The sequence below is a fragment of the Pseudomonas sp. FG43 genome (assembly GCF_057809175.1).
The window spans coordinates 57,672-114,497 of sequence record NZ_JBMDJL010000011.1; the positions used below are offsets into that span (position 1 = coordinate 57,672).

The 56,826-nt window shown below is 59.0% G+C and carries 52 protein-coding genes (2 of these 52 running past the window's edge); 22 read left to right on the top strand and 30 right to left on the bottom strand.

Features of this window, described 5'->3' with window-relative positions; genetic code table 11:
• From ACODS3_RS14715 to ACODS3_RS14740, 6 genes are all read left to right on the top strand, one after another.
• Positions 1-1,180 carry the 3' portion of a carboxyl transferase domain-containing protein gene (locus ACODS3_RS14715; RefSeq protein ID WP_489034942.1) on the top strand. The gene continues 428 nt to the left of window position 1, outside the view, so only the last 1,180 of its 1,608 coding nucleotides appear in the window; its start codon lies beyond the left edge, outside the window; the stop codon is at positions 1,178-1,180.
• Positions 1,181-1,194: 14 nt separating this feature from the next.
• Positions 1,195-2,016, top strand: a complete 822-nt coding sequence (locus tag ACODS3_RS14720) for a gamma-carboxygeranoyl-CoA hydratase (protein ID WP_201016980.1) — start codon at positions 1,195-1,197, stop codon at positions 2,014-2,016.
• A complete protein-coding gene (locus ACODS3_RS14725) occupies positions 2,013-3,977 on the top strand; it encodes an acetyl/propionyl/methylcrotonyl-CoA carboxylase subunit alpha (RefSeq protein ID WP_489034944.1) in 1,965 nt (654 codons plus the stop codon). The genes ACODS3_RS14720 and ACODS3_RS14725 overlap by 4 nt, the downstream gene beginning before the upstream one ends.
• 470 nt (positions 3,978-4,447) lie before the next feature.
• Positions 4,448-4,993 carry a DUF4880 domain-containing protein gene (locus ACODS3_RS14730; protein ID WP_201000418.1) on the top strand — a complete coding sequence of 182 codons (546 nt, stop codon included), beginning with the start codon at positions 4,448-4,450 and terminating at the stop codon, positions 4,991-4,993.
• Between the two features lie 78 nt (positions 4,994-5,071).
• On the top strand, positions 5,072-6,208 hold the full coding sequence (locus ACODS3_RS14735) for a M14 family metallopeptidase (RefSeq protein ID WP_304574630.1): 1,137 nt from the start codon (positions 5,072-5,074) through the stop codon (positions 6,206-6,208).
• A 99-nt stretch (positions 6,209-6,307) separates the two neighbouring features.
• Positions 6,308-7,612 (top strand): leucine-rich repeat-containing protein kinase family protein, encoded by a 1,305-nt coding sequence (locus ACODS3_RS14740; protein ID WP_489034947.1) that lies wholly within the window; start codon positions 6,308-6,310, stop codon positions 7,610-7,612.
• A 19-nt stretch (positions 7,613-7,631) separates the two neighbouring features.
• On the opposite strand, the gene ACODS3_RS14745 is transcribed toward ACODS3_RS14740, so the two are convergent.
• Positions 7,632-8,336, bottom strand: a complete 705-nt coding sequence (locus tag ACODS3_RS14745; RefSeq protein WP_489034948.1) for a YebC/PmpR family DNA-binding transcriptional regulator — start codon at positions 8,334-8,336, stop codon at positions 7,632-7,634.
• A gap of 344 nt (positions 8,337-8,680) precedes the next feature.
• On the opposite strand from ACODS3_RS14745, the gene ACODS3_RS14750 reads away from it, so the two are divergent.
• Positions 8,681-10,609: a type VI secretion system Vgr family protein gene (locus tag ACODS3_RS14750; protein ID WP_489034949.1), complete on the top strand. Its 1,929-nt coding sequence runs from the start codon at positions 8,681-8,683 to the stop codon at positions 10,607-10,609.
• Here ACODS3_RS14750 and ACODS3_RS14755 read toward each other — a convergent pair.
• Entirely contained in the window at positions 10,596-11,369 is a 774-nt protein-coding gene (locus ACODS3_RS14755) for an enoyl-CoA hydratase (protein ID WP_201016975.1), read from the bottom strand. The two genes, ACODS3_RS14750 and ACODS3_RS14755, sit on opposite strands and share 14 nt — an antisense overlap.
• A 96-nt stretch (positions 11,370-11,465) precedes the next feature.
• Positions 11,466-12,671 (bottom strand): acetyl-CoA C-acyltransferase, encoded by a 1,206-nt coding sequence (locus ACODS3_RS14760; RefSeq protein WP_489034951.1) that lies wholly within the window; start codon positions 12,669-12,671, stop codon positions 11,466-11,468.
• A 141-nt stretch (positions 12,672-12,812) separates the two neighbouring features.
• On the opposite strand from ACODS3_RS14760, the gene ACODS3_RS14765 reads away from it, so the two are divergent.
• A complete protein-coding gene (locus ACODS3_RS14765; protein WP_201016973.1) occupies positions 12,813-13,292 on the top strand; it encodes an LEA/WHy family protein in 480 nt (159 codons plus the stop codon).
• Positions 13,293-13,295: 3 nt separating this feature from the next.
• Here ACODS3_RS14765 and ACODS3_RS14770 read toward each other — a convergent pair whose 3' ends face one another.
• Positions 13,296-14,222, bottom strand: coding sequence for a carbon-nitrogen hydrolase family protein (locus tag ACODS3_RS14770; RefSeq protein WP_304574632.1), 927 nt, complete (start codon positions 14,220-14,222; stop codon positions 13,296-13,298).
• Positions 14,223-14,305: 83 nt separating this feature from the next.
• On the opposite strand from ACODS3_RS14770, the gene ACODS3_RS14775 reads away from it, so the two are divergent.
• The gene (locus ACODS3_RS14775; RefSeq protein WP_489034954.1) at positions 14,306-15,211 is read left to right on the top strand and encodes a LysR family transcriptional regulator; all 906 of its coding nucleotides are present in this window, start codon (positions 14,306-14,308) and stop codon (positions 15,209-15,211) included.
• Between the two features lie 2 nt (positions 15,212-15,213).
• On the opposite strand, the gene ACODS3_RS14780 is transcribed toward ACODS3_RS14775, so the two are convergent.
• Complete coding sequence (locus ACODS3_RS14780; protein ID WP_201000403.1) at positions 15,214-15,468, bottom strand: hypothetical protein; 255 nt, start codon at positions 15,466-15,468, stop codon at positions 15,214-15,216.
• 255 nt (positions 15,469-15,723) lie between these two features.
• Between ACODS3_RS14780 and ACODS3_RS14785 the strand changes: the two genes are divergently transcribed.
• A complete protein-coding gene (locus ACODS3_RS14785; RefSeq protein WP_201000402.1) occupies positions 15,724-16,041 on the top strand; it encodes an ElaB/YgaM/YqjD family protein in 318 nt (105 codons plus the stop codon).
• 47 nt (positions 16,042-16,088) lie between these two features.
• Here ACODS3_RS14785 and ACODS3_RS14790 read toward each other — a convergent pair whose 3' ends face one another.
• Positions 16,089-16,445, bottom strand: a complete 357-nt coding sequence (locus ACODS3_RS14790; RefSeq protein WP_201016971.1) for an SPOR domain-containing protein — start codon at positions 16,443-16,445, stop codon at positions 16,089-16,091.
• A 401-nt stretch (positions 16,446-16,846) separates the two neighbouring features.
• On the opposite strand from ACODS3_RS14790, the gene ACODS3_RS14795 reads away from it, so the two are divergent.
• The 5 genes from ACODS3_RS14795 (at position 16,847) to ACODS3_RS14815 (ending at position 21,133) form a co-directional block, all read left to right on the top strand.
• Entirely contained in the window at positions 16,847-17,458 is a 612-nt protein-coding gene (locus tag ACODS3_RS14795) for a paraquat-inducible protein A (protein WP_374063352.1), read from the top strand.
• Positions 17,455-18,069: a paraquat-inducible protein A gene (locus ACODS3_RS14800; RefSeq protein ID WP_201016969.1), complete on the top strand. Its 615-nt coding sequence runs from the start codon at positions 17,455-17,457 to the stop codon at positions 18,067-18,069. Before ACODS3_RS14795 ends, ACODS3_RS14800 begins: the two co-directional genes overlap by 4 nt.
• On the top strand, positions 18,062-19,738 hold the full coding sequence (locus tag ACODS3_RS14805) for a PqiB family protein (protein ID WP_304574635.1): 1,677 nt from the start codon (positions 18,062-18,064) through the stop codon (positions 19,736-19,738). The genes ACODS3_RS14800 and ACODS3_RS14805 overlap by 8 nt, the downstream gene beginning before the upstream one ends.
• Positions 19,735-20,358 (top strand): PqiC family protein, encoded by a 624-nt coding sequence (locus ACODS3_RS14810; RefSeq protein WP_201016968.1) that lies wholly within the window; start codon positions 19,735-19,737, stop codon positions 20,356-20,358. The genes ACODS3_RS14805 and ACODS3_RS14810 overlap by 4 nt, the downstream gene beginning before the upstream one ends.
• Positions 20,359-20,695: 337 nt before the next feature.
• The gene (locus ACODS3_RS14815) at positions 20,696-21,133 is read left to right on the top strand and encodes a helix-turn-helix domain-containing protein (RefSeq protein WP_201016967.1); all 438 of its coding nucleotides are present in this window, start codon (positions 20,696-20,698) and stop codon (positions 21,131-21,133) included.
• 67 nt (positions 21,134-21,200) lie between these two features.
• Here ACODS3_RS14815 and ACODS3_RS14820 read toward each other — a convergent pair whose 3' ends face one another.
• The 8 genes from ACODS3_RS14820 to ACODS3_RS14855 all read right to left on the bottom strand — a co-directional run bounded on the left by ACODS3_RS14820 (position 21,201) and on the right by ACODS3_RS14855 (position 30,887).
• On the bottom strand, positions 21,201-23,636 hold the full coding sequence (locus tag ACODS3_RS14820; RefSeq protein WP_489034958.1) for a TonB-dependent receptor: 2,436 nt from the start codon (positions 23,634-23,636) through the stop codon (positions 21,201-21,203).
• Between the two features lie 63 nt (positions 23,637-23,699).
• On the bottom strand, positions 23,700-24,674 hold the full coding sequence (locus ACODS3_RS14825) for a FecR domain-containing protein (protein ID WP_489034960.1): 975 nt from the start codon (positions 24,672-24,674) through the stop codon (positions 23,700-23,702).
• Complete coding sequence (locus ACODS3_RS14830; protein ID WP_201016964.1) at positions 24,671-25,183, bottom strand: sigma-70 family RNA polymerase sigma factor; 513 nt, start codon at positions 25,181-25,183, stop codon at positions 24,671-24,673. Before ACODS3_RS14830 ends, ACODS3_RS14825 begins: the two co-directional genes overlap by 4 nt.
• A gap of 99 nt (positions 25,184-25,282) precedes the next feature.
• The gene (gene araH / locus ACODS3_RS14835) at positions 25,283-26,248 is read right to left on the bottom strand and encodes an L-arabinose ABC transporter permease AraH (RefSeq protein WP_025260057.1); all 966 of its coding nucleotides are present in this window, start codon (positions 26,246-26,248) and stop codon (positions 25,283-25,285) included.
• 41 nt (positions 26,249-26,289) lie between these two features.
• Positions 26,290-27,816 carry an L-arabinose ABC transporter ATP-binding protein AraG gene (araG, locus tag ACODS3_RS14840; protein ID WP_304574640.1) on the bottom strand — a complete coding sequence of 509 codons (1,527 nt, stop codon included), beginning with the start codon at positions 27,814-27,816 and terminating at the stop codon, positions 26,290-26,292.
• A 222-nt stretch (positions 27,817-28,038) separates the two neighbouring features.
• Positions 28,039-29,043: a substrate-binding domain-containing protein gene (locus ACODS3_RS14845; RefSeq protein WP_025260055.1), complete on the bottom strand. Its 1,005-nt coding sequence runs from the start codon at positions 29,041-29,043 to the stop codon at positions 28,039-28,041.
• 123 nt (positions 29,044-29,166) lie between these two features.
• Positions 29,167-29,985, bottom strand: coding sequence for an SDR family oxidoreductase (locus ACODS3_RS14850; RefSeq protein ID WP_201000379.1), 819 nt, complete (start codon positions 29,983-29,985; stop codon positions 29,167-29,169).
• Between the two features lie 29 nt (positions 29,986-30,014).
• Complete coding sequence (locus tag ACODS3_RS14855; RefSeq protein ID WP_489034963.1) at positions 30,015-30,887, bottom strand: SMP-30/gluconolactonase/LRE family protein; 873 nt, start codon at positions 30,885-30,887, stop codon at positions 30,015-30,017.
• A gap of 210 nt (positions 30,888-31,097) precedes the next feature.
• On the opposite strand from ACODS3_RS14855, the gene ACODS3_RS14860 reads away from it, so the two are divergent.
• Complete coding sequence (locus tag ACODS3_RS14860; protein ID WP_489034965.1) at positions 31,098-32,246, top strand: aldose epimerase family protein; 1,149 nt, start codon at positions 31,098-31,100, stop codon at positions 32,244-32,246.
• 69 nt (positions 32,247-32,315) lie between these two features.
• Here ACODS3_RS14860 and ACODS3_RS14865 read toward each other — a convergent pair whose 3' ends face one another.
• From ACODS3_RS14865 to ACODS3_RS14920, 12 genes are all read right to left on the bottom strand, one after another.
• Complete coding sequence (locus ACODS3_RS14865) at positions 32,316-33,209, bottom strand: metal ABC transporter substrate-binding protein (protein ID WP_201000373.1); 894 nt, start codon at positions 33,207-33,209, stop codon at positions 32,316-32,318.
• A 12-nt stretch (positions 33,210-33,221) separates the two neighbouring features.
• Positions 33,222-34,091 (bottom strand): metal ABC transporter permease, encoded by an 870-nt coding sequence (locus ACODS3_RS14870; protein ID WP_201000371.1) that lies wholly within the window; start codon positions 34,089-34,091, stop codon positions 33,222-33,224.
• Positions 34,088-34,837 (bottom strand): zinc ABC transporter ATP-binding protein AztA, encoded by a 750-nt coding sequence (gene aztA / locus ACODS3_RS14875; RefSeq protein WP_201016954.1) that lies wholly within the window; start codon positions 34,835-34,837, stop codon positions 34,088-34,090. Before aztA ends, ACODS3_RS14870 begins: the two co-directional genes overlap by 4 nt.
• Positions 34,838-35,115: 278 nt before the next feature.
• Entirely contained in the window at positions 35,116-37,875 is a 2,760-nt protein-coding gene (metC, locus tag ACODS3_RS14880; RefSeq protein ID WP_489034967.1) for a cystathionine beta-lyase, read from the bottom strand.
• 42 nt (positions 37,876-37,917) lie between these two features.
• Positions 37,918-38,511, bottom strand: coding sequence for a cysteine dioxygenase family protein (locus ACODS3_RS14885; protein WP_201016952.1), 594 nt, complete (start codon positions 38,509-38,511; stop codon positions 37,918-37,920).
• Between the two features lie 30 nt (positions 38,512-38,541).
• The gene (locus ACODS3_RS14890) at positions 38,542-39,378 is read right to left on the bottom strand and encodes an amino acid ABC transporter ATP-binding protein (RefSeq protein WP_489034969.1); all 837 of its coding nucleotides are present in this window, start codon (positions 39,376-39,378) and stop codon (positions 38,542-38,544) included.
• Positions 39,365-40,153: an amino acid ABC transporter permease gene (locus ACODS3_RS14895; RefSeq protein ID WP_489034971.1), complete on the bottom strand. Its 789-nt coding sequence runs from the start codon at positions 40,151-40,153 to the stop codon at positions 39,365-39,367. Before ACODS3_RS14895 ends, ACODS3_RS14890 begins: the two co-directional genes overlap by 14 nt.
• A complete protein-coding gene (locus tag ACODS3_RS14900) occupies positions 40,143-40,877 on the bottom strand; it encodes an amino acid ABC transporter permease (RefSeq protein ID WP_489034973.1) in 735 nt (244 codons plus the stop codon). The genes ACODS3_RS14895 and ACODS3_RS14900 overlap by 11 nt, the downstream gene beginning before the upstream one ends.
• On the bottom strand, positions 40,874-42,091 hold the full coding sequence (locus ACODS3_RS14905) for an aminotransferase class I/II-fold pyridoxal phosphate-dependent enzyme (RefSeq protein ID WP_489034975.1): 1,218 nt from the start codon (positions 42,089-42,091) through the stop codon (positions 40,874-40,876). Before ACODS3_RS14905 ends, ACODS3_RS14900 begins: the two co-directional genes overlap by 4 nt.
• Positions 42,088-43,509, bottom strand: coding sequence for an FAD-binding oxidoreductase (locus tag ACODS3_RS14910; RefSeq protein WP_489034977.1), 1,422 nt, complete (start codon positions 43,507-43,509; stop codon positions 42,088-42,090). Before ACODS3_RS14910 ends, ACODS3_RS14905 begins: the two co-directional genes overlap by 4 nt.
• Positions 43,506-44,345, bottom strand: a complete 840-nt coding sequence (locus ACODS3_RS14915; protein ID WP_489034979.1) for a transporter substrate-binding domain-containing protein — start codon at positions 44,343-44,345, stop codon at positions 43,506-43,508. The genes ACODS3_RS14910 and ACODS3_RS14915 overlap by 4 nt, the downstream gene beginning before the upstream one ends.
• Positions 44,346-44,402: 57 nt before the next feature.
• On the bottom strand, positions 44,403-45,242 hold the full coding sequence (locus tag ACODS3_RS14920; RefSeq protein WP_374004983.1) for a transporter substrate-binding domain-containing protein: 840 nt from the start codon (positions 45,240-45,242) through the stop codon (positions 44,403-44,405).
• Between the two features lie 247 nt (positions 45,243-45,489).
• Between ACODS3_RS14920 and ACODS3_RS14925 the strand changes: the two genes are divergently transcribed.
• The 4 genes from ACODS3_RS14925 to ACODS3_RS14940 all read left to right on the top strand — a co-directional run bounded on the left by ACODS3_RS14925 (position 45,490) and on the right by ACODS3_RS14940 (position 49,356).
• Positions 45,490-46,362, top strand: coding sequence for a LysR substrate-binding domain-containing protein (locus ACODS3_RS14925; RefSeq protein WP_489034981.1), 873 nt, complete (start codon positions 45,490-45,492; stop codon positions 46,360-46,362).
• Positions 46,363-46,430: 68 nt separating this feature from the next.
• Positions 46,431-47,651 (top strand): putative DNA modification/repair radical SAM protein, encoded by a 1,221-nt coding sequence (locus ACODS3_RS14930; RefSeq protein WP_201000358.1) that lies wholly within the window; start codon positions 46,431-46,433, stop codon positions 47,649-47,651.
• Positions 47,648-48,481 carry a TIGR03915 family putative DNA repair protein gene (locus ACODS3_RS14935; RefSeq protein WP_304574651.1) on the top strand — a complete coding sequence of 278 codons (834 nt, stop codon included), beginning with the start codon at positions 47,648-47,650 and terminating at the stop codon, positions 48,479-48,481. The genes ACODS3_RS14930 and ACODS3_RS14935 overlap by 4 nt, the downstream gene beginning before the upstream one ends.
• Positions 48,482-48,528: 47 nt before the next feature.
• Entirely contained in the window at positions 48,529-49,356 is an 828-nt protein-coding gene (locus ACODS3_RS14940; RefSeq protein WP_489034984.1) for an NAD-dependent protein deacetylase, read from the top strand.
• 6 nt (positions 49,357-49,362) lie between these two features.
• On the opposite strand, the gene ACODS3_RS14945 is transcribed toward ACODS3_RS14940, so the two are convergent.
• Together ACODS3_RS14945 and ACODS3_RS14950 are read right to left on the bottom strand one after the other, a co-directional pair.
• Positions 49,363-49,656 (bottom strand): YciI family protein, encoded by a 294-nt coding sequence (locus ACODS3_RS14945; RefSeq protein WP_201016943.1) that lies wholly within the window; start codon positions 49,654-49,656, stop codon positions 49,363-49,365.
• 75 nt (positions 49,657-49,731) lie between these two features.
• Positions 49,732-50,535: an SDR family oxidoreductase gene (locus tag ACODS3_RS14950; protein WP_489034986.1), complete on the bottom strand. Its 804-nt coding sequence runs from the start codon at positions 50,533-50,535 to the stop codon at positions 49,732-49,734.
• Positions 50,536-50,729: 194 nt separating this feature from the next.
• Between ACODS3_RS14950 and ACODS3_RS14955 the strand changes: the two genes are divergently transcribed.
• A complete protein-coding gene (locus ACODS3_RS14955; RefSeq protein ID WP_201016941.1) occupies positions 50,730-51,167 on the top strand; it encodes a winged helix-turn-helix transcriptional regulator in 438 nt (145 codons plus the stop codon).
• A gap of 11 nt (positions 51,168-51,178) precedes the next feature.
• Here ACODS3_RS14955 and ACODS3_RS14960 read toward each other — a convergent pair whose 3' ends face one another.
• Together ACODS3_RS14960 and ACODS3_RS14965 are read right to left on the bottom strand one after the other, a co-directional pair.
• Complete coding sequence (locus ACODS3_RS14960; RefSeq protein ID WP_201016940.1) at positions 51,179-53,548, bottom strand: DNA polymerase II; 2,370 nt, start codon at positions 53,546-53,548, stop codon at positions 51,179-51,181.
• 114 nt (positions 53,549-53,662) lie between these two features.
• Positions 53,663-54,118 carry a hypothetical protein gene (locus tag ACODS3_RS14965; protein WP_489034989.1) on the bottom strand — a complete coding sequence of 152 codons (456 nt, stop codon included), beginning with the start codon at positions 54,116-54,118 and terminating at the stop codon, positions 53,663-53,665.
• A 256-nt stretch (positions 54,119-54,374) separates the two neighbouring features.
• Here ACODS3_RS14965 and ACODS3_RS14970 point away from each other — a divergent pair, with 256 nt between their 5' ends.
• A protein-coding gene (locus ACODS3_RS14970) for a TonB-dependent siderophore receptor (protein ID WP_489034991.1) crosses the window boundary here: on the top strand, positions 54,375-56,826 show its 5' portion. 53 nt of this gene lie beyond the right edge of the window; the window shows 2,452 of its 2,505 coding nt (coding positions 1-2,452); it begins with the start codon at positions 54,375-54,377; its stop codon lies beyond the right edge, outside the window.

Here is a 56,826-nt window from a genome sequence, read left to right on the forward strand (position 1 = left end):
GGATTCGGGTGGTGCCAACCTACCTCGTCAGGATGAAGTGTTTCCGGATCGCGAACACTTCGGGCGGATCTTTTTCAATCAGGCCAACATGAGTGCCATGGGCATCCCGCAGATTGCCGTGGTCATGGGTTCCTGCACGGCTGGCGGTGCCTATGTGCCCGCCATGGCCGACGAAGCGATCATGGTGCGTCAACAGGCCACGATCTTCCTGGCCGGGCCGCCACTGGTAAAGGCTGCCACCGGCGAAGTGGTGAGTGCTGAAGACCTGGGCGGCGCGGATGTGCATTGCCGGACCTCCGGGGTGGCCGATCACTATGCCGAGAATGATGAACACGCCCTTGAACTGGCCCGCCGCAGTGTCGCCAACCTCAACTGGCGCAAGCAGGGCCAACTGAACATCACCACGCCCATTGCGCCCTTGTATGCCAGCGACGAGTTGTATGGCGTGATTCCGATCGAAGCCAAGCAGCCCTTCGATGTACGCGAAGTCATTGCGCGGCTGGTGGACGGCTCGGTACTGGATGAATTCAAGGCCTTGTTCGGTACCACGCTGGTCTGCGGCTTTGCCCGGCTGCATGGCTATCCTGTCGCGATCCTCGCCAATAACGGCATCCTGTTCGCCGAAGCCGCGCAGAAAGGCGCGCACTTTATCGAGCTGGCCTGTCAGCGCGGCATCCCGCTGCTGTTCCTGCAAAACATCACCGGTTTCATGGTCGGCCAGAAATACGAAAGCGGCGGCATTGCCAAGCACGGCGCCAAACTGGTGACCGCTGTAGCCTGCGCCAGAGTACCCAAGTTCACGGTGATCATCGGCGGCAGCTTCGGGGCCGGGAACTATGGCATGTGCGGTCGCGCCTATGACCCGCGCTTCCTGTGGATGTGGCCCAACGCCCGGATCGGTGTAATGGGCGGCGAACAGGCTGCAGGCGTGCTGGTGCAGGTCAAGCGTGAACAGGCCGAACGCAGCGGCCAGACCTTCAGCGAACAGCAACAGACCGAACTGAAACAGCCGATCCTCGATCAGTACGAGCATCAGGGGCACCCTTACTACTCCAGCGCCCGCCTCTGGGACGACGGCGTCATCGACCCGGCCCAGACCCGCGACATTCTGGCCCTGGCGCTTTCGGCCTCGCTCAACGCGCCCATCGAACCCACTACTTTCGGCCTGTTTCGCATGTAACCAGGGGATAGACCATGACGCCCTTCACCACCGTGACCCTGATCGACGACCCACGCGGCTTTGCCACTCTCTGGCTCAATCGCCCGGAAAAGCACAACGCCTTCAATGCGCAGATGATTCGCGAACTGATCCTGGCCCTGGATGAGGTGCAGGCCAATGCCAGCCTGCGTTTCCTGCTGATTCGCGGCCATGGCAAACATTTCAGCGCGGGTGCCGACCTGAGCTGGATGCAACAGGCAGCGGATCTGGACTACAACACCAATCTGGACGATGCCCGGGAACTGGCCGAACTGATGTACAACCTGGCCAAACTGAAAATCCCCACGCTGGCCGTGGTCCAGGGCGCGGCATTTGGCGGCGCACTGGGCCTGATCAGTTGCTGCGATCTGGCGATTGGCGCGCAAGAGGCGCAGTTCTGCCTGTCAGAAGTACGGATCGGCCTGGCTCCTGCGGTCATCAGTCCGTTCGTGGTCAAGGCCATCGGCGAGCGTGCAGCGCGGCGTTACGCCCTTACCGCCGAGCGTTTCGATGGCTTGCGCGCACGAGAGATCGGCCTGCTTGCCGAGTGTTACCCGCTAGCGGAACTGGAGGGCGAAACCCAGCGCTGGATCAACAATCTGCTGCTCAACAGCCCCCACGCCATGCGCGCCAGCAAAGATTTGCTGCGCGAAGTCGGCAGCGGCGAACTGACGCCATCCCTGCGCCGTTACTGCGAAAGCGCCATTGCCAGGATTCGCACCAGTGCCGAAGGCCAGGAAGGTCTGCGGGCCTTTCTGGAAAAACGCCAACCCTATTGGCAGACACCTGCAGACAAACAGAAGGACTCGCAATCATGAATGCCCCGGCCAAGCCTGTTCTGACCACGCTGCTGGTTGCCAACCGGGGCGAAATCACCTGCCGCATCATGCGCACCGCCAAACAATTGGGGCTGACCACTGTCGCAGTCCACAGCGCCATCGACCGGGAAGCACGTCATAGCCGTGAAGCGGACATTCGGGTGGACCTTGGCGGGAGCAAGGCAGCAGAAAGCTACCTGCAAATCGAAAAACTGATCGCCGCCGCCCGATCCAGCGATGCCCAGGCAATTCATCCGGGTTATGGCTTTCTGTCCGAAAGCGCCGAATTTGCCCGCGCCGTTGAAAACGCCGGGCTGATCTTCATTGGCCCACCCGCTTCAGCCATCGAGGCCATGGGCAGCAAGTCCGCCGCCAAATCCTTGATGGAAGCTGCCGGCGTCCCGCTGGTGCCCGGCTATCATGGTGCCGCCCAGGATCTGGACACCTTCCGCGCTGCTGCCGAGCGGATCGGCTATCCCGTGCTGCTCAAGGCCACCGCAGGGGGCGGCGGCAAGGGCATGAAAGTTGTCGAGAAAGCCAGTGAGCTGGCCGAGGCACTGGCTTCGGCGCAACGTGAAGCTCAATCCTCGTTTGGCGACTCGCGGATGCTGGTGGAAAAGTACCTGCTCAGGCCGCGTCATATCGAGATTCAGGTTTTTGCCGACCAGCATGGCCATTGTCTCTATCTCAACGAACGCGACTGCTCGATACAGCGTCGCCACCAGAAAGTCGTCGAAGAAGCACCGGCTCCCGGCCTGAGCCCGCAATTGCGTCAGACCATGGGTGAAGCCGCCGTGCGGGCGGCACAGGCCATCGGTTATGTGGGCGCAGGTACCGTGGAGTTTCTGCTGGACTCACGGGGCGAGTTTTTCTTCATGGAGATGAACACCCGCTTGCAGGTCGAACATCCGGTCACCGAGTTCATCACCGGGCTTGACCTGGTGCAGTGGCAGATCCGCGTCGCTCGCGGCGAAACACTGCCACTCACCCAGGAACAAGTCCCACTGAACGGGCACGCCATCGAAGTGCGCCTGTATGCTGAAGATCCGGAAAACGATTTTCTGCCCGCAACCGGCACCCTCAACCTTTATCGTGAACCTCTTCCCCGCCACGGCCAGCGTATCGACAGCGGCGTGAGCGAAGGCGATAGCATCTCGCCGTTCTATGACCCCATGCTGGGCAAACTGATTGCCTGGGGCGAGAACCGGGAAGAAGCACGCCTGCGCCTGCTGACCATGCTCGATGAGTTTGCGGTGGGCGGCGTGAAAACCAACCTGACCTTTTTGCAACGCATCATTGGCCATCCGGCCTTTGCCGCCACCGAGCTTGATACCGGCTTTATCCCGCGCTATCAGGAACAATTGCTGCCGGCAGTCGATGAGCTGGCCGACGAGTTCTGGCAGGCCGCTGCCGAAGCCTTCATCCAGAGTGAGCCTTCACGGATTTGTGCGGCAGAGCCTTGCTCGCCATGGTCTGCAACCACGGGCTTGCGACTTGGGCTGCCCAGGCAGATCGACCTGCATTTGCAGTGCAAAGCCCGGACCAAGGTTGTCCAGCTACGCCACAGCAGCGAAACGCTGATGACATGGGCCGCAGACCGGTTGATCGTCGAGTGCAACGGTGTCCGTCATCAGCATCTGGCAATCCGCCAGGGCGATACGCTTTACCTCAAATGGCAAGGCGAAGTACACGCCATCAGGCGCATGGACCCCATCGCCGCCGTCAACGCCAGCCACACCCAGCAAGGCGGCTTTACCGCCCCCATGAACGGCAGCATCGTGCGGATACTGGTCGAGGAAGGCCAAACGGTTGAGGCAGGCGAACAGCTGGTGGTACTTGAGGCAATGAAAATGGAACACAGCATCCGTGCGGCGCAGGCAGGAGTCATTAGCGCCCTGCACTGCCGTGAAGGAGAAATGGTCGGTGAAGGAGCGTTGCTGGTGGAAATGCAGGATTCGTAGGGACGCGCTTGCCCACAAGGCTATCGCCCGGATCGGAAACCGGAATAACGGCAGGATTATTTATTTCAATGGATGCAGGAAAAACATTTGACTTGCAAATGATAATGATTATTATTGCATCAGCTGGTCGCGAGACTGGCGGATAACCCAGGAGTCTTAGGTCGACTCCCGGATTATCTCCTCATCAGGCTAATCACGGTTTTTGACCCGGCTTTTTGCCGGGTCTTTTTTTGGTTTTTTTTCGCTGCTTCAGGCTAATGAAGTCTTTATGTATCTGAATGGCGCGGATCATAGCAAAACAATATCGAACGGGGTCATAAATTTTAGCTCCAACTTTCATTAAAAATAGTAATTGTTGTCACTTTTCACTTGAGAATGATTCTCGTATTCACTAATCTGACCACCAGTCACGGATGACACCCCTCACCTCACAAGGATGATTTCCATGGAAGATCAGCGAGCGATACATCATGAGTAGCCAGCTCTCGCCTCTATTGCATCTGCCCACACGGCAGCCCGATGTTCCCGTAGCCCCGCATGCCGCCGAGCTGAGCCGCAGCCTGGGCAAACTCTCGCGCCGCCGCCAACGGATATTCCTGCTCAGCCGTCTTGATGGCATTTCCTACGCCGAGATCGCCGCTTTTCTGGAAATCGATCTGGAAAAGGTCGAGCGCGCCATGTTCCGGGTGCTGCAACATGCTCACAAACATGACGACAGCCCGGCAGACTTCCCCGGCGACCTGGCTCAGGAACAGGCCAACCGCTGGTATGTTCACCTGCAAAGCCCGGCCACCACTGCCAGCCAGCGCATCGAGTTCCGCCACTGGCTGGATGCCGATCCGGCACACCTTGCGGCCTTCCAGACCAGCGAACGCCTGTGGCGTCGCCTGCAAGCACCCGCCGCCCTGCTCGGCAGTTCAGGCTGGCATCGCCGCAAACGCCGCGCGTATCTGGGATGGTGTCTGTTCACCGCATTCGTATGCGGCCTGGTGATGACGGCCGAAGCGTTTTCCTGAGCCGCCGATAGCATTCAACTCGTCATAGAAGCTATCGAACGGTGTAAAGTACGGGCCTTACGCACACAGGAATACACCGTGGCCCTCACCATCCGTGCCGACTTCGACAGCGGCAATATTCAAGTCATCGATGCCAGCAATCCGGCCCGGATCGAACTGGCAATTGCGCCTGACACCCAAAGCGCCCATTTCCAGTGGTTCCACTTCAAGGTCGAGGGCCTGAATGTCGGCCAGCCACACGGCTTCAGCCTGACCAACGCCAGCGGGTCCACCTTCAATCGTGCCTGGAGCGGCTATAACGCCGTGGCCTCCTACGATCACAAGACCTGGTTTCGCGTCCCTTCCAGCTTCGATGGCAAGGCTCTGAACTTCAGTATTTCGCCCACCGCGCCGCAAATCTGGTTTGCCTATTTCGAGCCCTATAGCCGCGAGCGCCATGACTGGCTGATCGAGCAGGCGCTGGAAAAGGCAGGCGCCCGCCTGCTGGCGACCGGCAAGAGTGTCGAAGGCCGGGACATTCAACTTCTGCGCCATGGCAATGGCGATGAAGGCAAGCGCAAGGTATGGATGATTGCCCAGCAACATCCTGGCGAACACATGGCCGAGTGGTTCATGGAGGGCCTGATCGGACGCCTGCAAGAACAGGACGATCCGGTCATCAAGCAACTGCTGGACAGCGCGGATCTGTATCTGGTGCCAAACGTGAACCCGGACGGCGCATTTCATGGCCACTTGCGCACCAACGCGCAGGGCAACGATCTGAACCGCGCCTGGCAGAACAGCACCGCAGAAAAAAGTCCGGAAGTCTTTTTCATCCGCCAGCAGATGGAAAAATATGGCGTGGACATGTTCATCGATGTCCATGGCGATGAAGAAATTCCTTACGTCTTCACTGCCGCCTGCGAAGGCAATCCGGGCTACACCCCACAACAACAGCAACTGGAAGAACATTTCCGTCGCCGCCTCAGTGAAATCACCGTCGACTTCCAGACACGATATGGCTATCCCCGCAGCGCACCCGGCCAGGCCAATATGACTCTGGCCTGCAACAGCGTTGGCGAACGCTTCAAATGCTTGTCCCTGACCCTGGAGATGCCGTTCAAGGATAACGACAACGCCCCGGATGCCAATACAGGCTGGTCAGGCAAGCGTTCCGGCCAGTTGGCCAGGGATGTGCTGACCGTGACCGCAGAAATTGCGCCGACCTTGCGCTGACCACACAACTCGGTAGGAGCGAATTCATTCGCGAAAATGTGCACTTCATGCCGCTTTCGCGAATGAATTCGCTCCTACGCATGTGACTGAAAATTACCTATGCATACCCTTGAAGACCTACGTTCCGGCAAGCTGGCGGGCATCACACGACTCGACCTGTCCTGTGGCCTCACCGAGTTTCCACAGGAAATATTCGATCTGGCCGACTCGCTGCAAGTGCTCAATCTCAGCGGCAATGCCCTTGATCGCCTGCCCGATGACCTGAGCCGGCTCAAGCACCTGCAAGTACTGTTCGCATCCGACAACCCGTTCACCGAGTTGCCGGAGTGCATTGGTCAGTGCCAGCAGTTGCGCATCGTCGGTTTCAAGGCCAACCGGATCGGCCATGTTCTGGCCAAGGCACTGCCACCGCGCCTGCGCTGGCTGATTCTCACTGACAACCGGATTCCGTCGCTCCCGGAGGAACTGGGGCAGCGGCCTGAGCTGCAAAAACTGATGCTGGCGGGTAATCAACTGCGCAGCCTGCCTGCCAGCCTTGCCAATTGCCACCAACTGGAACTGATCCGCATTGCCGCCAACCAGCTTGTGGAACTGCCAGACTGGTTGCTTCGCCTGCCCGCTCTTGCCTGGCTGGCTTACGCAGGCAATCCGCTGTGCCCTGCACGCGAAGAGCAATCCATCCGGCAGATTCCATGGCCACAACTGAGCATTCAGCAACGTCTGGGTGAAGGTGCCTCCGGAGTTATCCAGCAAGGTGCGTGGCAGAACGAAAATGGCAACGAGCCGGTGGCCATCAAGCTCTACAAGGGCGATGTCACCAGTGACGGATCGCCGCACAATGAAATGGCGGCCTGTATCGCTGCGGGCAGTCACCCGAATCTGATCGAGGTCCTGGGCCAGGTTACCGGGCACCCGGACGAACAACTGGGTCTGGTGATGCAACTGATTGCGCCCGACTTCGCCAATCTCGCGGGGCCGCCTAGCCTGGAGTCCTGCACACGGGATATCTACCCGCCCCAGACTCGCTTCTCGCCCGCCACGCTGCTGCATCTGGCGGGCTCAATCGCCTCGGTCACAGCGCATCTGCATGCCTGCGGGATTACCCATGGCGATCTTTACGCCCACAACATTCTGCTGCGCAGCAATGGCGACAGCTTGCTGGGGGATTTTGGCGCAGCCTCATTCCACCCCTCCTTCGAGCAGGGCGTGGCGCTGGAGCGCATAGAAACACGGGCTTTCGGGATCTTGCTGGGGGAATTGCTGGAGCGTTGCGATACAAGGCCGCAGGACGGGCCGCTCATCGAGCGGTTGCAGGCGCTGCAAGAGCGATGCATGCACGCCGAAGTCGGGAAACGACCGGCACTGCAAGAGGTGTGTCAGCAGTTGCAAGCGTGGGCTGTCTGAAACAGCCCACGCAGCCTGATCAGCCTGCCAGACCTACATAAACGTTCTGCACGTCGTCATGGCTGTCGATCGCTTCAAGGAAGGCTTCGACTTCAGCCATCTGCTCGTCGCTCAAACCGTCGACGGTGCTTTTCGGGCGATAGCCCAGTTGCGCCGATTGCACGGTAAAACCGAACTCGGGCAATTTCTTGCACACGGCATCCATGTCGGTGGGCTCGGTCAGGAACAGGGTGGCGCCCTCTTCACCGGCTTCACAATCCTGAGCGCCCGCTTCGATGGCGGCTTCATCGGGATCGGCATCCGGCGAAACCGGTACGGCTTCGATCATGCCCTGATAGAGGAAATCCCAGGAAACCGAACCGGCAGCGCCCAGTTGCCCCTTGCGGAACAGCACGCGGATTTCCGAAACGGTGCGGTTGATGTTATCGGTCAGGCACTCGACGATGATCGGAACCCGGTGCGGGGCAAAGCCTTCGTAAGTCAGGCGCTCGAAGTTGACGCTTTCGCCCAGCAGGCCCGCGCCTTTCTTGATGGCACGCTCCAGGGTTTCACGAGGCATGGAGGCCTTTTTCGCCTGCTCGACCACCAGTCGCAGACGCGAGTTCATATCCGGATCGGCACCTGCGCGCGCAGCGATCATGATTTCCTTGGACAGCTTGCCAAAAACACGCCCCTTGGCGTTGGCTGCCGCTTCTTTATGCTTGACCTTCCACTGTGCGCCCATGTTTGCTCTCTTGATCCGATTGCGCCTTGCCGCCTGGCTTGCCAGGCAAGCAGGCCGCAGGAATGGCAAAGCGCTGAAAAATGGTTACCGATAATGACGCGCCTGAGACGCCGGGCGCATTTTATACGCGATGGCGCCATATGAAACCCCTGAATATGCGTCATTGATCGAACGACAGCTCTGCGTGGCTCTGAATTCCGTACTGGCAATTACCAGGATCACGCCTTGGCTTGTAGTCCTTTTCTGAAAAAACCAGCAACGATGCCCTTGAGGCTTTGCATTTCGTACCCTTCGCAGCCTGAATTTCATGGTGAGAGAGCCAGCGAATGTGCGAAGACCCGCAAATGCCCATATTTCTGGCGATTGCCGACTGCCAGATGGATCTGCATGTCATCAGCTTTACCGGCCTGGACGCCTTGAACGAAGTGTATCGTTTCGACATAGACCTGATCTGCAGCGACCCGCACCTGGATTTCGCCAGCCTCTTGAAACGTGACGCCTTCCTGAGTTTCGGACCGCAGCAAGAAGGCGTGCATGGCCAGATATTCCACGCCAGCCAGCCATATGCTGGCACTTGCCTGAGTCATTACCGGGTCAGCCTGATGCCACGCTTGCAGATGCTTGCTCAACGCCAGCAGCGGCGCGCCTATCAGGACCTCAGCGCTCTCCAGTTGATTGCCCGGCTCCTTGAGCAGCATGGCATTGAAGAAGATGCCTGGCGTTTTGAAACCATCGGCCTGTATCCGCCCCGTCCCTTGTGTGTGCAATACGATGAAAGCGATCTGCACCTGCTGCAACGCTTGTGCGAAGAGGAAGGTATTCACTTTCGCTTCGAGCACAGCATTACAGGCCATCGACTGGTGTTCTCCGACGATCCGGCCCGCTTCCCAGAGCAACCACAGCCGATGCGGTTCAGGGCACATGATGAGCAGGCCTCTGCAAGGCCTGCCATTACTCATCTGACCGAATGCCTGTCGATCTTCCCCGGCTACAGCAGCCACAGCGCAAATCGGGATGGAGCGGTTGCGCTTGCGGCATCGCAACACATCGAGATCGAGAAGAGCCACGGCATCAACCAGCCCTTCGAGGAGTCCATCGCCTCTCGCCCCAAGGACCATGACGAAGCCTTTCAGCGGCAGCGCAGCGCCCGCAGGCTGGAGCGCCTGCGTTGCGAACGACGGCACATCACGGGATGCAGCGATCAACCTGCATTGTGCAGCGGTCAGGTCATGCAAGTGCTCGATCATCCCGAGCCGACGCTCAATGATCACTGGCTGTTGACCGAGGTCGAGCATACGGGCATGCAGCGTCATCTCATGGAGGGCTACGATCCCCACGATATCGCCGCCATCGTCAACACCTCGATGCCCTCCTGCGCAAATACGCTCGATGACGGGTATCGCAATAGTTTGCGCGTCATACCCTGGGCCATGCCCTTTCGTCCGCCACTCAAACGCGCCCGCCCGATGGTCAGCGGTTATCACACGGCAACCCTGATGGAGGCTGGCGAAATCGATGAGCAAGGTCGTCTGCCCATCCGCTTCGACTGGCAGACGATTGCACAGCCCTCGCCCAATACCCGCCGCTGGCCCATGGCACGCATTGCCCGGATCGACGATTCAGGTTTCGACAAGGTACAAGCCGGAGCCAGGGTATTGATCCGCCATCTGCACAATGACCCGGACCAACCCGTGATCTGTAGCCTGCTACCGGGCAACGAGGTCAATGCCCAGCCACGCATCCAGCTCGACGGCACACCCCTGGCCCCTGACGCCGGGAGCATTTGCCTGGGTAGCGGGCAACACTTGCACATCGATACCCGAGAGGACCTGATCCTGCATGGCGCACAAGGCGCATTGCAGATAGCCCCGCAAGGCATTTCCATCATCGGCCCGCGAACAATGAAAGCCTCGCCGCCCGAACAACAGGACAATTGCGCAGTGACACTCACCGACCTGCGCCTGACACAAAAGCCGGGCCTGCAGGGCGCGCCGCTGGCAAATTGCACCTGGTACATCGTGCGCATGCCCAAACCCGGCCTGGAACATCTGGCCCATATCGAACCCGAGGACTTTCTGTTCGAAGGCAAGACCAATGAATGGGGCTATCTCGGGCTGAGCCAGGAACAGTTACAGCAACTGGCGGCGCACTACAGGAAAACGCCCGGCAGCCTGTGCCTGATACACCCCGGCCAATGCATCAGGCTGCAGGATTACGTCCAGCAGAACTGGACCGAAGAGCAACGCAAGGCGTTTGTACTCAGCGGCCCTTGAAGCTGGCCGCACGCTTTTCGATGAAAGCCTGCATGCCTTCTTTCTGGTCTTCGCTGGCAAAGACGGCATGAAAGATCCGGCGCTCAAAACGGACGCCCTCTGTCAGGCTGACCTCAAACGCACGGTTGACGCTTTCCTTGACCATCATCGCCACCGGCAGGGATTTATCGGCAATCACGGCAGCCACCGCCAATGCTTCGTCGAGCAGTTTCTCGGTTGGCAGAATCCTTGCGACAAGGCCTGCGCTCTCGGCCTCGCGGGCATCCATCAAACGACCGGTCAGGCACATTTCCATGGCCTTGGCCTTGCCCACTGCACGAGTCAGGCGCTGAGTGCCGCCCATACCGGGCAGCACGCCCAGATTGATTTCAGGCTGACCGAACCTGGCGTTTTCAGCCGCCAGAATGAAGTCGCACATCAGGGCAAGTTCACACCCGCCACCCAGCGCAAAACCCGCCACGGCAGCAATGATCGGCTTGCGCCGCGACGCAATCCGGTCGCTTTGCGCGAAAAGATCATCGAGATAGATCTGCGGATAGGTCAGTTCGGCCATTTCCTTGATATCAGCACCGGCAGCAAAAGCCTTGCTGGAGCCGGTAAGCACGATGCAGCCGATATCCGGACTGCGTTCAAACTCGTCCAGAACGTCATTCAGCTCATCGATCAGTTGAGCATTCAAGGCATTGAGCGCCTGCGGGCGATTCAAGGTAATCAAACCGACCCGGCCTTTGATCTCTCTTAGAATTGTCTCGTAACTCATTGTTATTCCTCCGTAGGAGCCAATTCATTCGCGAAAGGACCGACAGAAACTGGTCGTTTGAAATACCTTCGCGAATGAACTCGTTCCTACCTCGTATTACATCAATTCAACCGCCACAGCAGTCGCCTCGCCACCGCCGATACAAATTGCAGCCACACCGCGCTTGAGCTGTTTGCGGCGCAATGCCGCCAGCAAGGTGACGATGATCCGCGCACCCGACGCCCCCACCGGATGCCCCAATGCACAGGCACCGCCACTGATATTGACCTTCTCGTGATGCAGTTCGAGACGACTCATGGCCACCAGCGGCACCACTGCAAAGGCCTCATTGATCTCGAACAGGTCCACATCATCCACCGACCAGCCGGTCTTGGCCAACAAGCGGGTAATCGCCCCTATCGGTGCAGTAGGAAACAGGCCGGGAACGTCGGCAAAGGCGGCATGGGCATGAATCTTCGCCAACGGGGTCAGGCCACGACTCCTGGCTTCGGATTGACGCATCAGCAACAGGGCTGCGGCCCCGTCGGAGATGGAACTGGAATTGGCGGCAGTGACCGTTCCGTTTTCACGAAATGCCGGCTTCAAGGTGGGAATCTTTTCCAGACGCGCCTTGGGCGGCTGCTCGTCGTGACGAATCCATTTCTGCTCCTTGCCCACCGTCACTTGCAGAGGAACGATTTCTGCATCGAAGTAGCCTTCGGCGATAGCCTCCTGAGCGCGAGTCAGAGAGGCCATGGCAAAGGCATCCTGCGCCTCACGACTGAAACCGTTCAACTGGGCGCACTCCTCGGCATAGGTGCCCATCAACCGACCAGGTTCATAAGCATCCTCAAGGCCGTCGAAAAACATGTGGTCCAGCACCCGCCCATGCCCCATCCGGTAGCCACTGCGCGCACGATCCAGCAAGTAAGGTGCGTTGGACATGCTTTCCATGCCGCCAGCGATGGCCACGCTGACACTGCCGGCGAGCAGCAGGTCGTGAGCCAGAATGGCAGTCTGCATGCCGGAGCCGCACATCTTGTTGACCGTTGTGCATAAAGCCGAAGTGCTCAAGCCCGCACCCAGAGCCGCCTGACGTGCGGGAGCCTGGCCAAGCCCGGCCGACAGCACACAGCCGAACAGCACTTCTTCGATATCCTGCGGATCAATACCCGCCCGCTCGACAGCAGCACGAATGGCCGCCGAACCCAGTTGCGGTGCGGTAAGGCTTTTCAAATCCCCCTGAAAGCCGCCCATGGGCGTACGTGCGGCGCTGACAATGACGACGGGGTCTTGGGCAGAGGTGGTCTTCTCGATGGACATGGCTGATTTCCAGAGTACTGTTGTTATTGGAATAGCAGAAATCATCGACTTTTGTAGATTCCGAGGCAAAGGTCGCAGCAGGCGAATCTCTTGCAGAGCCTGCGGTCTGAGCCAGTACCGCCATTTTTGGGGAGTCCCCGGATGCCATCACGCACACTGCGCAGCCTGCTCGCCAGCCTGTTGATTCTGACCTTGAGCGGCTGTGCGCTGTTTGCCGGTCGCGACCCGGTCAATATAAATGTGGTCGGCATCGAACCCTTGCCCGGTCAGGGTCTGGAAATGCGCATGGCAGTCAAGTTGCGCCTACAGAACCCCAATGAAACCGCCATCGACTACAACGGTGTGGCACTGGACCTGGAAGTGAATGGCAAGCTGCTGGCCTCCGGTGTCAGTGACCAGCAAGGCAGTATCGGACGGTTCTCTGAAACCGTGCTGGTGGTACCGGTGAGCATCTCGGCCTTCTCAGCGCTGCGCCAGGCCGTTGGCCTGACGCAAAGCCAACGGCTGGACAACCTGCCCTACACCTTGAGCGGCAAGCTGGCGGGCGGTGTATTTGGCACCGTGCGTTTCAGGGACAGCGGCACCCTGAGCCTGCCGCAGCCCGCCGCTGGCGACTGGTAACACTCAGCCTGTGATAAAACGCACGCCGGGCTTCGGGCGCTCATCCACGACCAGCTCAAAAACATCAGGCCGCGCATAGTGCCCCACCACATCGAAGTCATAACGGGCCTTGACCAGTTCATCGACATCGATTTCAGCCACCAGCAGCCCGGTTTCACCCACCAGCGGCCCCGCCAGCACATCCCCCATCGGCCCGACAATCACGCTACCGCCATTGATCAGCGGGCGATCGGCTGGCCAGTTGGCAACATCGATCCCCAGCGCTTGTGGCGATGGCTGCACCTGGCAGGCACTGATGACGAACATCCGGCCTTCATGGGCGATGTGACGCATCGAGCATTGCCATATCTCCCGCTCATCCACGGTCGGCGCACACCAGATATCCACGCCCTTGGCATACATGGCGGTACGCAGCAGCGGCATATGGTTTTCCCAGCAAATAGCCGTCCCCAGGCGACCGGCACGGCTCGGTACCACTGGCAGGGTCGAGCCATCGCCCTTGCTCCAGATAAGCCGCTCGGTCCCGGTCGGCATCAGCTTGCGATGCCTGGCGACCAAGCCGCCTTCGGGCTCGAAAAGCAGTGCCGTGCAATACAGGCTGCTGCCGGAGCGCTCGATCACGCCCAATACCAGACTCGCTCCCGTACGCGCCGACATCTGCGCAAGTGCCCGGGTTTCATCGCCCGGCACATCGATGGCGTTCTCGAAATAGCGCGCAAATGCTTCACGCCCTTGCGGCAGGCGGTAACCCAGTTGAGTACCGAAGGTTTCCCCCTTGGGATAACCGCCCAGAAGTGCCTCGGGCATGACCACGACACGGGCGCCGGATTCGATGATGGCCTGCTCGTAGGAAAGAATCAGTTCCAGGGTGTCTGACTTGCCACCCGGCAATGCGCCGATCTGTAGGGCTGCAACGATGGACTTGAACATGGCGAGACTCCTCTGGCTATTGATGTTGCCAATTCTCGGCTGGCCGCCCAACATTGATAAACCCCATCTCAATGCTTAATGATATGAACAGCATGAATATCAGCACCATCGATCTCAATCTGCTCAAGGTCTTCGAAGCCCTGCACGATGAGTCCAGCGCCAGTCGGGCAGCACTGCGCCTGGGCGTGACGCAATCGGCCATCAGCGCGGCCTTGCGCCGTCTGCGGGAGTTATATGGCGATCAGTTGTTCGTCCGCACCGGGCGAGGCCTGGCGCCGACCTTGCGGGCAGATCAGCTCAAACCGGTGGTCACCGACGCCCTGAACAAATGCCGGCAGAGCCTTGCCATGGTTGCGCCGGTGCCCGGCCACTACGAAGGACGTTCCGTGGTGACAGGCCTGTCGGATGACTTTGAAATGGCATTGGGCAAACGACTGATGGCTGCAATCCGGATTCGCGCGCCCGGGCTGCGCCTGATTTTCCGTCAGACCCACAGCCAGATCGTCGCAGCCGCCCTGCTGGACCGCACTATCGATCTGGCGATTGCCTCTGGCGGGTTTGCCAACCGCTTGCTGACCCGGCGGGTATTGGGTGAAGGCGATTATTCGTGTCTGGTGGACCCGGCCAGCCTGAGGCCCGGCCAGACGACCCTGAGCATCGAGGAGTTCATCGAGCGCGAACAGATTCTGATTTCATCCGGCGGGCTGATCGGCATGGTTGATGAACGGCTGGCCAGCATGGGCCTTGACCGCCGAGTGTGTGCGTCGACCACGCATTTTGCGGCATTGCCTTATCTGCTCAAGGGCACACAGGCACTGTCCACCATTCCCACTCACGCAGCACAGGCAATTGCGCAACTGACCGACCTTGCCTTGTTGCCTTGCCCGCTGACGATGCCGCGCTATCCGATAGAGCTTGGCTGGCGTAACGGCACCCTGCCCGATCCGGCTGTCGATGCCGTACGCGAGGCAATCATCGAGCTGTTCTGAATTTACTTGGCTGCCGCCATGAGGCGATTCACTTCACTGCGGACCATGTTGGCGTATTCCGGCGGGCTCATGGCATCCAGTTCAGAACGAACCCATTCCGACCACTTTCCCTTGCGCTTGGATCTTTCACCCATCAGGCGAGCCGCTTCACCTTTGGCCTTGCCCAGGTTGCTCTGCCAGAGTTCGAACAAACGGGACTTCTCATCCTCAATGGCAGCGCGTTCGGGGAGAGACCGGTTGGCCAGATTGAAACTCATAGCGTTCACCTACTACCTACGACTAAAAACGGCTGCATCTTACACCCTGGTCCTTCGCGAATGAATTCGCTCCTACAGTTTTTGCAGCGTGAAGGCTGTGCAGGAGCGAATTCATTCGCGAGGCGGCATACCAGGCAGTGAATCTTTTATGGGGTGTACCGTGCCCTTCGCGAATGATGACTTGTGCAATTGCAACTTTCCGCAACACTGAGGACTCCATTGAGGAACACTGCCATCAACTGAAAGGAAAACATCATGGCTCGTAAAAACGCTGCGCAAAGTACTGCCGATCAGATCAAGGATCAGGCATTCAGCGAATTGCAGGCTCTGATCGAAGAATCAGACAAACTGCTCAAGGACAGCGCTGCACTGGTAGGCGAAGAAGCGGAAACCCTGCGCGCCCAATTGAGCCTGAAGCTCAAACAGGCACTGGAATCGGTTTCCAGCGTGCGTGATCGCACAAAGCCTGTGGTCGAAGCGACTGAAACCTATATTGGCGGGCATCCATGGCAGACCGTGGCCATTTCTGCCGGATTCGGTCTGGTGGTAGGGCTGTTGCTGGGACGTCGCTGATTCACACCAGCGCGGCCCGTCAATACGGGTCGCGCTGGCTCAACGCATTACTGATTACGCTCGATGACAACCGGCGCAGCCAACCGGTGAGACTTGGCAACCTTGGCCAACAGGCCGACTCGCTGCTCTTCTGCCTGCTCGGGGCTCTGGAACGGACCAATCAACAACTGCTGCTTGCCGTCGATGGTGACCACTACCGGCGCATAGCTACGTTCGAGCAACCAGGCACTGATATCGCTGACCGCCTCTTTGGAGTTCATCTGAATGAACCACTGCGGAGTCGACACCTGTGGAGCCTGAGCTGTCGGCTCGGCCTTGTCGCGGGCCGATGGCCGAGAGTTTCCTGCATCGCATCCGGCCAGCACCAACGTCAGCGCTGCCATAATCATTACCGTCTTGCGCACGTAAGTCTGCTCCTCGTCTGAAGTGGCGCGAGTCTAGCATTACTGCCTTCGGGTTTGAGGCGCTGTGTCGAGGTGACGCAGGGTGGTCTTGCACCTCTCGACGCCCTGTTCGCCGCTACAGGGCTGGCTGTGCATGAAGCCGGGCGTAACTTGCCATCATGTAATGAAATGTTTCTCCACGCTGTCTTCCAGATGACAACAGCGTTACAAACTAATGGCGCAATGACATGGGAACGACAACCGATACATGAGGTCAATGGTTCACCTTGGCTGTTTATAAAAGAACAGCTGTTTACACAGAAAAACATGCCGTAATGCCATTAACGAGGTATCTTCCCGTCCTCGTTTTTTTCAACCCGGCAAATCCTGCATCAACGGCGTCGATGACCACTGTGCATTCCATGAAACCTCTGTCGGACCTGATTATCTGCGAGCACTGTGACTCGCTGTATGAAGCCCAGCCCCTCAAGGCAGGCGAGTCGGCACATTGCCTGCGTTGCAAGGCATTGCTGGGCCGCGGCCATCGCCTGACCATCGAGCAATTGCTGGCCCTGACCGTTGCCGCCGCCCTGCTGTTCATGTTCGCCAACTTCTTTCCGGTGATCAGCATCAGCATGAAGGGCCTGACCAACGAAGTGACCTTATGGGAATCGGTGGAAGCTCTTGCCCAGGGGCGCATCACGATCATTGCACTGGTGGCAGGCCTGTCGATCATCCTTGCACCTCTGTTGCAGATCGCCCTGCTGTTCTGGCTGCTGCTGCACGCTCATAACGGGGTCATTGCCCCTGGCTTCAAGGCCTGCATGCGCGCACTGGAACATTTGCGCCCCTGGAGCATGCTGGAAGTGTGCATGCTCGGTATTCTGGTGGCCATCATCAAGCTCTCGGGGATGCTCGATGTTCATCCCGGCCTTGGCCTGTGGGCCATGGCGATGCTGATGGTGCTGATCCTGCTGATCGCCAACAAGGATATCCGCCGCCTGTGGGATGAACTGGGAGTCCAGCCAGGATGAACGGCATTCCCTTCGCCCATGAACAGAATTTGTGCCTGTGTCATACCTGCGGCTATGCCTGCCCGCAAGAAGCCCATCAGTGCCCGCGCTGCGACTCGCCCGTGCATCGACGCAAACCAAACAGCATTGCCCGCACCTGGGCGTTCCTGATCGCAGGCCTGATTTTCTACGTCCCGGCCAATGTGCTGCCTGTGATGTACACCACTCTGCTGGGCAACAGCAGCCAGAACACCATCATGAGTGGCGTGGTGGAGTTCTTCAAAAGTGGCTCATGGGATATTGCCCTGCTTATTTTCATCGCCAGCGTCGTGGTGCCTTGTGTGAAGTTTCTGGTCCTGGGCATGCTCTTGATCACCTGCCAGCGGCGCAGTCGCTGGGCCATGCTTGAGCGTGCGCGGCTTTATCGGTTCATTGAACTGATCGGCTATTGGTCGATGCTCGATGTGCTGGTCGTCGCCCTGGTCGCCTCTCTTGTACAGTTCCGTGAGCTGAGCACCATCGAGCCGATGATCGGCATTCTGTTTTTTGGTCTGGTAGTGGTGATGACGATGTTCGCCGCCATGAGTTTCGATCCCCGGCTTATCTGGGATGCAGAGGTTGAAGATGTCTGACAATAACGTCCCCCCTTCGCCGTTACTTCGTCCTGAAGTCAAACGTCGTCGAATGCGTGTTTCGCTTATCTGGCTGGTGCCGATCGTGGCAGGGCTCATAGGCCTGTCCATGGCCTTTCACGACTGGATGAACATAGGCCCGCGCATCACCATCAGCTTCCAGACGGCTGAAGGCCTTGAGGCCAACAAGACCCAGGTCAAGTACAAGAACGTGGTGATCGGCATGGTGACTTCCATCACCCTGAGCGAAGACCGCACCCACGTGCTGGCGTCCGTCGACCTCAACAACACTGCAACGCCTTTCACCCGGGTGGACAGCCAGTTCTGGGTCGTGCGGCCGCGCATCGGCGCCCATGGCGTGTCGGGGGTCGACACCTTGCTGTCGGGCGCATTCATTGGTGCCGACGCGGGTAACTCGCAGGAAACCAAAAGCGACTTTACCGGCCTTGAGACACCGCCTCCGGTGACCTTCGGCGAGAAAGGCAAGCGCTTTACCCTGCACACCGACGATCTGGGCTCGCTGGATATCGGCTCACCGGTCTATTACCGCCGCATTCAGGTTGGTCAGGTAGTGGCCTATGAGCTGTCCAGGGATGGCAAAGGTGTCGATGTCCAGATTTTCATCAACTCTCCGAACGACCAGTACATCACCACTGACACGCGATTCTGGAATGCCAGCGGCGTGGACGTGACCGTCGGCACTGCGGGCCTGAAAATCAATACCCAGTCACTGACCTCGATCCTTTCCGGTGGCATTGCATTCCGCGAGCCGAACTGGAGCCCGGAATCCAAGCCAGCCGACGAAAACGCCGAGTTCAAGATATTCGATGACCAGGCCACTGCCCTGGCACCGCCGGACGGTGAGCCGCGCTATATACGCATGCGCTTCAACCAGTCGCTGCGCGGGCTTGCAGTCAATTCCCCGGTGGACTTTCTGGGTGTGAACATTGGCAAGGTGGTTTCGGTGGATCTGGATTACGACCCTGCAACCGGGACATTCCCGAGCATTGTCGGCGCCGTCATCTACCCCAACCGCCTGGGAGCGGCCGAGTCCAAGCTGCGGCAGCTGGGTGGTCGCGGCAACGAAGACGAGCAATCGGCAAGAATCCTCAATGCCTTCGTCAATAACGGACTGCGTGCCCAGGCTCGCACCGGCAACCTGCTGACCGGCCAGTTGTACATTGCGATGGAGTTCGACCCCAAGGCACCCAAGGTGACATTCAATCCCAAGGCCAGGCCCCTGGAGATTCCCACCGTACCGGGTAACTTCGACAAGTTGCAGGAGCAACTGCAAGCCTTCGTCGACAAGCTCAGCAAAGTGCCGATCGATGAACTGGCCAGCAACCTCAATGGCAACCTGATCGAGCTGCAGAAAACCCTCAAGCAGGTCAACGGCAGCGTCTTGCCGCAAATGCGCGGCACGTTGCAGCAGGCAGAAAAAACCCTGAGCAGCGCCAACGAAACATTGGGTGAAGACTCTCCGGGTCGCCAGCAACTGACCCAGGCCATGGAAGAAGTGCAGCGCACTGCCCGCTCGGTGCGTGTACTGACCGACTTCCTCAGCCGTCACCCTGAATCGCTGATTCGCGGCCGCACCGGTGATGCTGCGCCGGGTTCATACAAAGCGCCGTCTTCATCCCGTGCAATCGATCTGGAGCCAAAACAATGACCTTGCGCCTGAAACTGATGGTATTGGCTGCTGCGCTGGGCCTGAGTGCCTGCTCATCGACGCCGACCCGTTACTACACGCTGATCGCCCCCATGAACTCGGCCACCGTGCCCAGTGCGCAGCCTGCGCCGTTCCAGTTCGAGATGCTGCCGGTGCTGATGCCCGTCCAGGTTGACCAGCCACCGCTGGTGGTGCGTCAGGGCGATGGCAGCCTGGCGATTCTGGATACCGAACGCTGGGGTTCGCCACTGGGCGACGAGTTTCACGATGCGCTGACCGCCCAGCTGGAACGCCGCTTCGGTAGCCGCGACATGGCGGGACTGCCAAAGGACAGCGGGCAGCCAGTGCTTTCATTGCGCACCGATGTCAGACGCTTCGAGTCGGTCCCTGGCCAGTACGCACTGATTGATGTGGTCTGGAGTCTGAGCCTGCGCAACACAGGTGCCACGGCAGGCAACAAGCGCCTCAACCTGACCTGCAGCAGCGTGATCCGCGAACAGGCTGGATTGGGTATGGAAAACCTGATCCTGGCTCACCAGCAGGCCGTCTCGAAACTCGCACAGGAAATTGCCGGCACCGCACAGGGCTGGGCACAGAATCCTTCCTCACGATGCCTCTGAAAACCGACTCAAAGGCCCCGTAACAGGGGCCTTTTCTATTGTGCAGGCTTTATTGGTTGCATAAGAAAGACGGAAAACCCACCGAAAAATTTATATATATAAGTGCAAATAAGTATAAAACAGTATCAAAAGCACCCAATAGGCCATTACACTCGCGATTAAATACAGCATCGCTGTGCAGCTATCTTCACCTCGGCAATTGTTTACCTGAATGATGTCGACTTTTGCTTATTGATCAGTCGTGCCGGATATGTCTGTAAGGTCATGGAATCCCTTACACACTCCTTACAATTCTGCCACAGCCTTCTTCAGGCAGGCGCTTCTAGAGGACAACTGAATGCCCGGAATTGGCCCCCGCCTCAAACGAGAACGAATAAGACTCAAGCTGTCACAAAGCACGCTGGGCGCTATTGGGGGTGTTGAAACCAATGCCCAGAGCAATTACGAGAACGGCATACGCTCACCCAGAGCCGACTATCTGGCCCGTATTTCAGACGCTGGCATCGATGTTACCTATGTAGTGACGGGCTTCAGCCTTGAGCGCCCTCTCCCCACTCTGGAGACTCATGACACGAGCGAGCGCCTGAATCGCGTCATATCGCGTCTGCATAAAAACCTGCATGAAGTCACGCAGAACATCTACCACATGGCTCGATTACTCGAAAACCATGAAAATACCTCGATCAGGTCACAAGTCGACAATATCAAGGAAGAAGCGGAAGCCATTACAGTTGCGGCAGTACGCTTGATCTACGTGAGTTCAAAGCTGAATTGATCTCCCGACCTTGTCCCATAAGGTCGAAGCGGCATTCGATCGTCTACGGAATGCCGCTGCAACAGTCTTAAAAGCCGACAGTCGCCGACACCAGATAAGTTCTCGGTGTCGATAATGTAAGGCCCGCCGCACTGTCTGACGAAGTTGCCGCCGATGCCCAGTAGGTTTTATCGAGCACGTTTTCTACAGAAGCACGCACTGTGACCGGATTATCGCCCAGTTTGAAAGCATAACGGCCACCGACGTCATAACGCTCCCATGAATCGATTTTCTGGTTATTGGCAGCATCCAGATATTGCGATCCCGTATGAATGGCACGGGCGGTCAGCGTCAGGCCAGGCAGGCGATTGATATCCCACTCCACACCCATATTGGCGTTGACCTCCGGCGAGCCGGTACCGCGATTGCCATCGAAAGTGCCCAGTGCGGTTTTGGTCTGCTCACTGTCAAGTAACATGACGCCACCCAGCAGCCGTACACCCGGCAAGGGTTCACCGAACATATTCAACTCGACACCCTGATTGCGCAGTTCGCCATCAGGATTGAAGTTGCCTTGGGCATCGGTGATGTAGGCCGGCTGTTCTATGCGGAATACACTCAGGCTGGTGCCAAAAGTGCCATGGTCATACTTCACGCCGACTTCCGTCTGCCTGGACTTGTACGGTGCAAACACTTCGTCGCTGTTAGTGGCAGTCGTGGGCGCAGTCTCGCCCTGGCTAAGGCCTTCCATATAGTTGGCATACAGCGAGATCGAGTCGGTGGCCTTGATCACCAGCCCCATGGCGGGAGAAGTGGCGCGTTCGTCGTAGCGCTGCCCCAGCGCACCATTGGAATAGCTGTCCACTTCAACCCGCTGCAAGCGAGCGCCCAGAGTCAACAGCACGCGGTCGTCAAGAAAGCTCAAGGTATCGGCCAGCGCAATACTGGTGAACAGGTTCTCGGTATGAGTCGAAGTATCGAAGCGCGTCGGTGCGCCCGGATACGGCAACACAACCGGGTTGTAGAGGTTGCTGGTACGAGGCTGATAACGCTCACCCGCGTTATCGAACTCGAAATCGAAACGGTTGAGGCTGATATTCAGGGTATGCCCTACCGGGCCGGTATTGAACCAGCTACGAGCACCGACGGTGAACGTCTTGACTTCCTCGTCACGACGAAAGGTACGCGGCGTCACGGTAAAGTTGCCACTGCTGGTGGTGACCGGAACGGTATGACGCAGGAAGTCGTAGTTGCCTTTACGGGCACCGGCTGCGGCGTAGACCATCACCGAATCACTGAGATCGAACTCCCCACGCAGCGCACCGAAGGAATCCTTGGAGTGAGAATACGTCCAGGGCTGGGCGATATTGCGACGAATGTCTTTGGCCTTGGGCATCGCAATACCGGCTGCCACTTCGACCCGCTCGATGGGCGCATCGGCATAACGCTCCTGCTCCCCGAGATCCAGCGACATGCGCATACGGTCTTCACGCCAGTCCAGCCCGATGACCGAAGCTTCACGCTCGACTTTCTGGTGATCCCATTCGGTATCGCCCGATTGCCGCACCCCGTTGTAACGCACACCGAAGCGTTGGTTATCGCCAAACCGGCGCCCGATATCCACATGCCCGCCGAATTGCCCCGCAGAGGCAAAACTGCCGGTGAACTCGGTCAACGGCTCACTGCCGGCACGCTTGGGCTCGATATTGATATTGCCGCCTACACTGCCGCGCGGAACGATGCCACCCAATAACGCGCCGGGCCCTTTGAGGATATCGACCCGCTCGACCATCTCCATGTCGATGGAGTACGTCGGCAGCACGCCATACAGCCCGCCAAACGACACATCGCTGTTGAACAGGCTGAAACCACGGATGGAGAACTGCTCGAAACGTCCGCCTGCCGGGTTGGTGGTACGCACCGACGGGTCGCTGGCTACCACATCCCCAAGGGTACGAGCCTGCTGGTTCTTGATCACGGTGCTGGTATAGGACGTCTGATTGAACGGCGTCTCCATGAAGTCACGGTCACCCAGCATGCCCTGAGAACCGCTGCGGGCTACCTGGCCACCGGCGTAAACGTCACCCTGCCCGTCCAGCCGACTACCGTCGATGGAAGTATTGGGCAAGACCATCGAGCCGTTTTCTGCGACAGGTGCAGGCACCAGCGTATAGGACTGATTGCCGAGCGGTTGCAATTGCAGTCCGGAGCCTTGCAGCAAAAGCGTGAAGCCCTCATCGACAGGGTATTCGCCATCCAGCCCCTTGCTGTTGCGACCGGCCACCAGTGCCGGGTCTACGGAAAGGCTGACGCCAGACAGCGCAGCAAAGCGGGTCAAGGCGGCACTCAGGCTGCCAGCCGGAATCTGATAACTGCGCCGCACAGACTCCTCGGCCTGGACCGAAGCCATGAATACCGGCGCGACGCCAAGACCGATCACCACGCTGGCCTGGCAACTCATATGCAGCAACGGAGCCATGCCAAAACGGGCAAGACGCAGGCGACGCAAGAAAACTACGGGCATTGGAGCACTCTCTTTTGTGTTCACTTGAGAGAGATGACAAGCGACGAAAAAAAAAGGGACACGTCAGGCAGAAATATTTCGAGGTCCCAGGGTGATCCAGTATCGTGTCCGCGAATGCACCTGTACAGGCAGGCTTGCAACCAGCAAATCCAGAATGCGATCGGTATCGTCCAGCCGGAACGAGCCGGTCACCCTCAAGGCCTCCAGCTCGGGTTCCCAGCGCAGAATGCCGGGGCGATAGCGGTTGAGTTCGGTCAGGAAACTCCCCAGCGGGCGATTTTCTACGGTCAACACGCCCTGGCGCCAGTCCGGTTGGCGGGCGTCGAAGCGTTCGACCGCAGTAACACCTTGAGCAGTCAGGGCTGCCCGTTCGCCCCCCTTGAGACGTAAGGTCGCGCCTTGTCTGGACAGCAGATCGACACTGCCGCTCGCCACCGAAACCCGGCAACGGTGCTCGTCCTGTCGAATACACAGTTCGGCACCGTTGGCGATGATATGGCCCATGCGGGTGTTGATGCTCACGGCTGGCGCATTGCCGGCCATGGTCAAGGCAATCTCCCCTTCGATCAACAATAACTGGCGCCTGCCGTCCAGGAAGTCGAGATCCACGGCACTGGCGGTATTGAGTTGCAGTTGACTGCCATCGGGCAGGCGCAAGGTCTTGCGCTCGCCGGTTGCAGTGCGCAGATCGGCGCGCCAGGCCCTGACGGGCAACTGACTGCTGACGATCCAGCCACCGGGAATCAGCGCCGCAATAACCAGCGCACGCTTGAGAATCGCCCGGCGCGTCGGCTCGCTTCGCTTGAGGTCTGCCCGATCGAGGCTGGCCATGGCCAGTTCGGGCGGCAGTTCGGAGAAACGTTGACGCAAGCCTTGTGCCCGCTGCCAAACCTGCTCATGGCTTGGGCATTGCTCGCGCCAGCGCTGCAATTGTTCGTGCTCCTGGGCACTGGCAGTCCCGGACTCCAGCAACGCCAGCCAGTAGGCAGCAGCATGCGCCACTTGCCGGGCCTGCTCATCACGCGCCATGTCACTCATAGCTCGGCCATCAGGCAATGTGCATAGGCCTGTGCCATGTAGCGTTTCACGGTACGTTCGGACACCTTCAGCCTGAGTGCGATCTGCGCATAACCCAGACCTTCAAGCTGCGACCAGAGAAACGCCCGACGCACCACCACCGGCAAGTCGTCGAGTAACTCATCCAGTGCCTGCAGAGTCTGCAACAGGATCCAGCGCTGCTCGGGAGATGGAACGGCCTCTTCGGGCAATGTCGCCAAAGCCTCCATATAAGCCTGTTCAAGGCTGCGCCGCTTGTAATGATTGATCAACAGCCGCTTGCCCACGGTCACCAGATAGGCACGCGGCTCACGCAGGTTAGCCAAGGGTTCGCTCTGCCAGGTGGCCATGATCCGCAAGAACGTATCCTGACTGAGATCGGCGGCATCCCACGCATTGCCCAAGCGGCACCGTAGCCAGTTTTCCAGCCAGCTACGGTGATCACGATAGAAGTTGTCCAGGCCAGGCGATGACCCTGCTGCATCACTCATTCGAAGGCCATCCACGACAGCGACTTAAAATGAGAATCATTCTATTTAATTCATGTCAGCGAGCCAACCTGTTTCTCGTTTGTCATACCGGGGCGTGGTTCAGCGGCGCTTCAGCCTGTCGATAATCACCGCCAGCAACAGAATGGTGCCGCGAATGACGTACTGGTAGAAGGTGTCGATGTTCTTGAGGTTCATGGCATTCTCGATGATCGCCAGAATCAGCACACCCGCAATCACATGGCGAATCATGCCGATACCACCGCTCAGCGAGACGCCGCCCAGCACACAGGCCGAGATGACTGTCAGCTCGAAACCCTGGCCGATCATGGGTTGCCCGGAAGTCATGCGTGAAGCCAGCACCACGCCGGCCAGCGCACCGATCAGGCCGTGTACGGCAAAGATGATGATCTTGGTCCGGTCGACATGCACGCCCGCCAGCAAGGCCGCCTCCTGATTGCCGCCGATGGCCATGGTGTTGCGGCCATAGGTGGTGTAGTTGAGCAACCAGCCAAAGAAGATAAAGCAGGCGATGGTGATCAGGATCGGTACCGGCACGCCATAGAACTGGCCGTTGCCGAAGACGAAGAAGTCCTCGTTGGAAACCCCCACAGCCTTGCCGTTGGAAAAGATATACGCCAGCCCGCGAACGATCTGCATGGTCGCCAGGGTCGTGATCAGGGCATTGATGCGCAGCTTGGCGATGACGATGCCGTTGATCAGCCCCACCAGCAGGCCCATCGCCAGGGCGGCGCTTACGCCGAGGAATACGCTGTCGGTATCGCGAATCACGATCCCGGCAATAACCCCGGCACAAGCCAGTACCGAACCGACCGACAGGTCGAAGTGCCCGGAAGCCAGGCAATAAAGCATGGTGCAGGCGGCAATGCCCACGGTGGAAATTGCCAGACCCAACCCGCGCATGTTCAGCGGCGACAGGAAGTTATCGATGAACACCGCACACAGCATGAAAATGCCCAGTGCAGCCAGCAACATGACCCATTCATCGAGAAAGCGGCGCATATTCACGCCCTGACGGGGAGCCCGCAGGCTGGTTTCGGTAGACATACGCACCTCTTTTTTATTGTTCATGGTCGTAGACCAAAGGTTCAGCCGCGTGAGCGGGGTAATGCCAGTTGTAGAAGTCGCGACTCATCGGCCTCGTCGCGGTTGAGTTCACCGGTAATCGCCCCTTCGCTCATGACCAGAATGCGGTCTGAGATGCCCATGACTTCCATCAGGTCGCTGGACACGACAATCACCGCGATGCCTTGCGCCGCCAGGTTATGGATGATCTGGTAAATCTCGGATTTGGCACCGATATCAATGCCTCGGGTGGGCTCGTCCAGCAGCAGGACTTTCATCGGCATCGACAACCAGCGACCCAGAATCGCCTTCTGCTGATTACCACCGGAAAGAAAGACTATCTGCTGATCCGGCGAAGGCGTCTTGACGTTCATCGCCCGAATCTGTTTTTCGGCGTTCTCGCGTTCCCAACGTCCTTGAAGCAGGCAACCCAGGCTCAGATGCCGGGACCGGGCGCCGATATTGATGTTCTCGGCCACACTGGACAGCGGCACGATGCCTTCTTTCTTGCGGTCCTCCGGGCAGAGCAATATGCCAGCGGCAATCGCGTCCCGAGGAGACTTCAAGGTCAGCGGCTTGCCGTCCAGTTGCAGCGTGCCAGCCTTGCTGCGGGTCATGCCGGACAACAGGCGAAACAGCTCGGTACGACCGGCACCGACCAGCCCGAAGAAACCCAGCACTTCGCCCTTCTCGACCGCGAAACTGACCGGTTCCTGCAACCCTGGCCCGAGCAGCCCGGTGACGCGCAGGCTCGGGCCTTGATGCTCACGGGGCCGATAGTCATAGATATCCTGGATATCGCGCCCGACCATGCAGGTCACCAGACGATCATGGTCAAGCTCCGCCATGTCCTCGAAGGTGCGTACGAAACGCCCGTCCTTGAACACCGTCACGGCATCGCAGATGCGGAAGATTTCTTCCATGCGATGGGACACGTAAAGAATCACCCTGCCCTCGTCGCGCAATTTGGCGATGATCGCCATCAAGCGGTCGATCTCACGCGCCGACAGGCTGCTGGTGGGTTCATCGAAGGCAATCACATGGGCATTGCGCGACATGGCCTTGGCGATTTCCACCAATTGCCGCAGCCCCAGCGACAAATCCCCGAGACGCATGCCCGGATCGATTTCGTCGGCAAGCCCCTTGAGCAGTTCCGTGGCCTGACGCAGCATGAGCCGACGATTGATCATCCCGAAGCGATTGGGCATATGCCCCAGCAGCAGGTTTTCTGCCACGGTCATTTCCGGCACCAGATGCAGCTCCTGGTGAATCACTGCGACACCCGCCGCGATGCTGTCCGCAGTGGACCTGAACTGATGGGTGTTTTCACCGATCTGCAAGGTCCCGCTGTTGGGTGTATAGGAGCCACCCAGTATTTTCAGCAATGTGGACTTGCCAGCCCCGTTCTCGCCCATCAAGGCATGTACGCTGCCGGGATTGGCCTGGAAGCTGATGTCCGACAGCGCCTTGACGCCGGGAAAGACCTTGCCGATGCCGCTGAAGCGCAAGGCACCACCGGCCGCTTGCTGTTGTTCGATTGCCTGCTGCATGAACTGTCCTCCTCACTCGCGAAGGGGCCTGAGATCAGGCCCCCTTGAACTCACTTACACAGACAAATGCCGATCAGTTGAGGCATACCTGTTACTTGTGGGAGGGGCCTTGGCCGCGACGACCTGCTGACAGGCAACATATTTTCAGTGCCTTTACATATGCTGTCGCGGCCAAGGCCCCTCCCACGGATTGTGAGTCCAGCCCCTCTTAACTGACTGGCATTACTTCCACAGACCGATCTTGGTCAGTACTTCCTGGAAGTTGGCCCGAGTAATGAGTGTCACGTCGTCCATGGCGGTGTACTTGGGAGGTTCTTCGCCGGTCGTGACCCATTTGAACATCTGGTAGGCGGTGTCATAGCCTTCCTTGTCCGGGCTGGGCAGCATCGAACCGAAGAAGCCGCTTTCCTTCTTTTTCAGTTCATCGATTGCGTCGGTGCCATTGATGCCGATACCGATCACGTTGGCTGGCTTGAAGCCGTTGGTGGCTGTGGCACGCACACCGCCGAGCACGGTGTTGTCGTTCATGCCACCAATGATCAGGTTCTTGGCATTACCCGGCAGTTTCGGCAGCGCCGAGTTGGTCGCATCCATACTGCCCGGCACATCGAGGGTCTTCTGGGCAGTGAAGAGGATATGGCTTTCCGGCAGGCCGGCTTTTTTCAGCGCATCCACAGAGCCGTCGGTGCGTTTCTTGCCGGTATCCAGCTCGTTGTAGGTATTGATGATGGCGTAGGTTTCTTTCCAGTCCCAATTGCGGTTTTTCGCCTCGGCCGCCATGGCCTCGCCTTGTTTCTGACCCACCTCGAAAGCGGCCATGCCCAGGTACGGCACGTCTTCCATGAAGTTGCCCTTGGCATCGACGAAACGATCATCCACCGCCATGACCTTCAATCCCAACGCCTTGGCCTTGGCGACGATGGCCGGGCCGAGGGAAACATCGGGCGGGCAGATGACAAAACCCTTGGCGCCGTTGGCTGCCAGGCTGTCGATGGCTGCCAGGGTTTTCTCGCCATCGGGTACGGCAATCTTGAGCACCGTGAAGCCGTGCTCCTTGCCAGCTTTGTCGGCAAAGGCCCATTCGGTCTGGAACCAGGGTTCTTCGGGTTGCTTGACCAGAAAGCCGATTTTCACTTCTTCGGCAGCATGGAGGATGCCACTCATGCCCAGGATGGCAGTGGTGACAGCGGCGCAGCATAGGGAACGGATCCCGTGACGACTCAACATAGCTAACTCCTTATTTTTATTGAATAGCTACAGCGTCCAACAATGTGAGGCTCCAGGCTCTGTACACCGGAAACCCGCTAAATAGTCATACCATATCGACAGGAACAGCAATGTAACCGAGTGTCACTCGTGATAAAGCACCGAGCGACCGCCATCGATCATGATGCAACTGGCATTGATGAACGGCGCCTCATCAGTGGCCAGGAACAGTGCGGTCATCGCCACCTCGATGGGCTGGCCGATACGTTTGGGCGGATGCAGATCGAAGGCGCGCTGCCGCTCGGCCTGTGGGTCATCGAAGCCGTTCCAGTAATCGACGTTGAGCTGGGTTTCGATATAGCCCGGCGCGATGGCGTTGACCCGGATGCCCTTGGGCGCGTATTCGATACCCAGGGCCCGGGTCAGACCCAGCAGGCCATGCTTGGCGACCGGATAGGGAAAACAGCCGGGAATGATGTTGCTCGAATGGGTCGAGGCGATATTGATGATGTTGCCCGCGCCCTGCTCCAGCATTTTCGGCAAGACACTGCGGCAGCCATACCAGGCACCATCCAGATCGATGGCGAAACAGCGCTTCCAGTCCTCGTCGCTCATCTCCAGCGGGTCGCGGAATACATTGACCCCGGCGCAGTTGATCAGCACATCGACCCGGCCAAAATGCTCGATGGCCAGATCCACCATGCTGCGCCATTGATCCTGCTGCGTGACATCGACCTTGAGCGCGTGGACCTCGGCCCCTTGCTCGCGCCACTTCGCCGCCACCTGCTCGACCTTTTCGCCCTGCACATCACTGATGATCAGCCTGGCCTGCTGCGCCTGAAAACACGCCACGATGGCTTCGCCAATCCCCTGTGCAGCGCCGGTCACCAGCACCACCTTGCCTTTGAGGCGTTCACCGCGAACCGGCTCGGGAACCGGGGGTAACGACAAAGGTATCGCCATGTTCAACTCTCCTTGGATGCAATGAAAATTCAGCCTGCGAAGCGCGGGCAAATCTGCCCGGCGACGCCCACATCGGCCTTGAGTACCGCGCCATCGAGCTGGCCATGGGAATCGGCCGGTGCAGCGCTGGTGACATAGAGCGTAGACAGGTCGGGGCCGCCAAAAACACAACTGGTGGGATGGCTGACAGGCAGGTCGATCACCCGGTCAACGCTGCCATCGGGGGCAAAGCGGATCAGGCAGCTTCCACCCCAGCGTGCATTCCAGACATAGCCTTCGGCATCCATGGCCGAGCCGTCCGGTGCGCCGCGAGGGTGTTGCTGCGCCCACACCTGGCGCTCGCCCAGGCTGCCGTCAGTCAGAATCGGGTATTGGTAGATAACGCCATCCAGGGTATCGGCGCTGTAGAGCACTGTGCCTTGGGCATTCCACAGCAGGGTGTTGACGATGCCCTGCCCGTCCAGCAGGTGCGTGACCTTTGCATCCGGGTCCACACGAAACAGACCACCGGAGCGGCGCACCAGCGGCAAGTCACCGCCATCGGCATCCAGATTGTTCTGCATGCTGCCCAGCCACAGGCGCCCCTGAGCATCGCAGCGCGATTCGTTTGCACGGTTGCCCGCCACAGGATCGGCCACGCACAGCAATGAAACGGAAGTCTTTGGCGAATCAAGGTCCAGGCGATACACACCACTGGCCAGGGTCACCAGAGCATCGCCCTTATCGGTGGGAATGAATGCGGAAACCGCCTCGGGCAGACGCCATTGGCTGTATTGCCCCTGAACCAGCCGACAAGCCAGACGCCCGGCGATATCGACCCAGTACAAAGCCTGTTGCTCAAGGTCCCAGAAAGAACCTTCAGCCAGTTTGAAGCGGTGCTCGGAAAGAGGCTGCCAATGCATGAACGGTGTCCTTTTTTATTTTTCTTAGGAACTGCCTCTACTAAATAGTATTACGATTTATTTTTCAAGCGGCTTTTTATCGACTATAAATCCTTGCATCGGATTAAAACCGATCAAATAGTCTTACCAATTTGCTGCCTGCCAGCGAAATCCAACGATGCGTTGCGCTACCGTCACCTTTCACAACAACAATAAAAGTGAGTAGAACAGATGAAAAATCACGCTCTTCTCAGCAGCCTTGGACTGTCACTGATGATCTCTACCCTGACCGCACAAGCCGCCGCACTGTCCAGCGAACATAGCACCTTCGGCAAACTGCCCGATGGCACGCACATCGAGAAGTACACCCTGCACAACAGTCATGGCCTGCAAGCCAGCATCATTACCTACGGCGCAACCCTGCAAGCGCTCAAGGTGCCGGACAGGAACGGCAAGGTCGAAGACGTCGTTCTGGGCTTCGATGACGTGCAGGGTTATCAGGCCAATGGCACCGTGTATTTCGGTGCGACTATCGGCCGTTTCGGCAACCGTCTGGCGGGAGGCACATTCAAGCTGGACGGCAAGACCTACCACATCCCGCTCAACGACAAGACCAACGCGCTGCATGGCGGCAATCAGGGTTTTGACAAGCGCATCTGGAAAGCAGAAAGCATCAAGAGCAATGGCTCGGTCGGAGTGAAACTGAGCTACCTGTCGCCCGATGGCGAGATGGGGTTTCCCGGCGCGCTGCTGACAGAAGTCACCTACAGCCTCAACGACCAGAACGAGCTGAAGATCGACTACCGTGCCACCACCGACAAGCCCACGGTGCTGAACCTGACCAACCACAGCTATTTCAATCTGGCGGGCGCTGGCAACGGCGATATTCTCCAGCAGGTGGCGACCCTGCACGCCTCCCGTTACACGCCGGTCAACGACAAGCTGATCCCTACCGGTGAACTGGCCCCGGTGGCCGGCACGCCAATGGACTTCCTCAAGCCAACGGCCATCGGCAAGAACATCAATGCCGACCATCAACAGCTCAAGTACGCTGAACCCAAGCAAGGCGGCTTTGACTTCAACTGGGTGCTGGACACAAAGGGTGACATCAGCAAAATTGCGGCAGAAGTCAGTGACCCGCAGTCAGGTCGTCACCTGCAACTGTTCACCACCGAGCCTGGTGTGCAGCTGTATACCGGCAACTTTCTGGACGGCAGCATCCATGGCAAGGCCGGCAAGGTCTACCCGCACTGGGGCGCCTTCACCCTGGAAACACAGCACTACCCCGATGCGCCCAACCAGCCCGCCTTCCCCAGTACGCGACTGGACCCTGGCAAGGCTTACACCCAGACCACCATCTTCAAGTTCCTGAATCATTGACTTCACAGGGCTGTGGGAGCGAATACATTCGCGAATGAATTCGCTCCCACACAGTTGAACTGCCCCCAATCACTTGCCCTTCATCGCCGCCGTCAGCTTGTCGACGTTATAGCGGAACATCTGCGCATAGCTAGCCGCCGGGCCATCCGCGGGTGACAAGGCCTCGACGTACAGCTCACCACCTGGCTGCGCTCCACTGGCATCGGCGATCTGCTTGACCAGACGCGGGTCACCGGAGTTCTCGAAGAAATAGGCCGTCACGTGTTCGCTCTTGATCTGGCGGATCAGTTTTGCGACATCCGCAGCCGAAGCTTGCGACTCAGTGGAAAAACCCAAGGGCGACAGGAATGTCACACCATAGGCATCACCGAAGTAACCGAACGCATCGTGGGAAGTGAGGATCTTGCGCTTCGACTCGGGCACCGACTGGATCTGGTCCCTGGCGTAGAGGTCCAGTTGCTGCAATTGCACGATATAGCGTTGACCATTGGCCTCGTAGACGCTGGCACCTTCAGGGTCCGCCTTCTTGAGCGCGGCAATGATATTGCGCACATAGATCACACCGTTGGCGGCGCTGTTCCAGGCATGGGGATCGGTGATGAGCTTGCCGTCCTCCTGCATGTAACGGGTCTTGATGCCATCGGACAACACGACCGGCTGGCCCTTGTAGCCAGACGCCTTGATCAGGCGGTCCATCCAGCCCTCCAGATGCAGGCCGCTGACGAACGTCAGATCAGCACTCCTCAGGGCCTGGGCATCACGCGGGGTGGGTTCGTAAACATGAGGGTCGCCATTGGGGCCGATCAGCGACGTCACGTGAACCCGCTCGCCACCGACGTTACTGACCATGTCGGCAATCACCGTGAACGAAGCCACCGCCTCCAGAGGCTTGGCCTGGGCAAGACTTGCAAACGCCGACAGCACAATCGCCGCCATTGAGCTCAACATCATCAATCGTTTCATGACATGCCCTTTTCAGTTGGCCAGGTGGGGTTTTGGAAACAGTCGACGCAAGATGCCCGTGCGCCCGAACAGCAGGGAAAAACCATAAAAGACGCTGGCAGTCAGGACGATGGATGGCCCGGAAGCCACGCCAAGGTGATAGGAAACGATCAGGCCGATCAGCCCCGAGAGGGTCGCCAATACCGTCGAAATCAGCATCAGGGCGCTCAGTGACGTTGCCCAGAATCGCGCAGCAGTCGCAGGCAGCATCATCATGCCCACCGCCATCAGGGTGCCGAGCGCCTGAAAGCCCGCCACCAGGTTCAGCACGACCAGCAGCAGAAACAGCACGTGGTACAGCGACCCCATCCCGCCGACAGCGCGCAGGAAACCCGGATCGAAACACTCAAGCACCAGCGGGCGATAGATCACGGCCAACAGGATCAAGGTGAATGACGCAATGCCGCCGACCATATAGATCGCGCTGTCATCGATGGCCAGGATGGTGCCAAACAGCACATGCAGCAGATCGACACTGGAGCCGTGCATGGAGACGATCAATACTCCGGCGGCCAGTGACGTCAGATAGAAACTGGCGAAGCTGGCATCTTCGCGCAAGGCGGTCAGGCGGCTGACCAGCCCGGACAGCAAGGCCACCGCAAGACCGGCGATCAAGCCGCCAATGCCCATGGCCGGCAGCGACAGGCCTGCCACCATGAAACCCAGCGCCGCGCCCGGCAGGACCGCGTGACTCATGGCATCGCCCACCAGACTCATGCGTCGCAGCATCAGCAACACACCCACCGGACCGGAACCGATCCCCAAAGCGAGACAGGCCACCAGAGCGCGGCGCATGAAACCGAACTCGACAAAAGGCTCGATCAGCGTGGCATAGAGCATCATGAATGCTCACCTTCGGTATCGCAGACCTGAGCATCCGCACTCCAGAACTCGGCCATATTGCGGGCACGCCGCAAGTTCGCATCGTTCAACACCTCGGCCGTCGCCCCCCAGGCAATCGCCTCTCGGGCCATCAACAGGGTTTGCGGAAAGTGCTGACGGACCTGATCGATATCGTGCAATACCGCGATCACCGTGCGTCCCTGGCCGTGCCAGACCCGGACCAGCTCCAGCAGGTCGCGGGTGGTGCGGGCATCAATGGCGGTGAAAGGCTCGTCCAGCAGAATCACCGAGGCGTCCTGCAATAACAGCCGTGCAAACAACACCCGCTGGAACTGCCCGGACGACAGGGAACCGATACTGCGCCCCTCGAACCCCTCAAGGCCCACGGTTTTCAGCGCATCATGAGTGAGCCTGGCATGGTTGCGAGTCAGGCCACGAAACGGGCCGATGCTGCGCCATGCGCCCATGGCGACGGTATCGGCCACGCTTAACGGGAAACTGCGGTCTATCTCGGCCGCCTGAGGCAGATAACCCAGGGTATGAGTCGCCAGCCGGCCTCGATCCACACGCCCCGCCGCTGGCTTCATGGTCCCGGCAATGGTCTTGATCAACGTGGACTTGCCAGCGCCATTGGGACCGACGATAGCGGTCAGACTGCCCGCCTCGAAACGGCCACTGATGTGATGCACCGCCGGACGGCGTTCGTAAGCGACAGTCAGATTGTCCAGAGCAATGGCCGCACTCATGGAATAGCCACCGACCAGGCGATGGCCAGCCATAACAACAGCAAAATACCGAGAGCCAACAGGACCCGCTTCAAGGCCGATTGAGCCAGAACGGAACCTGCTACAGAGGGAGCGCGAGGAGCTTTCACGGGAGAGTAGCCTGCAACGATTCGTTACAGTATTACACGGCCACCGGTATTTTGTTATGAAATAACGTTTAGGTGAGCTGCAAGCTACAAGCTACAAGCTTTTGACTTGAGGCTTTTGACTTGAGGCTTGCAGCTTGAAACTTGCAGCTTTCATCCTTCCCCAAACCCCCTCTGCAAATCCTCGATCAACGCCGATACATCCTCCAGCCCGATATGCAGGCGCAGCACCGGGTTGAGCAATTTGTCGGCCTCATTGTCGCGATCGCTGACAGTGGCCACGGTGATCAGGCTTTCGTAGCCGCCCCATGAAGCGCCGAGCCCGAACAGTTGCAAGGCACCGATAAAACGTTCCAACTGGCCTGGGTCCGAAGACTCGAACTCGAAGGACAGCAAGCCGTTGCTGCCGGTGAAGTCGCGCTTCCACAGGGCGTGGCCGGGGTGGTCCGGCAAGGCTGGATGGAACACGCGGCGGACTTGCGGTTGTTCGTTCAGCCAGTGCGCGACTTCAAGGGCCTGGCGTTCGTGGGTTTCCATGCGTGAAGCCAGGGTGCGGGCACCGCGCAGGACCAGATAGGCGTCATCGGGGCTGACCGCATTGCCGAAGGTGTCGCTCATCCTTCCCAGCGGCTGCCAGACTTCTTCACGGGTGCAGACGCTGCCCATCACCACATCGCTATGACCGCACAGGTACTTGGTCAAGGCCATGATGGAAATGTCCGCCCCAAGCTCCAGCGGTCGATAGAGGTAGGCCGAGCCCCAGGTGTTGTCTACCGCCAGCAGAATGTTTCGTGGTTTGCAGAGCGCGGCAATGGCCGGCAAGTCACAGAGTTCGTAGAGCAACGAGCCCGGCACTTCGGTGTAGACCATGCGGGTATTGGCCTGCAATTGTGCTTCCAGCCCTTGCCCGTCAGCCCTGAAGTAACTGACCTGAATGCCGAATGGCTCAAGGAAGTCACGGGCCACACGCCGCACGGGCGAGTACACCGCATCGGTGAGCAGCACATGATCGCCGGGGCGCAGATAGGCCAGGAACGTCTGCGCCACTGCTGCAAGGCCGGTACTGAACAAGCGGGTGCGATAGCCACCCTCCAGCTCTGTCACCAGATCCTCCAGCGCAAACCCCGTCGGATTGCCCCGCGCGCCATAGCTCAACAGGCGCTCGGTATCACGCCGTTTGCGGATATCGCGCATCTGCCCGAGGCTGTCGAACAGCACCGTGCTCATGCGCGAAACCGGTACATTCACCCCGCGCACGCCACTGCCCTTGGCCGTACGCGCGGCATGAATCAGCCGGGTCTTGACCAAGGGGTTATGTGACGGGCGCTCAGGCTTTTTTGCGGACAAAGGCTTGAGGCTGGCAATTTCCTGCTCGGTCATCTGCCCCAGCAGACCGATTTCCCAGGCCAGGTACTGGCGGGCAGCGTCCTTGTTGCCGGAATGCCGGTCATGGGTGAAGAACAGAAAATCGATGCACTGCTCGTCCGCCAGACTGGCGCTATCTTCGCGCAGCGCCAGCCCGGCGGTTTGCCAGGCCTTGATCCCGCCGTCCAGCAGACGCACCTGCTGACGCTGCGCCTGTGGCAATTCCTCGGCCGCCAATTGCGCCAGAGCCGGATCATCGGCAATCAACACCAGAGGCCGGGACTCTTCAGCCACGGCAGCAGCCAGCAGCGGGCGAATCGACCAGCGTGAACCTTCGATATGCCCTTTGCGAAAGTGTGTGCTCGAACGCAGATCGATCAGTGCCATGGCCTGATCCTTCAAGGCGTCGGCCAGCCGTTGCACGCTGATGCCCGGCAAGCCCGGCGTCACATCAGCTTGCGCAACAGGTAACGACAAGCCACTGCTCACGCCATCAGCCAGTACATAGGCATCGTGCCCCAACTGCCGCAACCAACTGGCAACAATCGGCGCACGAATACCTTCGTCGTCCACCAGCACCAGCCGCGCCTGACGCACGCCGACATACAAGTCCGTCGCCTGAATCAACTGGCCGCCCGGCGTATGTTGCGCACCAGCCAATGTTCCTGCCGCAAACTCCTCGGCGGTGCGCACATCGCACAGGAACAGGCTGCGTTTGCTATCAGCGGCCCAGCCCCGGACCTGTTCGGCACTGACCGTCTGCACGCCTGCCCGCTCGGCCAGCGCCTGTGCGGCATTGCGTTGACGGGTCAACGAGCCGGGCGATACCGCATCCGGGTAGCGTCGGGTGCTGCCGTGTTCCAGTTGCAGATCGGCCAGATACCAGCCCTGTGTCCCGTTTTCCAGTGCATAGACCGGGTTCTTGACACCCAGATCGATCAGCGTCTGCGCGCCGATGATGCTGCGGGTCCGCCCGGCACAATTGACGATGATCGGCGTGTGTTCGTCGCTGACCAGTTCCGGCAGGCGATAACCCAGTTCGCCATTGGGGCAGCATACGGAACCTGGAATGGTCATCTTGCGGTATTCGTCGAATGGTCTGCCGTCCAGCACCACCAGCGACTCGCCCTGAGCTTGACGCTGCGCCAGTTCGGTGGCGCTGATGTGCGGCGTATGGCGCGCCTCTTCCACCAGCTCACCAAAAGCCTTGGACGGCACATGCACACCCGCAAACAGTTGCAGACCTGCGGCCTGCCATCCATCGGCGCCACCTTCAAGAATATGCACGTGGCGATAGCCGAGCGCTTCAAGTCGCAAGGCAGCGCGTGCCGCAACATCGCCGCCATTCTGGTCATAGATCACCAGCCGCACGTCGGGGCTGGGGGCCAGGCGGCGGATATCCAGCTCCAGTCGGCTATAGGGCAGCGTGACGCCATGGAACAGATGGGCTTCGCCATACTGGCCATGTTCGCGCAGGTCGAACAGGGCAATTTCCTGCCCGTCGAACAGCCATTGTTGCAGTTGGGCCGCGGTGGTGGTCTGGCTCATGGGGTGGCTCATAAAAGTGAATTGGGAAACCTGTGCCGACGATCAATAGGCGCGAATCGACGGCGCCATCTGCGAGGCGTTGTAGTTCAGGACACGGCCTTCTTCATTGACACCGAAACGCCCGTTGAGCGATTCCAGCGGCCGGCCATACAGATGGAAGTGCAAGGTCGGCTCTTCGCCCGTGACCTTGATGCCATGCAGGTCTTCGCCCAGGAAACCGATGGGCGTGCCTGGCTGGACGATGACTTCCTTTTCCAGCTCCAGACGAGCGAAGGCCGGGTCGCTGCCATCGTCGGTACGCGCCCAGACGTAGTTGATCTCCTGGCCCTGCACGGCAACGATCACCGCCCAGGTTTCATGGTTGTGCGGCAAGGTGCTTTTGCCTGGCAGCAGCGAGTTCATGTACAGGGTCGGAGTTTCGCCATCATCGTTCAGGCGATAGCGAAAAGCAGTCTCACCCTGCCCCGGCACCGGCGAAGGAAATGCGGTGAAGTTGAACAGGTCATGGCGCCCGGCCAAGTCTTCCAGCAGCGCGATGATTTCCTTCAACGCTTCGCGGTCTACGCCGCGCTGGTTGATGGCACGAATCTGCTGCAGAAAACTTTCAATCACTTGGGTTCGGTTTGCGTTGCTCATCAGGTAGCTCCCGGTGGGGTTCAATTTTAGTTATACGGACAGGCTGTAACGGCTGATATTGCTCAGTGCAAACGGGTCGGAGGACACCGGCGCACGGCGCCCGGTATCTCCCAGAGCGTGGCGCAGGAATTCGCGGGTCCGCTCACTGGTCGGGTGCTGGAAAATCTGCTCGGCGCTGCCATGCTCGACGATCAGGCCGTTCTCGGTGAAATACACCACGTCGCTGATTTCTTCGGCGAAACGCATTTCGTGGGTGACCAGTACGCAGGTCATGCCCTCCTCGGTCAGCTCGCGGATCACGGTCAGCACTTCGCCGACGGTTTCCGGGTCCAGGGCCGAGGTCACTTCATCGAACAGGATCAGTTCCGGGCGCATGGTCAAGGCACGGGCAATCGCAACCCGCTGCTGCTGACCGCCGGACAGTTGCCCCGGATAGGCATCGGCCTTGTGCTCCATGCGCACCTTGGCCAGCAAGGCACGCGCCTGCTTCTCGGCCTCGACGCGCTCGATCCCCAGCACCTTGCGCGGGGCAATCACCAGGTTTTCCAGCACCGACAGATGCGGAAAAAGGTTGTACTGCTGGAAGACAAAACCCACACGCTTGCGCAACTCGATACGCTCCGCTTCGCGGGTCAGGGCATGAACGTCGGTATTACCCACGCGGATGGTGCCGCGCTGGGTCTGCAACAGCCCGGTGATGCAGCGCAGAATGGTCGACTTGCCCGAACCGGACGGGCCGATGATCGACACTGCCTGACCGCGCTGCACATCCAGATCGATGCCCTTGAGCACCAGGTTGCTGCCGAATGACAGGTGCAGGTCGCGCAGACTGACCAGAGGCTCGGCGCCAGAATCAATAGAAGGCATAACGTCGCTCCAGGCGTTGGGTCAGACGGGAAATCGGGTAGCAATAGGCAAAGAACAGCACCAGCAGGCTGCAATAGATGATCACAGTGAAACCGGTCTGGTTGACGGTATTGCTGGCAATCTGTGCGGTATCGATCACGTCATGCACACCCACCAGCGAAGCCAGTGCGGTGCCCATGGTGATAACCGCGTAGAGGTTCATCCACGGCGGCAGCATGCGTTTGAAGCACTGCGGCAGGATGATCGAGGTGAAAATCTGTGCGCGAGTGAAGGCCAGCGAGCGCGCCGCTTCCCATTGCGTGCTGGGGATCGACGCCACGGCACCCCGGAAGATTTCCGCGACATTGGCGCTGGCTGGCAATGCCAGGCCGATAGTGACCTTCACCCAGTCGGGAAACGAGATATACGTGCTGCCGATCTTGATCTCGAACGGGAACACATAAGTGGTGAAGTAGATCAGCACCAGCCAGGGCGCATTGCGAAAGATCTGTATCCAGATCCGTGCAGGCAGGCGCAGCAGCCAGAAAGGCGACATCCCCAGCGCCCCGACCAGCAGCCCGAACACCGTCCCCAGGCCAATGGCAACCAGACTGATCAGGATGTTCTGGCCAAACCCCACCGCCAGAGCGGGCGACCACTGCATCAATGCCAGAAAGACCGGGCTGTCCGGGGCACCGAAAATCAACCAGACAACCGTCAGAGCAACCAGCGTCAGCGCCAGTAAATGGCGACGTGGCCACGCGACGGGCGCGGCAACCGATGAATCAATGGCCATAGCCGGGCATCCTCAGGCGTGATTCCAGGGCACGCCCTGCACAGTTGACGACAAAGCTGAGCAAACCGAAAAAGCTCAGGATCAGGATCATCAGTTCCAGCACGTTATCGCTCTGGGTCCAGATCATGATCGCGGCATAAGTGATATCCCCCACCGCAATGGCCGAGGCCACGGCTGTCATCTTCACCAGATCGATCAGGTTGTTGATCAGCGATGGCAAGGCAAAGCGCACGGCCAGTGGCAATTGCACGTTCCACAACAACTGGCGACTGTTGAAAGCCAGAGAGCTGGCGGCTTCCAGGGTCACGGAAGGCACCGCTTCGATACCGGCCCGCAAGGCTTCGGCATGGAAAGCCCCCTTGTGCAGGGAAATCACGATCACGACCCAGGCAAAAGGTGTCAGCGGATTGGCTGCACCGACGGCCTGGGTCAACAGCATGTTCAACACCAGAAAGGCGCAATACAGTTGCACGAGCGTCGGCGTATTGCGGGTGACTTCAATGAATACTCTGGCTGGCGAACGCAGCCAGGGCTTGCCCGAGGTGAGCATGGCCGCCAGGGCGACACCGACCAGCAAGCTGCCAATGATGGTGAGCAGGCACAGCAGCAAGGTGGTAAACGCCCCGTCGACCATCGTGCCGCGCTGATAGGCATCCAGCAGAAAGGCGTAGTTCAGGCCAAATCCGGCCGTCCACTGCACGAACGACTCCAGCCAGTGACTCATGGCGCCTCCCCCACACTCAACTGCGCACAGGCACGGGCAATACGCTGCCCGGCTTCGATCACGGTTTCGGTGGCTGTAGCAATCGACAGGCGAAACCACGGCGACAAACCATAAGCGCTGCCCGCGACACCGGCCACGCCGGACTCCAGAAGCCAGGCAACCACATCGGCATCGTTTTCCAGCCGTTGGCCGTCAGGGCGATAACGACCCAGCAATCCGGCGCAACGCACAAAGACAAAGAAGCCGCCTTGCGGCACCAGCACTTCAAGGCCATCCACCGCGCTCAGGGTTTCAACCAACAAGTCACGGCGCTGGTGATACGCCGCTACCTGCTCCGGCAGAAACGACAGCCCGCCCTCGAACGCCGCCAATGCTGCGGCCTGCCCTATCGATGACGCGCCGGAAGTCGATTGCGACTGCACCACTGCCATGGCCGTGGTGAGTTCTTGCGGCCCGGCCCCGAAGCCGACCCGCCAGCCGGTCATGGCGTAGGTTTTGGAAACACCGCCCACCAGCAGGCAGCGAGGCTGCAGGTCCGGCGCGACATTGAGCAGGCTCCGGGCTGGCTGCCCGTCGAAACGAATGTGCTCGTACAACTCGTCCAGCAGCACCAGCACGTGCGGATGACGACGCAGCACGTCAGCCAGCGCCAACAGCTCTGCCTCGCTATACACCGCACCACTGGGGTTACCCGGCCCGTTGAGGATCAGCCAGCGCGTGCGCTCACCGATATGGCGTTCCAGTTGCGTCGGGGTCAGCTTGCAGCCTTGCTCCAGGCCGCACTCGATGAACACTGGCTCACCGCCATTGAAACGTACGCTGTCCGGGAACGACGGCCAGTACGGCACAGGCACCAGCACTTCATCGCCGTCATTCAGGGTCGCGGCGAACGCATTGAAGATGATCTGCTTGGCACCGTTGGCTATCACGATGGATGCCAGCGGGTAGTCCAGAGCGTTTTCGCGCTGCAACTTGCCTTGCACCGCCTCGCGCAAGGCCCGCACACCGGGCGTCGGCGTGTATTTGGTGGCACCGGCGGCAATGGCCTTGAAGGCCGCCTGCTTGATGTGTTCAGGGGTGTCGAAATCCGGCTCGCCGGTGGTCAGGTCGAGAATATCCACCCCGGCATCGCGCAAGGCGGTGGCCCGGGATTTGGCGGCGGCGTTGGCCGACAATGAGACGCGCTGCACGCGCTTTGACAAGCCGATGCTCATGCTCGGGTCTCCAGTACCTTGCCCGGATTGAGCAGGTTGTGCGGGTCCAGGGCCTGCTTGATGCGACGCATCAAGTCCAGTTCCACGGGGCTTTTGTAACGGGACAGCATGCCCAGCTTGCGCTGGCCTATGCCATGTTCGGCGCTGATCGAGCCGCCATGGGCGTGGGCGCTGTCATGTACCCGTTCGCTCAATTCAGCGTAACGAGCCATATGCGCCTCGACAGTGGAGCCAGTGGGGTGCGCGACGTTGTAATGCAGGTTGCCGTCGCCCAGGTGGCCAAAGGTGAAATTGCGCACACCGGGAAAGTGCTGCTGCAACAAGGCATCGGTGTGGGTCACAAACTCCACGACCCGGGAAATCGGCACCGAGATATCGTGCTTCATATTGCGCCCGGCACGCCGCTGGGCATCGCTCATGTTCTCGCGCAACTGCCACAGCGCCTGGCTCTGGGCCAGACTTTCGGCCACCAGAGCATCGGCCAGCAGCCCGGCTTCGAAACCATCGCTCAGTACTTCTTCAAAACTCTGCCGCGCATGACTTTCGCTGTGGTTATCGGACAATTCCAGCAAAGCGAACCAGGGATGCTCAGCATGGCTGAAGGGTTGCGGGCCTTGGGGAAACTGTTCACGCAGCAAGGTCAGGCAGTCGGCCGAAAGCAGCTCGAAAGCGGTCAGGCTTGCTCCAAACCCTGCACGGGCGTGGGACAGAAAACGCACCGCCTGGGCCAGCGACTCAAAGGCCAGGAATGCGGTGAGCTGAGCCTTGGGCAGCGGGAACAGTTTCAGGGTCGCGGCAGTGATAATGCCCAGCGTGCCTTCGCTGCCGATGAACAGGTCCCGCAGGTCATAACCGGTATTGTCCTTGCGCAGGCCGCGTAGCCCTTCCCAGATTTCACCCTGGGCTGTGACCACTTCAAGCCCCAGCGTCAGTTCGCGGGTATTGCCATAACGCAGCACGGCGTTGCCACCGGCATTGGTGCCCAGGTTGCCGCCGATGGTACAACTGCCTTGCGCGCCCAGGCTGAGCGGGAACAGGCGGTCAGCCTTGCGAGCTACGTCTTGCAGGTTTTGCAGGATGCAACCGGCTTCGACAGTCAGGGTGTCATTATCGGTGTCGATCTCACGCACACGGTTCATGCGCTCCAGCAGCAACAGCACCGCCTTGCCGCTGGCATCCGGCGTTGCAGCGCCCATCAGGCCGGTGTTACCGCCCTGCACCACCACCGGTGCAGTATGGGCGACACACAAACGCACCACGGCGGCGACCTGTCGGGTATCCGCAGGACGCACCACCGCGACCACTTGCCCGACATAGCGGCCCTGCTTGTCAGTCAAGCGCTCACGGGCCTGTTCGCCAGTCTGCACATGACTGTCGCCCAGCAGCTGCTGCAATGCCTGGAACAGCCCATCACTCATGGCGTGGCAGCCAGCGGCGCTGCATTGCGATATTGCTCATGCAGATCATGCAAGGCCTGGGACGGCGCCATGCCGGTGCGATTACCCAGCTCGATCAACCAGCCGCTGCGATGCCAGTCGCGAACAATGGCGTCCAGGCGGGCCTGGATGTCTTTCTCGCCCTTGCGCACCCAGATCACGGATTTGGACGGAATCAGGTCAGTGGCCAGGGGGATCTCGAAACCGGACCACTCAGGCTCGCCAAGCAGGGTGTGCATGGTCGGGCTTACATGCACGGCCGCCACACAGCCATTGCCGCGCAGCGACAGCAGAGATTCGGACTGGCTGCGGAACGCCTTGATCTGCGCGCCGTAGACTTCCTGCAACGGTTTGATGAAGTTGCTGCCCTGGGACACGCACACCGACTTGTCCTTGAGGTCTTCCCATTTGCTGATGCCCGCGCCCTTGCGGATCAACGCTGCGCCACCCACTTCCTCGTAAGGCGTGGGCACGTAATCGAGAATCTGCGCACGCTCTTCGGTCAGTTGCATATTGGCGATCAACAGATCGACCTTGCCCTGCTGCAAGAACTGCACGCGATTGGGAGCCAGCACCGATACGGTTTCCAGCTCCACGTTCAGGCGCTTGGCGATTTCCTTCGACAACTCGACGTTGTAGCCCAGATGCTCGCCGGTCTTCGGATCGATGGTGCCGAACGGAGGACCGCTGAGGATCACGCCGATGCTGATCTTGTGGCGTTCCTGAATCTTGTCCAGTGTCGCGTCGGCACTGGCCAGCCCGGCGCACAGGATCAACCCCAGTGCGGTCAGCGTCTTGGCTGTAAAAAATCTGCTCATGGGAGCCTTCCTTGAATGGCCGACGCTATGCGCGTCGGCAGGGAAATGGGAGAAAGATCAGGCGCCCTTGGCCTTGAACTGCTCATGCAGCTCGACCAGTGCCGGGGATGCAGGCGTGATGTTGTGGCGTTTTTCGACTTCGATCAGCCAGCCGGTGCGATGCCAGTCCTTGACGATGCTGTCCAGACGCGCCTGGGTATCGGTTTCGCCGATACGGGTCCAGATCACGGAAGGTGCCGGGTTCAGCTCAGGGAGAATGGCGCGGTAGCCCTTCCACTCTTCGTTGCTGGCCAGCAGTGGATTGATCAGCGTGGCGTCATGCACGGCCGCGACACAATTATTGCCGCGCAGCGCCAGCAAGGATTCGGCAGAACTCTTGAAGGCTTTCAGTTCTGCACCGAACTCGGTCAGCGGCTTGATGTAGCTGCTGCCCTGAGAGGTGCAGACCGGCTGCCCCTTGAGGTCTTCCCAACGGTTGATCTTGCTGTCCTTGAGTACAACGGCTGTACCGCCCACCTTGTAGAAAGGCGTCGGCACCGAGCCGAGTATCTGGCCGCGCTCCGGGGTCCACTCCATATTGGCGATCAACAGATCGACCTTGCCTTGTTGCAGGAATTGCACGCGATTGGCAGTCAATACCGACACCAGCTCCACCTCGACACCCAGGCGACGCCCGATGTCTTCGGCCAGATCCACGTTCGCGCCCTTGGGTTTCTGGGTCGCCGGATCGATGGAGCCGAAAGGCCCGCCGGACAACAACACGCCCACCACCAGACGATGACGCTCCTGGATCTTGTCCAGGGTGGCATCGGCCAGTGCCGAACCACTGACCGCCAGACCGGCAAACAGCCCCAGCATGGCCGGGAAGAAACGTGAAACGGATGAGCGAGTCGGCATGTAAATTCCCCAGGCAAATGATCGGAGTTCCCCGACCTGATGCCGGGACATTACGGATCGTTGCCTGTTAACGGAAATTCAAATATCAAATATGGTTATAACTTTCCATACAGAGCCAGCTCAACCGCCAACAAAAACCCAGTATTCATTGGATAAAATTAAAACGCGCAGAAAAAACACCACATCAAACATAAAATTACGTAATGTATTTGCCTGAACCCCTGATATGAATTCAGCACAGATCACCATGACCGCCCCATCAAGCCCGACCTCGACTCTCGACCTGGAACTGCTGCGCACCTTTGTCGCCGTGGTCGATCATCACAGCTTTGCCGAGGCTGGCATGCAGCTGTCACGCACCCAGTCCTCGGTCACTCAGCACATGCAGCGTCTGGAGCAACAAGTGGGTGTCAGCCTGTTCCAGAAACAAGGTCGCCAGAAGCAACTGACCGAGCCGGGCCGACAGTTACTACGTCATGCCCGGCAGATGCTGTCGCTCAATGACGACGCCCTGAACTCGTTGCGTGAAAGCAGCCTGAGTGGCGTGCTGCGTATCGGCTCGCCCCATGACATCGCCGACACCATTCTGCCGCCGCTGCTGAGCCATATCGCCCGCTCGGCTCCACGCCTGCGCCTTGAAATCGACGTGGGCCGCAGCCCGTTTCTGATGGAAGACCTGCATCGCGGCAAGATGGACATGGTGATTTCCACCCGTGAAGACCCGACCCTGGAAGGTTTTGCCTTGCGTACTTCGCCTGTGTGGTGGATCTGTTCCGCGCAATACATCCATGTACCGGACGAACCGCTGCCGCTGATTCTGGTGGATGAACCGAGCATCTATCGGCGCTATGCCCTGCAGGCTCTGGAAGCCGCCAATATCCCGTGGCGGCAGGCTTATCTGGCGTCCAATCTGATCGGCATCAAGGCCGCCACTCGTGCAGGCCTCGGCGTCACGCCGCGCAGCATGGAAATGCTCGGGCCGGACATGCGCGTACTGGGTGAGAACGATGGCCTGCCGCGCCTGCCCAACGTGACCTATCACTTGTGGATTCGGCCCAACACCGTTAATCCACTGGCCCGCAAGGCCTATGATCTGATACGGACCAGTCAGGGCCTGTAGCCTGATTCCGAGCTTGTGGTAAGTCACTTAACCCTATACTGTATATAAAAACAGTATCGGTATTTTTCATGCAGCTCATCGACAAGCTCAGCATTCTGGCAGACGCTGCCAAATACGATGCGTCGTGCGCCAGCAGCGGCGCTCCCAAGCGCAGTTCACAAGGCAAGACGGGGCTTGGCTCGACTACCGGCATGGGCATTTGCCACAGCTTCACGCCCGATGGTCGCTGCGTCTCGCTGCTGAAAATCCTGCTGACCAACTTCTGTCTGTATGACTGCCAATACTGTGTCAACCGGCGCTCCAGCGATGTGCCCCGCGCTCGCTTCAGCCCTGAAGAAGTCGTCACCCTGACGCTGGATTTCTATCGACGCAACTGTGTCAGCGGGTTGTTCCTGAGTTCCGGCATCATCCGGTCCGCCGACTACACCATGGAGCAACTGGTGCAGGTCGCCCGGCTGCTGCGCGAGAAACACGAGTTTCGGGGCTATATCCACCTCAAGACCATCCCCGATGCCGATCCGGCGCTGATAGAACAAGCAGGCCTGTATGCCGATCGCCTGAGCGTGAATATCGAGCTGCCAACCGATGCCAGCCTGCAAACCCTGGCACCGGAAAAGGACGTGGCCTCCATCAAGCTGGCCATGAAAACCATCCACACCGGCGAGCAGACCGTGCTCAACGAGCCACGTGCCCCGCGTTTCGCACCCGCCGGGCAAAGTACCCAGATGATCGTGGGGGCCGACGCCACCGATGACAGCACCATCCTGCACAGTGCTCAGTCGCTCTACAGCAACTTCAAGTTGCGCCGGGTCTATTACTCGGCGTTCAGCCCGATCCCCAACAGCCCGAACAGCGTGCCACTGGCCGCACCGCCACTGCTGCGCGAACACCGCCTGTATCAGGCCGACTTTCTATTGCGCGGCTACGGTTTTACTGCCACTGAACTGCTCAATGGACCGGGCGATCTGGCGCTGGACATCGACCCCAAGCTGGCCTGGGCCTTGAGCAACCGTGCGGTCTTCCCGCTGGACCTGAACAACGCCGAACCGGCCCTGATCGCCCGTATTCCGGGCATCGGCATCCGCACCACCCAACGGCTGGTCGAACTGCGCAGGCAACGGCGCATTCGCTATGAGGACCTGACCCGGCTGCGCTGCGTCCTGGCCAAAGCCAGGCCGTTCATCATCACCAGCGATTACCATCCGTCCCAGGCCGACAGCAGCAGCGAACAACTGCATCACCAGTTGCGGGATAGGCCGCAACCTCAACAACTGGGGCTTTGGGGATGATCTGCCTGGATTGCGATGACCTGTTCGATACCTGGCGCCAGCAGGCACGCTGGCTGTTGAGCCATGAAATCGATCCCAGCCGGGTCAGCTGGAAGGCTGGCAGCGCTGCGGATCTTTTCTCCAGCGATGAAGATATCCCGCAGCAACAAGGGCCGTTTCAGGCGCGCGTACCGCTGGAGTTGCTGCATTTGCTGCAAAGCGCGGCCTGCTATCGGGGCGATCAGCGCTGGAGCCTGTTGTATGAAGTGTTGTGGCGGGTCAGCCATGGCGACCGGACCGCCATGCTGGCGGGTGACAAGCTGGGCAGCGAACTGCATCGACGCCTCAAGACCATTGGCCGTGAGGCCCATCACCTACATGCCTTCCTGCGCTTTGTGGCACTTCCTGCCTCAAGCGAAGCCTGCGATCTGCTACAACCCGAATACGTGGCCTGGCACGAACCGGCCCATGACATTCTGGAAAGCGCAAGCCAGCACTTCATCGGCCGCATGGGCCAGCATCGCTGGATGATCGCCACCCCAAAAGACGGGGTTTATTACGATGGCACACAACTGATCCATGAACGGCGCTGCCCCGAGGTCTGGCAAAAGCTGGCCCGTCAGGTAGAAGACCCCCACGGCGATCTGTGGCTGACCTATTACAGCCACATCTTCAACCCCGCACGCCTGAACCCCAAGGTCATGCAAGGTCATATGCCTTCGCGCTTCTGGAAAACCCTGCCTGAAGGCCCGCTGATCCCCGCGCTGATCACCCAGGCCAGAACCGGCAAACAAAAGGATGGTCAGGCCAGTGATATTGGAGCAAGGCCTGGTAAAAGGATTGGCCGGTAAACGATTGGTGGTAACCTCGACCTGAACCCTCCGTTAGAGGTCCGACGATGCTGGACAACACGATCCGCGACCTGCTCCAGACCCTGGCCGACAAGCCGCTCCTTGCCCTGACCGGCGCAGGCATCAGCACGGCGTCGGGCATTCCTGACTATCGCGACAAGGATGGCGTGCGGCGTGGCAAGCAGCCGATGATGTATCAGGAATTCCTCAAGGAACACAGCGCACGACAGCGTTACTGGGCGCGGGCGATGCTCGGTTGGCCGCGTATCCGCAAGGCTGAGCCCAATGCCGCGCACCGGGCATTGGCGAGTTTGCAGGCCAGTGGCAACATCAGCGGGCTCATTACCCAGAACGTCGATGCGCTCCACGATCAGGCGGGAAGCCATGGCGTGATCGAGTTGCATGGCAGCCTGCATCGCGTCTATTGCCTGGACTGCCATCAACGCAGTGACCGCGCCACGATCCAGGACATCATGCTCGCACAGAACCCTTATCTCTCCGGGGTCGACGCCATACAGGCACCTGATGGCGACACCCTGCTGGACTCGTCTTTCGAGGCTGACTTTCAGGTACCCCATTGCCCGCATTGCGATGGCCAGCGGCTGAAGCCGGACGTGGTGTTCTTTGGTGAAAACGTCGCAACCGATACTGCCGCCAAAGCCACGCAAAGTGTCGAGCAGGCCGATGGACTGCTGGTGGTCGGCACCTCATTGATGGCCTGGTCGGCATTTCGGTTGTGCAAGGCGATGGTCGAACAGGGCAAACCCGTCATTGCGATCAATCAGGGCAAGACCCGTGCAGACGACTTGCTACACATGAAGATCGAGGCTTCGTGCGAGCAGGTATTGCCGATGCTGGTAGAGCGTTTGCTTTAGTTGTGATCAGCGGGCCTTCAAATGAAGCATGGTGTAATGTTCGTAGTGGCCGACCCCGTTCTTTACAATAGGATCTTCGGCAGTAAAAGCCGCAATATCCTGATCATCGGCAATCTGATAAAGCGAAACACCATAACCACCGCTTTCATCGATGACCGGGCCGTGTGCAACAATCACATTATCTTCAAGCAGCGCATTCAGATACTCGCCATGCTGTTTCATCCATTGCTGCTCATCGGCCGTCATGGTTGCCAGAAAATCCGCACGCGGAGGAATGAACTTGCACAAGTAATACTTCATGATCAGATACTCTCAGGAATAATACTCAAGGGCGAAGCTTCCATGCTTCCCGCTCTTTGACTTCGACTCTATTGTTCAAGCTGTTTTAACGCTTTTCAGGATCGCGCTTTCAAACATCCTGGGCACATAGTTTTGCAGGAAAAGAATCATGCGGGTCATCTTGCCCACAGGGTTACTGAATCCTGGCTCTTTGGCGTGGATCAGACGGGTAATGGTCTTGACAACCTTGTCGGGAGCCTCAGCGCCGTCGATACCTTTCTGCGTCGCAGCCCTCACTTGCGTGCGGTATGCGTTGTAATCCGTGATGAAGGTGTCTTCTGCGGTGACGGCGTTGTGGCCAAGGTTGGTCTTGAACCAGACCGGCTCAACCATGCTGACCTTGATGTTGAACGGGTTCAACTCGAAACGCAGGGATTTGAAATAGCCCTGTACGGCATGCTTCGACGCCGTGTAGTAAGACAGATTGGGTGGCCCGATCAAACCGACAATCGAACTGACGGTGATAATCCTGCCCTGCTTCTGCGCCCTGAAATGCGGCAAAAGGGCATTTGTGACTTTCACTGTTCCCCAGAAGTTTGTTTCCAGTTGCTGACGCCCCAATTCGACGGGTGTTTCTTCTGCAATGCCCGTGACCATATAACCGGCGTTATTGACCAATACATCCAGTTGCCGGGTATGCTGAAACAACTCCGTCACAAAAGACTTTATCGAATGATCATCATCGATATCGAGCTTCAAGAGTTTGAACGGAACCTGAGCTGCATACTTGTGCGGCTCGCGACTCGTGCCGATAACATTGAAGCCTTGTTGATAAAGCTGTCTGGCGAGCAATAGCCCAAAACCAGATGATGCGCCTGTAATCAAAACTGTCTTGCTCATTTATCATTCCCCAAAGTCAAGGCGTTACTTGGCCACTCGCAGTAAAGTTGCGATTCAGCCGTTGGCATACGCGCACCGGAAACTGTGCGATCAACATGGACGATATTGCTTCGCCCCTCCAGCCCCTTTGCGGGTGGACTCGGTACGGAAGAAATGCTAGTATCGTTTCAGTACCGAGTCAATACTGAAATGATATGAACTCAAAAAACACTACCGAAAGCACCTGCCCCATCGCCCGAAGCCTCGCTTGCATAGGTGATGCCTGGAGCATGCTGATCCTTCGCGATGCCAATGCTGGCCTGACGCGCTTTGACCAGTTCAAGAAGAGCCTGGGGATCGCCCCGACCATGCTCACCAAGCGTCTTGCGACGCTGACGGACGAGAAACTGCTGGAGAAGCGCCTGTATTCGGAGCGCCCGCCACGGGAGGAATATGTCTTGACCGAGGCCGGAAGAGACTACTTGCCGGTGCTGTTCATGATCGGCGCCTGGGGCAAGAAGCATCGAGGTGAAGGCGATCTGACGCGCTTTCTGGATGCCGAGACGGGCATCGATATAAAACCTGTTGCGATTGATAGCGTGAGCGGCGCAGAAATCGGGACCCGCGCAATCCGTATTGAAATTCCGGAATGAACCAGCCGTAATCAGAAGTCAAAACTGAGCTGATCCAGACTCTGCAAGTCGATGGTTCGGGACAGCACAAACGGCAGAATTGCGTCAGCCAAGGGTTGCAGTTGCTTGCTGACGTAATGGTCGTAATCGATAGGCGCGGTACGAATCTCCAGGGGCTCTGGCCCGGCGACACTTATCACATAGCTGATCCAGCCACCGTTCTGATACTGGCGCGGTCGGCCCTGACGGTCGTTGTACTCATCGGCAAGACGCGCCGCCCGCACATGGGGCGGGACGTTGCGTTGGTAGTCATCCAGCTTGCGACGCAACCGCTTGCGATAAATCAGCAAGTCATCGAGTTCGCCGGCCAGAGTGCGGCGTACATACTCACGCACATAATCCTGATAAGGCTGGCGCTTGAAGATCCGCAAGTACAGCTCCTGCTGAAACTGCTGCGCCAGCGGCGACCAGTCGGTGCGTACGGTTTCCAGCCCTTTGTAGACCATTTCCTCGCTGCCGTCGGCACGAGTCACCAACCCGGCATAACGCTTCTTGCTGCCCTCCTCGGCGCCCCGAATGGTCGGCATCAGAAAACGGCGAAAATGCGTTTCATATTGCAACTCAAGGGCACTTTGCAGACCGTACTCGTTGTGCAGATGCTCACGCCACCACTGGTTGACATGCTTGACCAGCGCCCGGCCGATATCCGCGGCTTCCTCCTGCTCGTGCGGACGTCCCAGCCAGACGAAGGTTGAATCGGTGTCGCCGTAGATCACCGTGTAGCCCTGAGCCTGGATCAGTTCACGGGTCTTGAGCATGATTTCATGGCCACGCATGGTGATCGACGACGCCAGGCGCGGGTCGAAAAAGCGACAACCGCTCGACCCCAACACGCCATAGAAAGCGTTCATGATGATCTTCAACGCCTGGGACAGCGGCGCATTCTGTTCGCGCTTGGCGGTTTCGCGGCCTTGCCAGACCCGCTCGACAATGGACGGCAGGCTATGCCGCGTACGGGAGAAGCGCGCACCGCGAAAGCCCGGCACGGAATGCTCGTCATCCGGCTGACGCATACCCTCGACAAGCCCCACGGGGTCGATCAGGAAAGAGCGGATGATCGACGGATACAGACTTTTGTAGTCCAGCACCAGCACGGACTCATACAGACCGGGCCGGGAGTCCATGACAAAGCCACCGGGGCTGGCTTCCGGCAGGCGCTCGCCGAGATTGGGGGCAACAAAGCCCTGGCGGTGCATCAGCGGGATATACAAATGGCAGAACGCGGCAACCGAACCACCGCTGCGGTCGGCGGGCAAGCCGGTCACCGTGGCGCGCTCCAGCAGGAAGGTCAGCAACTCGGTCCTGGCGAAGATCCGTGTCACCAGTTCGCAGTCCTTGATGTTGTAGCGGGCCAGCGCCGGCTTGTCCTCGGCGAACATCCGGTTTATTTCGTCCATGCGCTGATACGGCGTATCAATGGCCTTGCCTTCGCCCAGCAGGGTCTGCGCCACGTTTTCAAGGCTGAACGACGGAAAGCTCCAGGTTGCGGAGCGCAGCGCTTCAATACCGTCGATCACCAGACGGCCGCCGATATCGGCAAAGTAATGATTATTGCGGCTGCCATGCTCACGCCAGCCCATGGGCTCGTTGTCACGCCCCAGCATCAGAGGAACCTGCAGGCGCTTGGCATGCTCATGCAGGACTCGCAGGTCGAACTGCACCACATTCCAGCCGATGATCGCATCCGGATCATGGAGGGCCATCCACTGGTTCAGCCTCTCCAGCAACTGTGCGCGGGTGTCGCAATATTCCAGTTGAAAATCCAGCGCTTCATTGCCGCCGTTGGCTGGCCCCAGCATGTAGACCTGGCGCTGCCCGCAGCCTTCCAGGGCAATCGAATACAGCTCACCCCTGGCCGTGGTTTCGATATCCAGCGACACCAGTTTCAACTGCGGACGATAAGTCGGGTCGGGTTTGATATGGGCATCGCACAACACGCCATCGGCATCGGGCGTACCACCGAACAGCACCGGAGCCGTGATGAAGCGCTCCATCAGGTAGCGTTCCGGGGGGCGGATGTCGGCTTCATAGACATCCACATTGCCCTTGCGCAACAGCTTCTCGATGTTCATCAACTGCCGATGCTGCTGGCAATAGACACCCAGCACCGGACGATGCCGGAAATCACAGAGCGCCAGCGGACGCAGCTCCACACCACGCTCGCTGCGCAGCAACGCCTTGGCCCGCTCGCTCTGCTCGGCGGGCACAAAAGCGACGGAAGGCTGGCAAGGCAGGCGGATATGTCTGGGGCCGTGATCGGTGGCCAGCCAGAAGTCGACTTCAGTCCCGGCAGGCGTATCACGCCAGTGTCGGCTCAGGATAAAGCCCTGCTGTAAATCCAACGTGCGGACCTCAAGAAAGTGTTTCAGAAGGTGATTCTACCCTTCTCGTACACATCGCGCCCGGCATAGCCCGGTTCGGGACATGTTCAATCCTGGCCGCACAAAGCTCATGGCTTATTTCATCCCGAGCAGCCCCCTGGCAATGCCCTGGCTCTCGGCACTCATGTTTTTTGAACTCATTGAGTTGTTCAGGGCGCTCATTGCATCCCCCAAAGCGGATTGCATGCTTCTTATCTCGATCGTCAACGTATCTCGTTTACGCTTGAGGTCGTCGTCAGACAACGTCTTGTCGCTTGCCAACTCCATCAGTTCCTGACTTTTCTCAGCAACTTTTTCCTGCAGCTTACGAATATTCTTCAGGGCCTCTTTGACGTCTTCGGGCAAGGGAGCCCGGTCAATGTCCGCGTATTTTTCACTTTCTAATTTTTCACGGCCTTCTTTGGAGATCTGAACCTGAACCGTAACGGGCGTAACGCTGGCACTGACCGAGTTTTCGGTCGCAACCACTGGCACTGAGCTGGCAATGTGCAGTTGCATTAGAGGCGTTTGGTCGGAAGATGCAATTTTCATTGGGGCCAGGCTCCGGAGCGATAACGTCTATTTATGCACGAGGTATCGGCCAGGAAAGCCTTGGCTTTAGCAAGATGTGTCATATTTGTATCAAATCGTATCCATGCCGACATGAGGCACATGACAGGTGCCTGGAGCGCTACCTGATTTCCCGCCATGGCGCGCGCCAGATATAAATATTTCTCATTCCACTGTCCGTTTTCCCTTGGTGTACGTCAGGGCTAAGGAAACCCTCCATTTGCACCAAGGATCTTTCATGTCTCGCCCTGCCAGTTCGCTGCATCCATTGGCGTTCGCCACTCTCATGGCCTGCGCTGCGGTGCCTCTGCAAGCCGCCGAATCGTCCGTGCCTGAGCAACAGGCCAGCGTTGTCAGCCATTTCTCGATCCCGGCCGGGGATTTGAGTGAAGCGCTCAATACTCTTGCGGAGCAAGCGCAACTGGTACTGGCATTTGACCCGGCTCTGACACGAGGCAAGCGCAGCAACGGGCTGCAGGGGCAATTCAGTACCCACGAGGCCATCAGCCGTTTGCTCAGCGGTACTGGCTTGCAGGCCCTGGCGTTATCGGCCAATCGCTATCGCATCGAGCCAGCGCCCGAACCCACTGAAGGAACAATGGAGCTGCAAGCCACCAGCATCATCGGAGCAACCCAGGCCGAGAGCGCCAGTGGCCCGGTTTCCGGCTATGTCGCGACCCGTGGCCGGACCGGAACCAAGACCGACACCGCGCTGATCGAAACGCCGCAGTCGATTTCGGTGGTCACCAAGGACCAGATGAAAGCCCAGGGTGCGGCGAGCCTCAATCAGATCCTGCGCTACAGCGCGGCGGTGGTGCCGGAGACCCGTGGCTCTACAGCCTCGCGACTCGACCAGATGAGCATCCGTGGTTTCTCTCCAGCGACCTATCTGGATGGCCTGCGCATGCCGGGTAACCGTGATGCGTCACCCCAGAAAGATGCTTTCGATCTGGAACGGGTCGAAGTGCTGCGCGGCCCCTCTTCCGTGCTGTACGGCCAGGCCAGCCCCAGCGGCGTGGTGAACATGGTCAGCAAGCTGCCGACCGAGACACCCTTTCGCGAAATCGGGCTCACTTACGGCAACTTCAACAAGAAGCGCACGACCTTCGACTTCGGCGGGCCGATTGACGATCAGGGGGTCTACTCCTATCGCGTGTCCGGGCTGTATGACGATGCCGACGGCCAGATCGAACATACCGAAACCCGCCGCCAATCGATTGCGACAGCCTTCACCTGGCGCCCGAATGAAGACACCTCGCTGACTTTTCTGGCGAACTATCAAAGTGATCCCAAAGGCGCATCTTATGGCTCGATGCCGGCTTACGGCTCATTGCTGGACAGCCCGACCGGGCGCAATATCGACGTGGACTTCTACGACGGAGAAAAGGACTTCGAGAAAAGCGACCGTGAGTATCACGCCGTCGGCTACCTGTTCGAGCATCACTTGAACGATGTCTGGACCTTTCGCCAGAACACCCGCTACCTGCGCAGCGAAGGTATCTATCAGAGTATCTACAACGGCACCGATGCCTTGCAGCCCGATTACCGCACCATGGGGCGCTACACCATCGGCAGCGATGTAAACATGGATTCCTACACTGTCGATAATCAGCTCCAGGCCAGGTTCGATACCGGCCCTGTGCAGCATACGGTGCTGTTCGGTGCCGATTATCAGAACACCAGTACCGACACAAAATCCGGGAGTGGCAATGGTCCGGCGCTGGACTTGTTCGATCCGGTGTACGGCAGCCCGATAACGCCCATCACCTACAGCACTGACGTGACCGCCCGCAGCCAGCAGAAAGGTCTGTATCTGCAAGAACAGATGAAGTGGGACAAATGGGTATTGCTGATGGGTGGCCGCTACGACTGGGCTGACAGCACCAACAGTTCAAGACGGATAGCGACCGGCGTGAAAACCAAAAGCTCGGTGCAGAGCGAGGCATTCACTGGGCGTCTAGGCCTTGTCTATCTGTTCGATAACGGCCTGGCGCCTTACATCAGCTATTCCGAATCCTTCGAGCCGCAATCGGGCACAGGCTTTGGCAACAGGCCTTTCGAGCCGACCGAGGGCAAGCAGTACGAGTTGGGCATCAAGTATCAGCCGCCGGGCAGCAACAGCTTCATCAGTGCCGCCATCTTCGATTTGCGACGCACCAATGTACTGACTCCGGACCCGGTCGCGACCAATATCTGCAACGGTGCCCGCTGCCAGGTCCAGACAGGGGAAGTCCAGTCACGCGGCTTCGAGCTTGAAGGCAAGGCCAGCCTGAGCGACAACCTGGATATCACGGCGGCTTATGCCTATCTGGACAACCAGATCAGCAAGTCAAACAGCACAGTGCGGGTCCAGCCGGGGATCGTCGGCCAGGCCAATGGCCCGGCGCTGCCGGCTGAAGGCACAACCCCGCCAGCCATTCCGCGTCATACGGCCTCGGCATGGGTCGACTACACCTTTCGCGAGGGCAAGCTGAACGGCTTTGGCGTCGGTGGTGGTGCGCGTTATATCGGCTCGACCTGGGGTGATGAGGCCAACAGCCTGAAAGTGCCGGGCTACACCTTGTTCGACGCTGCGGCGCATTACGACATTCCAAACCTCTACAGCCCGATGGATAACCTGCGTCTGGCGCTGAATGTCTCCAACCTGGCCAACAAGGAATACATAGCGTCCTGCTATTACTATTCGTGGT

Excerpts from the sequence above, each read along its gene's own strand:
- ACODS3_RS14720 (WP_201016980.1), top strand. The coding sequence starts at position 1,195 with ATGACGCCCTTCACCACCGTGACCCTGATCGACGACCCACGCGGCTTT.
- ACODS3_RS14725 (WP_489034944.1), top strand. The coding sequence starts at position 2,013 with ATGAATGCCCCGGCCAAGCCTGTTCTGACCACGCTGCTGGTTGCCAAC.
- ACODS3_RS14730 (WP_201000418.1), top strand. The coding sequence starts at position 4,448 with ATGAGTAGCCAGCTCTCGCCTCTATTGCATCTGCCCACACGGCAGCCC.
- ACODS3_RS14740 (WP_489034947.1), top strand. The coding sequence starts at position 6,308 with ATGCATACCCTTGAAGACCTACGTTCCGGCAAGCTGGCGGGCATCACA.
- ACODS3_RS14745 (WP_489034948.1), bottom strand. The coding sequence starts at position 8,336 with ATGGGCGCACAGTGGAAGGTCAAGCATAAAGAAGCGGCAGCCAACGCC.
- ACODS3_RS14750 (WP_489034949.1), top strand. The coding sequence starts at position 8,681 with ATGCCCATATTTCTGGCGATTGCCGACTGCCAGATGGATCTGCATGTC.
- ACODS3_RS14755 (WP_201016975.1), bottom strand. The coding sequence starts at position 11,369 with ATGAGTTACGAGACAATTCTAAGAGAGATCAAAGGCCGGGTCGGTTTG.
- ACODS3_RS14760 (WP_489034951.1), bottom strand. The coding sequence starts at position 12,671 with ATGTCCATCGAGAAGACCACCTCTGCCCAAGACCCCGTCGTCATTGTC.
- ACODS3_RS14765 (WP_201016973.1), top strand. The coding sequence starts at position 12,813 with ATGCCATCACGCACACTGCGCAGCCTGCTCGCCAGCCTGTTGATTCTG.
- ACODS3_RS14770 (WP_304574632.1), bottom strand. The coding sequence starts at position 14,222 with ATGTTCAAGTCCATCGTTGCAGCCCTACAGATCGGCGCATTGCCGGGT.
- ACODS3_RS14775 (WP_489034954.1), top strand. The coding sequence starts at position 14,306 with ATGAACAGCATGAATATCAGCACCATCGATCTCAATCTGCTCAAGGTC.
- ACODS3_RS14780 (WP_201000403.1), bottom strand. The coding sequence starts at position 15,468 with ATGAGTTTCAATCTGGCCAACCGGTCTCTCCCCGAACGCGCTGCCATT.
- ACODS3_RS14785 (WP_201000402.1), top strand. The coding sequence starts at position 15,724 with ATGGCTCGTAAAAACGCTGCGCAAAGTACTGCCGATCAGATCAAGGAT.
- ACODS3_RS14795 (WP_374063352.1), top strand. The coding sequence starts at position 16,847 with ATGAAACCTCTGTCGGACCTGATTATCTGCGAGCACTGTGACTCGCTG.
- ACODS3_RS14800 (WP_201016969.1), top strand. The coding sequence starts at position 17,455 with ATGAACGGCATTCCCTTCGCCCATGAACAGAATTTGTGCCTGTGTCAT.
- ACODS3_RS14805 (WP_304574635.1), top strand. The coding sequence starts at position 18,062 with ATGTCTGACAATAACGTCCCCCCTTCGCCGTTACTTCGTCCTGAAGTC.
- ACODS3_RS14810 (WP_201016968.1), top strand. The coding sequence starts at position 19,735 with ATGACCTTGCGCCTGAAACTGATGGTATTGGCTGCTGCGCTGGGCCTG.
- ACODS3_RS14815 (WP_201016967.1), top strand. The coding sequence starts at position 20,696 with ATGCCCGGAATTGGCCCCCGCCTCAAACGAGAACGAATAAGACTCAAG.
- ACODS3_RS14820 (WP_489034958.1), bottom strand. The coding sequence starts at position 23,636 with ATGCCCGTAGTTTTCTTGCGTCGCCTGCGTCTTGCCCGTTTTGGCATG.
- ACODS3_RS14825 (WP_489034960.1), bottom strand. The coding sequence starts at position 24,674 with ATGAGTGACATGGCGCGTGATGAGCAGGCCCGGCAAGTGGCGCATGCT.
- ACODS3_RS14830 (WP_201016964.1), bottom strand. The coding sequence starts at position 25,183 with ATGAGTGATGCAGCAGGGTCATCGCCTGGCCTGGACAACTTCTATCGT.
- araH (WP_025260057.1), bottom strand. The coding sequence starts at position 26,248 with ATGTCTACCGAAACCAGCCTGCGGGCTCCCCGTCAGGGCGTGAATATG.
- araG (WP_304574640.1), bottom strand. The coding sequence starts at position 27,816 with ATGCAGCAGGCAATCGAACAACAGCAAGCGGCCGGTGGTGCCTTGCGC.
- ACODS3_RS14845 (WP_025260055.1), bottom strand. The coding sequence starts at position 29,043 with ATGTTGAGTCGTCACGGGATCCGTTCCCTATGCTGCGCCGCTGTCACC.
- ACODS3_RS14850 (WP_201000379.1), bottom strand. The coding sequence starts at position 29,985 with ATGGCGATACCTTTGTCGTTACCCCCGGTTCCCGAGCCGGTTCGCGGT.
- ACODS3_RS14855 (WP_489034963.1), bottom strand. The coding sequence starts at position 30,887 with ATGCATTGGCAGCCTCTTTCCGAGCACCGCTTCAAACTGGCTGAAGGT.
- ACODS3_RS14860 (WP_489034965.1), top strand. The coding sequence starts at position 31,098 with ATGAAAAATCACGCTCTTCTCAGCAGCCTTGGACTGTCACTGATGATC.
- ACODS3_RS14865 (WP_201000373.1), bottom strand. The coding sequence starts at position 33,209 with ATGAAACGATTGATGATGTTGAGCTCAATGGCGGCGATTGTGCTGTCG.
- ACODS3_RS14870 (WP_201000371.1), bottom strand. The coding sequence starts at position 34,091 with ATGATGCTCTATGCCACGCTGATCGAGCCTTTTGTCGAGTTCGGTTTC.
- aztA (WP_201016954.1), bottom strand. The coding sequence starts at position 34,837 with ATGAGTGCGGCCATTGCTCTGGACAATCTGACTGTCGCTTACGAACGC.
- metC (WP_489034967.1), bottom strand. The coding sequence starts at position 37,875 with ATGAGCCAGACCACCACCGCGGCCCAACTGCAACAATGGCTGTTCGAC.
- ACODS3_RS14885 (WP_201016952.1), bottom strand. The coding sequence starts at position 38,511 with ATGAGCAACGCAAACCGAACCCAAGTGATTGAAAGTTTTCTGCAGCAG.
- ACODS3_RS14890 (WP_489034969.1), bottom strand. The coding sequence starts at position 39,378 with ATGCCTTCTATTGATTCTGGCGCCGAGCCTCTGGTCAGTCTGCGCGAC.
- ACODS3_RS14895 (WP_489034971.1), bottom strand. The coding sequence starts at position 40,153 with ATGGCCATTGATTCATCGGTTGCCGCGCCCGTCGCGTGGCCACGTCGC.
- ACODS3_RS14900 (WP_489034973.1), bottom strand. The coding sequence starts at position 40,877 with ATGAGTCACTGGCTGGAGTCGTTCGTGCAGTGGACGGCCGGATTTGGC.
- ACODS3_RS14905 (WP_489034975.1), bottom strand. The coding sequence starts at position 42,091 with ATGAGCATCGGCTTGTCAAAGCGCGTGCAGCGCGTCTCATTGTCGGCC.
- ACODS3_RS14910 (WP_489034977.1), bottom strand. The coding sequence starts at position 43,509 with ATGAGTGATGGGCTGTTCCAGGCATTGCAGCAGCTGCTGGGCGACAGT.
- ACODS3_RS14915 (WP_489034979.1), bottom strand. The coding sequence starts at position 44,345 with ATGAGCAGATTTTTTACAGCCAAGACGCTGACCGCACTGGGGTTGATC.
- ACODS3_RS14920 (WP_374004983.1), bottom strand. The coding sequence starts at position 45,242 with ATGCCGACTCGCTCATCCGTTTCACGTTTCTTCCCGGCCATGCTGGGG.
- ACODS3_RS14925 (WP_489034981.1), top strand. The coding sequence starts at position 45,490 with ATGACCGCCCCATCAAGCCCGACCTCGACTCTCGACCTGGAACTGCTG.
- ACODS3_RS14930 (WP_201000358.1), top strand. The coding sequence starts at position 46,431 with ATGCAGCTCATCGACAAGCTCAGCATTCTGGCAGACGCTGCCAAATAC.
- ACODS3_RS14935 (WP_304574651.1), top strand. The coding sequence starts at position 47,648 with ATGATCTGCCTGGATTGCGATGACCTGTTCGATACCTGGCGCCAGCAG.
- ACODS3_RS14940 (WP_489034984.1), top strand. The coding sequence starts at position 48,529 with ATGCTGGACAACACGATCCGCGACCTGCTCCAGACCCTGGCCGACAAG.
- ACODS3_RS14945 (WP_201016943.1), bottom strand. The coding sequence starts at position 49,656 with ATGAAGTATTACTTGTGCAAGTTCATTCCTCCGCGTGCGGATTTTCTG.
- ACODS3_RS14950 (WP_489034986.1), bottom strand. The coding sequence starts at position 50,535 with ATGAGCAAGACAGTTTTGATTACAGGCGCATCATCTGGTTTTGGGCTA.
- ACODS3_RS14955 (WP_201016941.1), top strand. The coding sequence starts at position 50,730 with ATGAACTCAAAAAACACTACCGAAAGCACCTGCCCCATCGCCCGAAGC.
- ACODS3_RS14965 (WP_489034989.1), bottom strand. The coding sequence starts at position 54,118 with ATGAAAATTGCATCTTCCGACCAAACGCCTCTAATGCAACTGCACATT.